The sequence below is a fragment of the Variovorax sucrosi genome (assembly GCF_051216635.1).
GTDB lineage: Bacteria > Pseudomonadota > Gammaproteobacteria > Burkholderiales > Burkholderiaceae_C > Variovorax.
The window spans coordinates 223,253-279,518 of sequence record NZ_JBPJZU010000010.1; the positions used below are offsets into that span (position 1 = coordinate 223,253).

A 56,266-nucleotide genomic window follows, 5' to 3' on the forward strand; every position below is an offset into this window, starting at 1 on the left:
CGGACGCCGGCGGCACCGGTCACCGGCCAGCGTTCGGCCGAGTACATCGTGGCACTCGTGAATTCCGAGCCGATCACCAACACCGAGGTGCTCAAGCGCGCGGCCCGCATCCTTCAGCAGAACCCCGAGGCGCAGCGACTGCCGCGGGTCGAATTGAACCGGCTGGTGCTCGAGCGCATCATCTCCGAGCGCGCGCAGCTGCAGGTGGCCAAGGAAGCCGGCATCAAGATCGACGACCTCGCCATCGACCAGGCCGAGCAATTGGTGGCACGGCAGAACCAGGTGAGCCTCGATGAGCTTTATCGCCGCATCGCCGCCGACGGCGTGAGCAAGCAGGAATTCCGTACCGACCTGCGCGACCAGCTGACGCTGACGCGGGTGCGCGAGCGCGAGGTCAATTCGCGCGTGAAGGTGAGCGATACCGAGGCTGAGCAGTTCCTGCAGGAACAACGCGGCGGCAGCGCGGCGGTCTCGGCCGAAATCAACCTGGCGCATGTGCTGGTGGCCGTGCCCGAGGACGCCAGCGAGGCGCAGGTGAAGGCGCTGCAGCAGAAGGCGCAGGGCGTGGCACAGCGCGCCCTGGCCGGCGAGGACTTCGCCAAGCTGGCCGGCGAGAATTCCGATTCGCCCGACCGGGCCAACGGCGGTGCGCTCGGCTTGCGCTCCGTCGACCGCTACCCGCCGCTGTTCATCGAGGCGACGCAGGCGACGCCGGTCAATGGCGTCGTCGGTCCGGTGCGCTCCGGCGCCGGCTTCCACGTCATCAAGGTGCTGGCCAAGGGCCGGGCCGGTGCCGCCGAAGGCGTGGTCACGCAGACCCAGGTGCGCCATATCCTGCTGCGCACCGACATGCAGCGCAGCACCGCGAAAGCCATCGAACAGCTGGCCGAATTCAAGCGCCGCCTGCAGGCCGGCACGGCCGACTTCGCCGGCCTGGCGCGCGACAACTCGGAAGACGGCAGTGCCAAGGAAGGCGGCGATCTGGGCTGGGGCCGGCCCGGCCAGTTCGTGCCGGAATTCGAGGAGGCGATGGACCGCCTCGCGCCGGGGCAGATCAGCGATCCGGTGGTGTCGCGCTTCGGCGTGCACCTGATCCAGGTGCAGGGCCGCCGCGAAGCCAAGCTGAGCCAGACCGAGCAGCGCGAAGCGGCGCGCGCGGCGCTGCGCGAGAAGAAGATGGACGAGGCCTTCGAGACCTGGGTGCAGGAAACCCGGGCCCGCGCCTACGTCGAGCTGCGCGAGCCGCCCCAGTGATGCCTCGTCCGCAGCAGGCCTGATGGCCCAGCACATCGCGCGCAAGCGCTTCGGCCAGCACTTCCTGTCGGACGGCGGGATCATCGACGAGATCGTGCGCGGCATCGCGCCGCAGCCGGGCGATGCGATGGTCGAAATCGGCCCGGGCCTGGCGGCACTCACGCAGCCACTGGTGGAGCGGCTCGGCCACCTGACGGTGATCGAGCTCGACCGCGATCTGGCCAAGCGGCTGCGGGAGCACGGCCAGCTCGACGTGATCGAATCCGACGTGCTCAAGGTCGACTTCGCGGCGCTGGCCGCACGGCTCGCGGGCGACCCGCCGAAGCCGTTGCGCGTGGTCGGCAACCTGCCCTACAACATCTCCACGCCCATCCTCTTCCACCTGCTGGGCTTCGCGCACCTGATCGCGGACCAGCACTTCATGCTCCAGAAGGAAGTGATCGACCGCATGGTGGCGAGGCCGGCCACCTCCGATTACAGCCGGCTCAGCGTGATGCTCCAGTGGCGCTACGACATGGAGAACATCCTGTTCGTACCACCCGAGAGCTTCGACCCGCCGCCGCGAGTGGACAGCGCCGTGGTACGCATGGTGCCACTGGCGCAGCCGCCGGCCGTCGATGCAGCGCGCCTGGGCGAGATCGTGCAGGTGGCCTTCAGCCAGCGCCGCAAGATCCTGCGGCACACGCTGGGCAAGTGGCTGGACGCGCACGGCTTCGACGGCCCCTTCGATGCGCAGCGCCGCGCCGAGGAGGTGCCAGTGGCCGAATACGTGGCCCTGGCGCAGGCGGTGCCGCCCTCACCCTGAGCGTCGCAACGTCGCAAAGAAAAAGCCCGTCGACGACGGGCTTTTTTTCATCAGGCTGCAGCGAGCCAGTATCCGGCGTTGAAGGGGCTGCTCATGCGCAGCGCCAGCGGTGATACGTCGACCAACTTGTCGGTCGGCATCTTTTCTGCCGTGGGATCAACGGGAGCGATTTCAATGCCGGCGACCGGCACGCTTCCGTCTTGAGCCTCGTTCGCCCGTTCTGCTTGGCTGGTTGATGCAGAACGGGCTACAGAAAAGAATAGAAGCACCTGAACGGGATCTTCCGGTCTCCCCAGTAGTCGGAGGCGTCGCGGAAGATGTCGAGCAGCTGTTCGCGGGCTTCCTTGTCGAACTTGGCGTTCGCCGGGATCTGTTCCAGCACGACCACGAAGCCAGGCTGCGGGCCCGATTTATGCAACGGATCGGTCATGCAGTCGTATAGCGCATCGAAGTTCTTGCCGAAGTGCGCCGGAAAGGTGAACTGCTGGGCAATCAGGTCGAGCACGTCCTGCTTCGACTGGGCGTTGGCCAGGTTCGCATACAGGAAGTGCTGCCCGGACGCGTTCGCGGCATCCTGCAGATCGCTCACGCGGAAGGCGCGAATCGACTGCACGATGTTGGGTCGCACGGCACGAAGGGATAAGGTCATCTCCGCTGGTCTTTCCATGGTTGTCGTCGTCATCATCTCTGTGGGGCGCGTTGGGGCGCCGCTCCAATTCAGTTCATCGGTCATGGCGAGATCCGCCTGAAGCTCGCGTAATGGTCCGCGGTGTACCAGCACGCCTCGGGCGCCGTGGCGCGTTCGCCGCCGCAGACAATGCGCCGCGCACCGCGGTTGCGTGCGCCGGGCGTGTCGACCGTGTATTCGCGGTAGTGCCCGCGACGCGCCGAGGGCAGAAGGCGTTCGCGGTTGCCGAACACCGTGCCGTCCTTTTCATGACGGAAGGGCCCGCCGCCGAGGATCGCCTGGTAGGTCCGTTGACCTTGCGCAGGCAATTCGCTCAGTGGGATCGATTCCTGGGTCGACTGCCGCGCTGCCGTCCGGTCGATGTTCTGGCTTTCCCGGGCACTGGCCCCGGTCGCCAATACCGCCAGGAGCAGGCCGGCGACGGCAAATCGGGACACAGACAACGAGATCGAGGCCATGAATAAACGGTGACCCAAGGGGACACCACAGGAAAAGAGCGAGGGGGGCCGAATCAGGGATCAACCTTGGGGTTAACCCGCGAATTCAAGCCCGCCAGTGTGCACCACGGACGCACAAATAGCAAGCGCCTGCTCAATAATTGAGCAGGCGCTTGCACGGAGAGAAGATTGATGAAGTTAGCGACCGCTATCGCCGATCCGCTCAGCGGTCGGCGTTGGCGTCGGCCACTGTCAGGGCCGTCATGTTCACGATGCGCCGAACGGTGGCGCTGGCCGTGAGGATGTGCACCGGCTTGGCCGCGCCCAGCAGCACCGGGCCGATGGCGATGTTGCCGCCGGCCGCCGTCTTGAGCAGGTTGTAGGAAATGTTGGCCGCGTCCAGGTTCGGGAACACCAGCAGGTTGGCGTCGCCGGCCAGCGCGCTGTGGGGCATGACGGCGGCGCGCTGCTTGCCGTCCAGCGCCACGTCCCCGTGCATTTCGCCGTCGACTTCCAACCAGGGCGCCTGAACGCGCAGCAGGTCGAGCGTACGGCGCATCTTCACCGCGCTCGGCTGGTTGCTGCTGCCGAAGTTCGAGTGCGACAGCAGCGCCGCTTTTGGCTTGAGGCCGAAGCGCATCATTTCCTCGGCTGCCATGGTCGTGATCTCGGCCAGTTCTTCCGGCGTCGGGTCGTAGTTGACGTGCGTGTCGACCAGGAACACCTGGCGGTCGGGCAGCAGCAGGCCGTTCATGCAGGCGTAGATCGGAACGTCCTGGGGCGTGCTGGCGCAGCCGCCGGGGCGCTTGCCGATCACCTGGTCGATGTGGTGCAGGTGGATCGCCGTGGTGCCCCAGGTACCGCAGATGAGGCCGTCGACCTCGCCCTTGTGCAGCAGCATCGAGCCGATGAGCGTCAGGCGGCGGCGCATCTCGATCTTGGCGGTCTGCACGGTGGTGCCCATCCGCTCGGTCATGCGGTGGTAGGTCTGCCAGAAGTCGCGGTAGCGGTGGTCCTGCTCGACGTTGACGATGTCGTAGTCGAGTTCCTCACGCAGGCGCAGGCCGAACTTCTCGATGCGCTGGGCGATGATGGCCGGCCGGCCGATCAGCGTCGGGCGCGCCAGGCCTTCGTCGACCACGATCTGCACGGCACGCAGCACGCGTTCTTCCTCGCCCTCGGCAAACGCCACGCGCTTCTTCGTCGCGCGCTTGGCCGCGTCGAAGATCGGCTTCATCATCGTGCCGGACGCGTAGACGAAGCTCTGCAGCTTGTCGCGGTAGGCGTCGAGGTCGGCGATCGGGCGCGTCGCCACGCCGCTTTCCTGCGCGGCCTTGGCCACGGCCGGCGCGATCTTCATCATCAGGCGCGGGTCGAAGGGCTTCGGGATCAGGTACTCGGGACCGAAGGTGAGCTTCTCGCCCACGTAGGCGGCCGCCACCACCTCACTCTGCTCGGCCTGCGCCAGCTCGGCGATGGCGCGCACTGCGGCAATCTCCATCTCGTCGGTGATCGTCGTCGCGCCCGAGTCGAGCGCGCCGCGGAAGATGTACGGGAAGCACAGGACGTTGTTGACCTGGTTCGGGTAGTCGGTGCGGCCCGTTGCCATGATCACGTCGCCGCGCACCGCATGCGCGTCTTCCGGGCTGATTTCCGGGTTCGGGTTGGCCAGCGCGAAGATCACCGGCCGCGCTGCCATCTTGGCCACCATTGCCGGCTTGAGCACGCCGCCGGCCGACAGGCCGAGGAAGACGTCCGCACCCTCGATCACTTCCGACAGCGTGCGCGCCTGCGTCTTCTGCATGTACTGGCGCTTGTCGTCGTCCATCAGCTCCTCGCGGCCTTCGTAGACCACGCCGGCCAGGTCGGTGACGAAGACGTTCTCGCGCAGCAGGCCGACCTTGAGCAGCAGGTTCAGGCAGGCCAGCGCCGCAGCGCCGGCACCGGAGGTCACGAGCTTGACCTCGGCAATGTTCTTGCCTGCGACCTTCAGGCCATTGAGTAGCGCGGCTGCCACGGTAATCGCGGTGCCGTGCTGGTCGTCGTGGAAGACCGGAATCTTCATGCGCTTGCGCAGCTCGCGCTCGACGTAGAAGCAGTCCGGGGCCTTGATGTCTTCGAGGTTGATGGCGCCGAAGGTCGGCTCCAGCGCGGCGATGACCTCGACCAGCTTGACCGGGTCCTTCTCGTCGATCTCGATGTCGAACACGTCGACGCCGGCGAACTTCTTGAAGAGAACGCCCTTGCCTTCCATCACCGGTTTCGAGGCCAGCGGGCCGATGTCGCCCAGTCCGAGCACGGCGGTGCCGTTGCTGATGACCCCGACCAGGTTGCCGCGCGCGGTGTACTTGTAGGCGTTGGCGGGGTCCTTGACGATTTCTTCGCAGGGCGCGGCCACGCCGGGCGAATAGGCCAGCGCCAGATCGCGCTGGTTGACCATCTGCTTGGTGGCCGCGATGGCGATCTTCCCCGGCACCGGCAGCAGGTGGTACTCCAGTGCGGCGCGGCGCAATTCGGCGCGCTTGTCTTCGGCGCTGGGTGCGGCAGGGACCGCGGGGCTCAGGGGAGACAGATCGGACATTGGCAGCGTTCTCCGGCGGTCGCTGGCGCATGGAATGACGCGTCCGCGACACGGTTGTAGGGGGCGCGATTGTAGACCTCGCCTCCCAGGGGAGCTCCGTTGCCCGTGCCGGCCCGGCGCCTTTCGGAAGCGGCCGTTGCGGGCCGCCTGCGCATATGATCCGGTCGATTCAACTCGACCGACCTGGAGGGACGCCATGGCACTGATGGATTTCATCAAGAAGCAGTTCATCGACATCATCCAGTGGACCGAGTCCGGCGATGGCACGCTGGCCTGGCGCTTCCCGATGGCGGAGATGGAGATCCAGAACGGGGCATCGCTCACCGTTCGCGAGTCGCAGGTGGCCGTCTTCGTCAACGAAGGCAAGGTCGCCGACGTGTTCGGCCCCGGCATGTACAAGCTGACGACGCAGACGCTGCCCGTCCTCACGTACCTGAAGAACTGGGACAAGCTCTTCGAGTCGCCCTTCAAAACCGACGTCTACTTCTTCAGCACCCGCCAGCAGATCGACCAGAAGTGGGGCACGCCCCAGGCGATCACGATCCGCGACAAGGACTTCGGCGCGGTGCGCCTGCGGGCCTTCGGCAACTACAGCTTCCGCATCGGCGACGCCAAGCTCTTCCACACCGAGATCTCCGGCACGCGCGACATCTACACCGTGGCCGACCTCGACGGCCAACTGCGCGGCCTGGTGCTGCAGAACATCAGCAACGCCATCGCTTCGAGCGGCGTGCCCTTCCTCGACCTGGCGGCGAACCAGATCGAGTTCGCCAACGCGCTGTCGACGCAACTGCAGCCCGAGTTCGCCAAGATCGGCGTCCAGCTTGAAGCGATCACGGTGCAGAACGTCTCCCTGCCCGAAGAACTGCAGAAGGTGCTCGACCAGAAGATCGGCATGGGCATGGTCGGCAACGACATGGGCAAGTTCATGCAGTACCAGACGGCGCAGGCCATTCCGAAGTTCGCCGAAGGCTCGGCCAGCGGCGGTGGCGGCATCGCCGGCGACGCGATGGGGCTGGGGGCCGGCGTGGCGCTCGGCCAGGTGTTGGCGCAGAACCTCGCGCAGGGCCTGAACCCGAACGCCGCGGCGACTGCAGCCGTGGCGGCCGCGGCGCCGGTGACCGAGATCAGCGCCAACGACGTGATGGCCACGCTCGAGAAGCTGGGCGAACTCAAGACCAAGGGCATCCTCACGCAGGAAGAGTTCGACGCCAAGAAGGCGGAGCTGCTCAAGAAGCTGGTCTAAGCACCCGCGATGGCTGAGGAACCAGGCGCCCAGCGCGCCTACCGTGCGCCCTGCCCGGGTTGCGGCGCACCGGTCGAATTCAGGTCCGCGCAATCGGCGTTCGCCGTCTGCCCGTACTGCCAGAGCACCGTCGTGCGCCAGGGCGAGACGCTCGCGCGCATCGGCAAGATGGCGGAGCTGTTCGACGACTTCAGCCCGCTGCAGCTCTTCGCCGCGGGCCGGGTCGACGGCCAGCCCTTCACGCTGGTCGGCCGGCTGCAGTACGCCTACCCCGGCGGCCGCTGGACCGAGTGGATCGCCGCGCTCGACGGCGAGCGCACCGGCCTGCTGAGCGAGGACAACGGCGCCTTCGTCTTCTCGTTGCCGCACGTGCTGGAGCGCGCCGCACCGCCGGCCGGCGACCTGCGCGTCGGCGCCACCACCGCCTTCAACGGCCAGAGCTACACGGTCGCGTCGAACGAGCAGGTGACGCTGGTGTCGGCGCAGGGCGAGCTGCCGCGGCTGCCCGATCTCGGCAAACCTTTCGCAGTCGTCGAGTTGCGCAGCGACCAGGGGCAGGTGCTCAGCCTCGACTACGACACGCAGCCGCCGGGCGCCTACCTCGGGCGCGCGGTGCGGCTCGAGGACCTGCAACTCACCGGTCTGCGCGACGAATCGACGAAAGAAGAAAAGGGCCGCAGCTTCGCCTGCCCCAATTGCGGCGCGCCGGTCACGGTCAACCTGGCCGACAGCAAGAGCATCACCTGTGGCAACTGCCACAGCATCATCGACCTGTCGCAAGGCATCGGCGGCGAGCTGAAGCACGCCGAGCAGGACGAGCCGGTGCGTCCGCTGATCGCGTTGGGCAGCGTGGGCACCCTGCAAGGCGCCGCCTGGCAGGTGGTCGGCTTCCAGCACCGCATGGGCAACGAGCCCGGGGACGACGAACACTTTGGCTGGAACGAGTACCTGCTCTACAACCGCCAGCGCGGCTTCAGCTTCCTGGTCGATGCCGAAGACGGCTGGAGCATGGTCGCACCGACCACCGGCGCGCCCAGCATGGCCGAGAGCGGCAAGACCGCGAAGTACCTCGGCAAGGGCTACCAGCAGCAGTACGCGTACAACGCCGAGACCACGTACGTGGCGGGCGAGTTCTACTGGCAGGTCGAGCGCGGGCAGAAGACCTTCAATCGCGACTTCGCCAACGGCAATGCGCTGCTGTCGATGGAGCGCTCCGCCAACGAGCTGACCTGGTCGTCCGGCAGCAAGATGGACAGCGCCACCGTCGCGGCGGCCTTCAAGCTCGACGCGAAGAAGGACATGTTCAAACGCGCCGACGCCGCGCCGCTGAGTGCCGCGTCCGGCATGGGCTGCGGCACCATCATCCTGATCGTCGTGGTGATCCTCATCCTGCTGATCATCCTGAGCACCTGCAGCGGACGTTCGTCGGGCGGCTCGTCGACGCGCAGTTCCGGCGGTTCGTACGGCGGCTACTCCAGCGGCGGCGGTCACAAATGACCGGCGCCCTTTCACACACCCCTTTCTTCAGGAGGTTCTCATGATGGGAATTGAATGGCTGCGGCCCGCCGCGTTTCTGGGCTCGATGCTCTACGCCATCATCGGCGTGCTGATCTTCTGGATCACCTTCCTGATCATCGACAAGCTCACGCCCTATGACCTCTGGCAGGAGATCATCGAGAAGCAGAACCGAGCGCTCGGGATGGTCGTCGCGGCGATGTGTCTGGGCATCTCGATCATCGTCGCCGCCGCCATCCATTGAGCGTGCCGGCCCCCGCGGCGCGCGGTCCGCAGCCCGTCGAGATCGCCCTCCTCGCCAGCGTCTTCGTCGTGGCCGCCTGCGGGCTGGTCTACGAGCTGAGCGCGGCGGCGCTGAGCTCCTACCTGCTCGGCGACTCGGTGCTGCAGTTCAGCACCATCATCGGCACCTACTTGTTCGCCATGGGCGTGGGCTCGTGGCTCTCGCGCTACTTCGAGCGGCAGCTGCCCGCGCACTTCCTGCGCATCGAACTGCTGGTCGCGCTGGTCGGTGGTGCGCTGCCGGCGCTGCTCTTCATCGCCAACGCCTACATCCCCGGCGCCTTCCGCCTGCTGCTCTACGGGCTGGTGGTCGTGGTGGGTACGCTGGTCGGCCTGGAGATTCCACTGGTCATGCGCATCCTCAAGCGCAGTACCGCGCTGAAGGACCTGGTATCGCAGGTGCTGACCTTCGACTACCTTGGCGCGCTGGCGGTGTCGGTCGCCTTCCCGCTGATCTTCGTGCCTCAGCTCGGCATGATCCGCACCGGCCTGCTGTTCGGCTTCATGAACGCGGCGGTCGCGCTGTGGGCGCTGTGGATGTTCCGGCACGAGTTGCGGCAGTTTGGCGCGCACTTCGCGGCGTGCGTGCTCACGCTTGCGGCGCTGGTCGCGGGCTTCGTGTTCGCCGACCACATCACGACGCTGGCCGAAGACAAGTTCTACCAGGACCGTATCGTCTTCAGCGCCACCTCGCCGTATCAGCGCATCGTCGTCACGCGCGGTGGCGCGGGGCATCGGCTGTTCCTCAACGGCAACCTGCAGTTCGCCGAACGCGACGAGTACCGTTACCACGAGGCATTGGTGCACCCGGTGATGGCGGCGCACGGCGCGCCGAAGAAGGTGGCGGTGCTGGGCGGCGGCGACGGCATGGCGGTTCGCGAGATTCTCAAGGTCCCGTCGGTCGAGTCGGTCACGCTGGTCGAGCTCGACCCGAACATGACGCGGCTCTTCGCCGAGCACGAGACGCTGTCGGCGCTGAACGGCGGGTCGCTCAAGTCGCCCAAGCTGAAGATCGTCAACACCGATGCGTTCAAGTGGCTGCAGGAAGGGGATGACACGTTCGATGTGATCGTGGTGGACTTCCCCGACCCGACCAACTTCGCCATCGGCAAGCTTTACACCAACTCCTTCTACGCCCTGCTCGACAAGCGGCTGGCCGCGAGCGGCTATGCCGTGGTGCAGACCACCTCGCCGCTGATCGCTCGCCAGAGCTTCTGGACGGTGGCGACCACCATCGAATCGGTCGGCCTCACCGCCACGCCCTACCACGTGCATGTGCCGAGCTTCGGCGAATGGGGCTTCGTCATTGCGAGCCATCGGCCCTACCGCCGGCCCGAGGCGCTGCCAGCCGGCCTGCGCTATCTGTCGTTGCCCACGCTGCCGTTGATGTTCGACTTCCCGCTCGACATGGCGCGTGTGCCGGCCGAGGTGAACCGGCTGTCGAACCAGACGCTGGTCACCACCTACGAGCGCGAGTGGGGCAAGGTCTCCGGCCACTGACGATGCAGCGCCGGGCCTTTATCGCCAGCGGACTCGGTGCCGGCGCGTTCGCGCTGGCCGGCTGCGAGGCGCCGCACACCATCGAGGGCGGCTTCACCGGCATCGACATGACACGCGGCCATGCGATGCGCGATGGTGCCCTGCCCGCGGCCGCACCCGCGACCGCGCGCCGCACGCGGGTGGTGATCGCCGGCGGCGGCGTCGCCGGCCTTGCCGCGGCGCGGGCCTTGCGCGCACGCGGGATCGACGACTTCGTGCTGCTCGAACTGGAGGACCAGGCCGGCGGCAACAGCCGCGGCGGTGCGGTCCACGGCATTGCCTGCCCGCTCGGCGCGCACTACCTGCCGGTGCCGGGCGACGACGCGCACGAGGTGCAGGATCTGCTGGAAGAACTGGGCCTGCGTCGCCGCGTCGCGGGGCGCTGGGAATACGACGAACGCCACCTCTGCCACAGCCCGCAAGAGCGGCTTTTTTTCCAGGGGGAATGGCAGGACGGCTTGCTGCCGGTGCAGGGTGTGGATGGCGAGACCCTAGCGCAGTACCGGCGCTTTTCGCAGCGCATCGAGGACCTGCGCCAGGGCGCGCGCTTCGCCATTCCCGACCTGCGCGCACCGGCCTCGCCGGAGCGGCTGGTGCTCGACGCCATCACCTTCGCGCGCTGGCTCGACGCCGAAGGCCTGACCGACGCGCACCTGCGTTGGTACCTCGAATACAGTTGCCGTGACGACTATGGCGCCGGCATCGCGCAGGTGTCGGCCTGGGCCGGCATCCACTACTTCGCCAGCCGCCACGGCTTCCACGCGCCGGGCGACGACAACGCAGAGCGCGACGCGGTGCTCACCTGGCCCGAGGGCAACGGCTGGCTCACGCAGCGTCTTGCCGCGCCGCTGGGTGATCGGCTGCGCACCGGCCAGGTGGTCACGCGCATCGCCGACATGCGCAGCGGCGTCGAGGTCGATGCCTTCGATGCCGCGTCGCGGTCGACGGTGCGCTGGCACGCCGAGCACTGCATCGTCGCGCTGCCGGTCTTCGTCGCCGCACGCGTGGTCGAGAACCCGCCGGAAGTCCTGCAGAACGCTGCGGCGCATGTCCGTTACGCGCCCTGGTTGGTGGCCAACGTGCACCTGGGCGCTCCGCTGGCCGACCGGCCCGGCGCCGCGCCGAGCTGGGACAACGTGATCTACGGCGCGCGCGGTCTCGGGTACGTCGATGCGCGCCACCAGACGCTCGATCCCACACCGAGAGGCACCGTGCTGAGCTGGTACCGGCCGCTGGGCCCGAGCGGCTACGACACCGCCGAGGGTCGGCGCCTGCTGCTCGACCGCCCCTGGACCGGCTGGCGCGATGACCTGCTCGCCGAGTTGTCGGTGCCGCACCCCGACCTGCCCTCGCTCGCCACGCGTGTCGAGATCACGCGCTACGGCCACGCCATGTGCATCCCCCGGCCGGGCCTGCTGGCGCAGATCGGCTCGCAACGCACGGCGCCCGACGCGGCGCAGCGCGGCAGCGTTGTGGCGGGCCGCCTGTCGTTCGCGCATGCCGACTGGTCGGGCTATTCGATCTTCGAGGAAGCGTTCACCCGCGGGCACGTGGCGGGCATGGGCGTCGCATGAAGGCTTCGCTTCGACCCTGAGGGTTGCATGTCATGGCTGCGTCACGCGGAATGGGCATGGTCTCGCGTTTCGACTGAGACCCTTCTTCTTGCTCATGACACGCTTCGCCTCCCTCTCCTTCATCGCCCTCGCCGCCGCGTTCGCCTGCGGCAGCGCCTCGGCACAGACCGCCTTCCCCGCCACGCTTGCCGGCCATGCCGTGCTGCCCGCGCAGAGCTTCGTGGCCGTGCCCAAGGATGCGCCGGCCGACCTGCAGGCGAGCGGCAAGTTCACCTCGGGCAAGCGCGTCGAGGCCTTGGGCACGGTCGAAGGCCTGTCGGCCGGACGCGGCACCGGCGTTTCGGTGCCCTTCAAGGGCCAGCCGCTGCAGGGCCATTCGGGCATCAAGAAGATGGACGACGGTTCGTTCTGGATCCTCACCGACAACGGTGCCGGCGCCAAGGCCAATTCGCCCGACTTCATGCTGTACCTGAACCACTACAAGGTGGATTTCAAGAGCGGCAAGTTCAACCGGGTCGACACGATCTTCCTGCACGACCCCGACAAGAAGGTGCCGTTCCGCATCGTCCAGGAAGGCACCAAGCAGCGCTACCTGACGGGCTCCGACTTCGACCCCGAGAGCTTCCAATTCGCCGGCGGCGCGCTGTGGATCGGCGATGAGTTCGGCCCCTTCCTGATCAAGGCCGACCTCAAGGGCAAGGTGCTCGCGGTGTTCGACACGCAGGTCGACGGCAAGGCCGTGCGCTCGCCCGACCACCCCGCAGTCACCACGCCGGGCGCACCGGGCGGCGCGGTCGACTTCCAGATCAAGCGTTCCAAGGGTTTCGAAGGCATGGCCTCGTCGAAGGACGGCAGCAAGCTCTACGCGCTGCTCGAAGGCCCGGTGTGGAATGCCGAAGCCAAGGACTACGAAAAGCTCGACGGCAAGGAAGCGTTGCGCGTTTTGGAGTTCGACGTGGCGTCTGAAAAGTGGACCGGTCGCCACTGGCAGTACCCGCTCGAAGCGAACGGCAACGCCATCGGCGACTTCAACATGATCGACGGCACCACCGGCTTGATCATCGAGCGCGACAACGGCGAAGGCACGAGCGACAAGGCCTGCCCCGAAGGCCAGAAGCGCACCGACTGCTTCCACGACATCGCGAAGTTCAAGCGCGTCTACAAGGTCGAGCTGAACAACGCCAACGTGGGCGGTGCGGTGCGCAAGATCGGCTACATCGACCTGCTGAACATTGCCGACCCGGCCAAGCTTGCGCGCAAGCCGCTGAACGACGGCGTGCTCAAGTTCCCGTTCTTCACCATCGAGAACGTCGATGTGGTCGATGCGACGCACATCGTGGTCGGCAACGACAACAACCTGCCCTTCTCGAGCAGCCGCGAGCCGAACAAGGCGGACGACAACGAGCTGGTGCTGCTGGAAGCGGGTGCGCTGTTGCAGGCGAAATAAGAGACGCTTCGGGCCGCGACGTGGACAGGCCGCACGACGAAAGGCGCTGCGCAGCGCCCGTGCCGCGCCGGCTATCCGCGCATCAGCGCTTCGATCTCTTGCGCCTCCACCGGCACATCGCGCGTGGTGAGCTCGCAACCGGTGGCAGTGACGATCGCGTCGTCCTCGATGCGGATGCCGATGTGGTGGAACTGCTCGGGCACGCCCTCGCCCGGCCGCACGTAAATGCCCGGCTCGATGGTCAGCACCATGCCCGGATGCAGGATGCGGCTCGGCCGGTTCTTGATGGTCTCGCCGCTCAGCGGGTCCTTGCGTTCGCTCACCTCGCCCTGCTGCGTCGGCTCGACGTAGCTGCCGCTGTCGTGCACGTCCATGCCCATCCAGTGGCCGGTGCGGTGCATGTAGAAGGGGAAGTAGGCGCGCTGCTCGATCACGTCCTCGAGGCTGCCGACCTTGTTCGCGTCGAGCAGACCGACATCGAGCATGCCTTGCGCCAGCACCTTCACTGCGGCCTCGTGCGGGTCGTTGAAGCGGTTGCCGGCCTTGGTGGCGGCCACCGCCGCGACCTGGCTGGCCAGCACGATGTCGTAGAGCGTGCGTTGCGGGCCGGTGAACCGGCCGTCGGCCGGGAAGGTGCGGGTGATGTCGCTCGCATAGCCGTCGAGCTCGCAGCCGGCGTCGATCAGCACCAGTTCGCCGGCGCGCACCGGCGCCACGTCTGCGTGGTAGTGCAGCACGCAGGCGTTGGCGCCGGCGGCCACGATCGACGGATACGCCGGGTACTGCGAGCCGCCCATCCGGAATTCGTGCATCAGCTCGGCGTCGAGGTGGTATTCGCGCAGGTCGCGGCCCTCGCGCAGCATGCGGGCGGAGGTCTGCATCGCGCGGACATGGGCGCCGGCGCTGATCTTCCCGGCGCGCCGGATGATGTCGAGCTCCTGCGCGTCCTTCACCAGCCGCATCTCGTCGAGCGGGCCGCACGCGTCGCGCTGCTGATCGGGGCACATCGCGCCGAAGCGCACCCGGGCGCGCACCGCCGACAGCCAGCCGTCGATGCGCGTCTCCAGCCCCTTGTGTGTCGCAAACGGGTACCAGACGGCCGCGTTGTTCTCCAGCAGGCGCGGCAGCTGGGTGTCGAGTTCGGTGACCGGATAGGCCGCGTCCACACCCAAGGCATCCGGTGCCGCGTCGGGCCCGAGCCGGTGGCCATCCCAGATTTCACGCTCCAGGTCCTTGGGCGCGCAGAACAGCGTCGCATGCCCGGTGCCGGTCAGCACGAGCCAGGCGTTGGGTTCGGTGAAGCCGGTCAGGTAATAGAAGTAGCTGTCGTGACGGTAGAGGTAGTCGCTGTCGCGGTTGCGCGGGCGCTCCGGCGCCGTCGGAATGATGGCAATGCCACCGGGCCCGATATTTGCAGCAAACCGATTGCGTCGGGCTATGTAGAAAGAAGTATCCATTGCTGTAACCATAGGGCGGTTGTGTAACGACAGAGTGTGGCATCTCTGCCGACGCGAGCAAGGAATTGCAAGAATGGTTCCCGCTGCCTGACCAAAAATGTACAAACGCCGCACTGTCAATCAGAGGATTCCTACATTGATGAAAGTCTTTGAACACAAATTCGCGATGTCGCTTGTTTTAACGGCGGCATTGGTCGGTTGCGGCGGTGGCGGCGGGGGCGGCGGAACGGGCGCGAGTGCCGCGGGCAGCGGCAGTCTCGTCAGCAGCAGCAGTCTCACCAGCACGACGCAGGCGGACAGCGGAAGCGCGCCTGGCACGACGGCCGGCGCGACCGACGGCGTGACGGGCGGTGCGACCGGCGGTGCGACCGGCGGTGCGACTGGCGGTGCCACTGGCGGCGCGACCGGCGGCGCGACCGGAACGCTCCCGCTGCAGAACGACGTCGTGGACACCACCGTGAACGTGGTGCCCGCTGCCTACCGCGAGACGGCCCTGCAGTTCAGCAAGGCGGCGGGGATCGAATACCGGTACGGGCCGTCCGCAGCCAGCTACGGAGTGTCCAGCACCAGCGGGCCCCAGCTCAGCACGCGCGGCGACCAGTCCTACGACCCGATCTCCATTCGCAATCCGGGCGGTACGCGCGGTTGTGCTCCCTCCAACCAGGGTGGTTTCTGCGGCACCTGGCAGGTCGGCGGCCCCCTGCAGACGGACGCGAGCGACTACTCGTCGTCGATCGTGCATACGGCCTACATTGCCGACAATCCGGCGGCCAACGTGGGCATGTCGAACCTGCAGGCCCTCAACATGGCCCACAACACCTTTGCCCAGAAGCCGGAGCCCAGCTGGACGACCGACTACAGCAACGGTGTCAACGAGATCGCGGCCGTCGAATACCTGAGCAAGGGACTCAACGCGCGCGAACCCGTCGCCGTCGGCCGTTGCTATGGCCGCTCCGGCTGGTGCACCAACAGCCTCATGGTGTTCCAGAACGGGCTGATCGGCACGGCCGGCAGCAACACGGCGTCGAACCGCGCCACGGTCCAGCTGGCGTCAGGCAAGGTGCCCACCGCCATCGCCGTCACCGGCAGCAACGAGTTCGCACTGGTCACCGTCTGGGACACGGTCAACCTGAAGGGCCAGATCGCGGTCATCGCGCTGGCGGGCCTGTGCAACGGCTGCAACCCCGACAACCCGGGCACTTGGTACAACAACTGGGGCGAGTGGAACGGTGTCTATCCGGGCCTGCCCAACCTGGGCAACACGGCATACATGAAGGTGCTCGGGTACGTCGATCTGCCGGACAGCATGCGCGCGCCGACCGAGATCTCGGCGTCGACCGGCATCGCGTTCGAGGAGTACAACCGCACCTTTGCGCCTGGTACCAACAACATGCAGAACTACCATGCGCTGCCGTTGACGGATCAGAACAACCGCACCAGCTTCTACTCCGGCGTCAACAGCGCAGCCTATGCAAAGGCCGGCATGGCGGTGGTCATCTCCAAGTCGGAAAAGCGTGCGGCCTTCATCGACCTGCGTCCGCTGTTCAGCTACTACCGCGAAAAGTACTTCGGCGGTTCCCAGAACGACTTCAACAACCTGATCGCAGGTCGTGGGGCCGGCGCCAGCCAGTGGCCGTACACCTTCGACGCGGTGGCGTCGCAAAAGCCGACGGTCGTCAAGACTGTGGACTTCGAAAACCGTCCGACCGCTGTCAATGTGCGCCCGAACGACGGCCCGCGACGCGCTTTCATCGCCACGCAGGAAGGCCAGCTTCATATCTATGACCTCGGCAACTACCTCAATGCCGGCGGCGGCGGGGCCGCTTCGGAGATCGTGCGCAAGGGCGGGGTGACGGTCGGTCGCAATCCGACGCACATTGCCTACGCCAAGCCGCACGCGACCAACAAGGTCTACACGCAAGGGTCCGACCGCGAGGTCATCGTCACTTCGCGGGGCGATCGCCGGATTCAATGGGTCCAGTTCGCGGCCGACTTCAACAGCGGCGCCGTACGTGGCGACCCGTTGACCCACAGTGGCCTGGTCGACCCCATCGCGGCCGAAGATGCCGAGAACCATGGCACCGAGTCGTATGTGCTGTCGGTCGCCGACTACGGTGGCAAGAAGCTGTCGAACTACCGCTATGGCCCGGTGGTCTTCTGGACCAACCAGGGCGGCGGCAACGCATGCCAGCCACCGGACGGTTGTGCCACCAACGGGACGTATGAGTTCGGTGGCAGCTTCGCCCTGCCGGGAAGCCCGTTCCAGGTCGCAGGGTCGAATATCCCTTAAGGTGCGTGCGGAAGGCCGGTTTCAACGACCGGCGTTCAGCGCAGCCAAGCGTTCGGGTGTGCCCACATCCGTCCAGGAGCCCAGGTAGCGTTCAGCGCTGACCTGGGCTTTTTCAATGGCGAGGCGCAACAGCGGCGCCAGCGCCGCCGGCGTTCCCTGCGGGTTGCCCGGTGCGATGTCGCAGTGCGGCGGACCGAAGAAGGCCGCGCGGTAGAGCGCGATGGTCGAGAAGGTCAGGCGCTCGGGGGCATCGTTCTGCGCCGTGCCGTCGGCCGCCAGGCCGAAGTCGCCCTGCGGGTGGTGCGGTGGGTTCGGCACCAGCCACAGATGGGCCAGCCGCCCGCTGGCGACAAAACGTGTCACGGCCGCCTGCGAGAAGACGAAATCCGGCGCGTACACATCGCCCGCCACCACCCAGAACACCTCGCCGAGCATCGGCAATGCGCGCACGATGCCGCCCGCCGTTTCCAGCGCGCCACCGAAATCCCGGCCCTCGTGCGAATAGGCGATGGACATCGGCGCACTGCCGCCCAGGTCGCTGCCGGTGCCGAAACGGGCTTCGATCTGATTGCCCAGCCAGGCGGTGTTGACGACGACGGACGAGAAGCCGCCGGCGCCCAGCGCCTCGAGCGGCCATTGCATCAGCGGCTTGCCGCGCACCGCCAGCAGCGGCTTGGGCGTGGTGTCGGTCAACGGCCGCATGCGCTCGCCGCGGCCGGCGGCCAGCACCATGGCTTGCGCGCCGGTCATGCCGTGACCACCGAAGCCCCGCCGCGAACGATCTCGTGACGTTCGGCCCGCGCCGGCTCGAACAGCGCGAGCAATGCGTCCATCAGCGCGTGCGCCCGGGCCGAATGGTCGGCCCCGAAGTTGCAAACGTAGACGTCGAGCGTCGCCCCGCGCCATTCGGGCCAGGTGTGGACGCACAGGTGCGATTCGGCCAGCAGCACCGTGGCGGTCACGCCGCCGGGGCCGTCGGGCGTCGACGGGAAGGTGTGGAACAGCTGGCCGACGGCCTGCAGCCCGGCGGCTTCGACCGCGCGGGTGCAGCGCTCGCCCAGCAGTTGCGCGTCGGTGAGCCACGGTGGCGCGCACTGGCAGTCGTGGAGATCGGCGGTGAGGTGCAGCCCTTGCATGGCTCGCGACTCTAGCAGTGCGCCCTCGTCGGGGCGGGACTTGTCGTGGGTCAGGGAGCGCCCCAGACCCGGCCCGTTAAAATCGCAGGCTCTCCCAACACCCCACCCCCGAAAGCCTTCCCCGATGGCCAACCAAGCCTTGATGGCCAACGCGATCCGCGCGCTGGCGATGGATGCCGTTCAACTCGCCAACTCCGGTCACCCGGGCGCCCCCATGGGCATGGCCGACATGGCCGTGGCGCTGTGGGGCGACCATCTGCGCCACAACCCGGTGAATCCGCATTGGGCCGACCGCGACCGCTTCGTGCTGTCCAACGGCCACGCGTCGATGCTGATCTACGCCGTGCTGCACCTGGCCGGCTACGACCTGTCGATCGACGACCTGAAGAAATTCCGCCAGCTGCACAGCAAGACCGCCGGCCACCCCGAAGTGGGCGTGACGCCGGGCATCGAGACCACCACCGGCCCGCTGGGCCAGGGCATCACCAACGCCGTGGGCTTCGCGCTCGCCGAAAAGCTGCTCGCCGCCGAATTCAACCGCCCGGCGCACGCCATCGTCGACCACCACACCTACGCCTTCCTGGGCGACGGTTGCCTGATGGAAGGCATCAGCCATGAAGCGGCCGGGCTGGCCGGCGCCTGGAAGCTGGGCAAGCTGATCGCGCTGTACGACGACAACGGCATCAGCATCGACGGCCCCGTCAAGCCCTGGTTCGTCGACAACACGGCCGAGCGCTTCAAGGCCTACGACTGGAACGTGATCGGCCCGGTCGACGGCCACGACACCAAGGCCGTGTCCAAGGCCATCGCCGACGCGAAGAAGTCCGACGACAAGCCCACGCTCATCATCTGCAAGACGCAGATCGGCAAGGGCAGCCCGAACCGCGCCAACACCGCCAAGGCCCACGGTGAGCCGCTGGGTGCCGACGAGATCGGCCTGACCCGCAGCGCGCTGCAGTGGCCGCATGCCCCCTTCGAGCTGCCCGAAGCGGTCTACACCGAGTGGGACGCCAAGGCCGCCGGCGACAAGACCGAGGCCGCCTGGGACGAGCGCTTCGCTGCCTACGCCAAGGCCTTCCCCGACCTGGCCGCGGAGTTCACCCGCCGCATGAAGGGCGAGCTGCCCAAGAGCTTCCACCAGACCGCGTTCGACGCCGTGGTGGCCGCCCATTCGAAGGGCGAGACGGTCGCCAGCCGCAAGGCCTCGCAGCTCGCGCTCGAAGCCTTCACCGCCGCGCTGCCCGAAATGATCGGCGGCAGCGCCGACCTGACCGGCTCGAACCTCACCAACACCAAGAGCACGCCCAACCTGCGCTTCGACGACAAGGGCGCCGTGGTGCGCAGCGAAGGCAACGAGCAGTTCCCCGACGGCCTGCTGGGCCGTCACATCAACTACGGCGTGCGCGAATTCGGCATGGCGGCCATCATGAACGGCGTGGCGCTGCATGGCGGCTTCATCCCCTACGGCGGCACCTTCCTCACCTTCAGCGACTACAGCCGCAATGCGATCCGCATGGCCGCGCTGATGAAGCAGCGCGTGGTGCATGTCTTCACGCACGACTCCATCGGCCTGGGCGAAGACGGCCCGACGCACCAGTCGATCGAGCACGCCGCGTCGCTGCGCCTCATCCCCAACCTCGACGTCTGGCGCCCGGGCGACACGGCCGAAACCACGGTCGCCTGGGCCGTCGCGCTGCAGAACGCCACGCGCCCGACGGCGCTGCTGCTGTCGCGCCAGAACCTCCCGTATTCGCCCAAGAGCGACCTGAGCGACATCAGCAAGGGTGCCTACGTGCTGGCCGAGCCCGAGCGCGTCGGCCTGAAGAACAAGAAGGTCAAGGCGGTCATCATCGCCACCGGCTCCGAAGTGCAGCTGGCGCTCAAGGCGCAGGAACTGCTCGCCGCCAAGAAGATCGGCGTGCGCGTCGTGTCGATGCCCTCGACCACCACCTTCGACCGCCAGGACGTCGCCTACAAGAAGAGCGTGCTGCCCAAGGGTGTGCCGCGCATCGCCGTCGAGATGGGCGTGACCGACGGCTGGTGGAAGTACGGCGTGTCGGCCGTGATCGGCATCGACACGTACGGCGAATCGGCACCCGCGGGCGTGCTGTTCAAGCATTTCGGCTTCACGCCGGAGAACGTCGCGGCCACGGTCGAGGCGGCGCTGGCGCGCTGAGTTCAGCGCGTTGCATAGCATTATGAATAGCGTCAAGAGGCCTGCTCGGCTTAGGGCCGACGCGGTTAAATATGTTCGCTGCAAGAACCTCGTGGCAGTTCTCGAAGAGCCGTTCGATCTTGTAAATATCGGGACGGTGGTCCGCAATGTCGATGCTTTGGGCGTAAGCAAGACATACATCGTCGATCCAAAGAAGTCTCTGCCTGACGACTGGTTCGAAATGCGCGACAAGCATGCGTTATCCAAAACGTCGGTCGGCGCCATCAAGTGGAGCTTTGTTAAACGCTTTGACAGCACGGAGCACTGCCTCGAACACTTGGAATCAAATCACTTCACGTCGGTGGTCACTTCGCCCCATGTGAAGGGCAAGTCAAATCACGTTCTACATACGGCTGACTACACGACGCCAAAAAAACTTGCAGTATGGTTCGGTAACGAGTCCCGTGGGATCAGCGATCTCGCGGTTGAGCGAAGCGAGTTTTGCATCTCTATTCCGATGGCCGGCATGGTTGAAAGCCTAAATCTTGCCGTGTCGACTGGCATCGTTTTGTACGAAGTCACCAAACAGAGGCGTGCGTATCAGCTTGAGCATTGGCGCGCATTGCAACAAAAACGGTTGAGCCTGAGTGCTGATTCCGATCAGGCATCTTCAGGTTCGCTTTCTTAGTTCATTTATAGGAGCAAGTCACATGGCTATCAAACTCGGTATCAACGGCTTCGGCCGCATCGGTCGCAACGTGCTGCGCGCAGCGGTGCAGAACTTCAGGAACGACATCGAGATCGTCGCCATCAACGACTTGCTCGAGCCCGAGTACCTCGCGTACATGCTGCAGTACGACTCGGTGCACGGCCGCTTCCAGGGTGAAGTCTCGGTCGATGGCAACACGCTGATCGTCAACGGCAAGAAGATCCGCCTCACGCAGGAGCGCGACCCCGCGGCCCTGAAGTGGAACGAAGCGGGCGCCGACATCGTGCTCGAATCCACCGGCCTGTTCCTCACCAAGGAAACCTGCCAGAAGCACATCGACGCGGGCGCCAAGAAGGTCATCATGTCGGCGCCCTGCAAGGACGACACGCCGATGTTCGTCTACGGCGTGAACGACAAGAAGTACGCCGGCGAAGCCATCATCAGCAACGCCAGCTGCACGACCAACGCCCTGGCGCCGCTGGCCAAGGTGCTCAACGACAAGTGGGGCATCAAGCGCGGCCTGATGACCACGGTGCACGCCGCCACCGCGACGCAGAAGACGGTCGACGGCCCGAGCAACAAGGACTGGCGCGGCGGTCGCGGCATCCTGGAAAACATCATCCCGTCGTCGACCGGCGCCGCCAAGGCCGTTGGCGTGGTGATCCCCGAACTCAACAAGAAGCTCACGGGCATGAGCTTCCGCGTGCCGACCTCCGACGTGTCGGTGGTCGACCTGACGGTCGAGCTGGAAAAAGAAGCCAGCTACAAGGAAATCTGCGCCGAGATGAAGGCGCAGAGCGAAGGGGCGCTCAAGGGCGTGCTGGGCTACACCGAAGACAAGGTGGTGGCCACCGATTTCCGCGGCGACCCGCGCACCTCGATCTTCGACGCCGAAGCCGGCATCGCGCTCGACAGCACCTTCGTCAAGCTGGTGAGCTGGTACGACAACGAATGGGGCTACTCGAACAAGTGCCTCGAGATGGTCAAGGTCGTGTCGAAGTAAGCACGGCCCACCGGTCGATCAGGAACGCGCCTTCGGGCGCGTTTTTCATGGGCGAGCGAAGGGTGGCTAGGCCGGCCGACATAGGCGATCTCGGCGATTGCGAGTCCGTGCACCGACCTCTAGCATCGCGCTCTTTTTCGAACGCCATCCCATGACGAAGAGATTGAAGAACGGGCTGCGCCTCGTCGGCCTCGCCCTCGCCGTGCTGGTGCTGCTCGCCGCCTGCGCGGTGTGGGCCGGCCTGCAACTGGCCGATCGCAAGATGCAGCGCAAGATCGATGTCGCCGTGCAACCGGTCGCGCTGCGCCCGCTCACCGACAGCGCCGCCCTCGACCGTGGCCGCTACCTCTACGCGTCGCGCGGCTGCGTCGACTGCCACGGGGCCAACGGAGGTGGCCGCACTTTCATCGATGACCCGAACGGCCTGCGCGTCGCCGGCCCGCACATCAGCCCCGGCCCCGGCAGCGTGACCGCCGCCTACCGGCCGGAGGACTGGGTGCGCGTGATCCGCCATGGCGTGCATCCGCTCGGCCGGCCGCTGATGATCATGCCGAGCGAGGACTACAACCGCTTCACCGACGACGACCTCGCATCGCTCGTCGCCTACATCCGCAGCCTGCCGCCGACGCCCGGCGCCGCCGCGGTGGTCGAGCTGCCACTGCCGGTGCGCGCGCTCTACGGCTTCGGGATGATCCAGGACGCCGCCGCGAAGATCGACCACACGCGCCCGCCGGCCGCACCGGTGCCCGAGGGCGTGAGCGTGCAGCACGGCGCTTACGTGGCCAACATGTGCCTGGGCTGCCATGGCCCGCAGCTGGTGGGCGGCAAGATCCCGGGCGGCCCGCCCGACTGGCCTGCGGCGTCGAGGCTGGCGCCGGGCGAGGGCACGGTGATGACGCGCTATCCGGATGCCGAATCGATGATGCGGCTGTTCAAGACCGGCCAGCGCGCCGACGGCACGCCGGTGCAGGTGATGCCCTTCGAGTCGCTGCGCGAGATCAGCGAGACCGACCTGCGTGCGCTGCACCTCTACCTGCGGCAGTTGCCACCGCCGACGAAAGGCTGAGCGCCGCGGCTCAGACGGCTTCGAGCACGTGGATCGTGCGGCTGGCCGTCCAGTCCTTCACCTTCGCGCCGTAGGCCGCCATGTGGGGCGAAGCGGCGTGCGCCTGCAGCGCGGCCACGCTGGCCCAGCGCTCGATCACCACGAAGGTGTCGTCACCGACGCTGCCGCGCGAAGGCGGCATGCCCGCGGCGTCGATCGTCGCGGCATATTCGATGCAACCGTCTTCGGCGAGCACGGCCGGCACGTTGGCCTGGAAGGCTTCGAGGACCTGGGCGCGCAGGCCCGGCTTGGCGGTGATGAAGGCGAGGACGTGGATCATGGAAAGCGGTCTCCTGATGAGGCGCTGAATCTAACGCGCGATCGTCCGCAGACCTGACGCCTATTTGCCAGTGCCCCCTGCCCCGCCCGCCTCGCCCTTCGCCAGCGCCGCTGCCATGAAGTCGACGAAGGCGCGCACCCGTGTCGACAGCTGGTGGCGCTGCGGGTACACCGCGTGGATGTCGGCCTCGGGCGTGCGGTAGCCGGGCAGCACCTGCACCAGCCGGCCGCTGCGCAGGTAGCGTGCGATGTCCCATTCGGCGCGCATCACGATGCCGTGCCCGTCGAGCGCCCAGCTCACTGCGATCTCGCCGTCGTTGGTGGCGAGCGGGCCCCGCGTCTTGACAGCCTGGGTGCGCTGCGTGGCGCCGCGGCCGCTGGTGAGGCGCCAGGTGCCGTAGGCCTCGTCGCCCTGGCGGATGCCGATGCAGGCGTGGCGCGCGAGGTCGTTCGGCACCTTGGGCGTGCCGGCGCGCGCCAGGTAGGCCGGCGATGCGCACAGCAGCCGCCGGTTCGACGCGATGCGCCGCGCGATCACGCGCGTATCGGGCGGCACGCCGAAGCGGATGCAGACGTCGAAGGCGTCGTCGGTCAGCGGCGGCGGGTTGACCGACAGCTGCAGCTGCACGTCCACCTCCGGGTAGCGGCGGGCGAAGCGCGAGATCACCGGCGCGACATGGCTGCGGCCGAAGCCCAGCGTCGCGTTCACCCGCAGCAGGCCCTGCGGCTCGCCTTTGGCCTGCCCCAGCAGCTGCGCCATGTCCTCGATCTCGCCGAGGATGCGGCGCGCATGCGCGACGTACAGCTCACCCTCGGGCGTGAGGCCCATGCGCCGCGTGGTGCGGTTGACCAGCGTCACGCCCAGGCGCGCCTCCATCAGCGCCAGCCGCTTGCTCACCGCCGGCGTGGTCACGCCCATCTCGCGCGCCGCGGCGCTCAGGCTGCCGGCCGCGGCCAGCGTCGAGAAGAAGCCCAGTTCCGCGGGCTGGATGGAGGCGCTCATGGACTTTTCATTGTTGAATTCAGGTTAACGATGGATTCAATAGCGGCGCGAATGCATCGTGCGAGGCGATCCTACAGTGCGTCATCCAGACCACCGCTGTATTGAAGGACGACACCATGAAGACGTACCGCATCGCCACCATCCCCGGAGACGGCATCGGCAAGGAAGTGATTCCCGCCGGCCGGCAGGTGATGGACGCACTGGCCGCGGCCGACGGCACGCTGCGCTTCGAGTTCGAGGACTTCGGCTGGGGCGGCGACTGGTTCCGCGCGCACGGCGAGATGATGCCGGCCAACGGCCTCGACGCGCTGCGCGACAAGGACGCGATCCTCTTCGGCTCGGCCGGCGACCCGCACATCCCCGACCACATCACGCTCTGGGGCCTGCGCCTGAAGATCTGCCAGGGCTTCGACCAGTACGCCAACGTGCGGCCCACGCGCATCCTGCCTGGCATCGACGGCCCGCTCAAGCGCTGCGGCCCGAAGGACCTCGACTGGGTGATCGTGCGCGAGAACTCCGAGGGCGAATACGCCGGCGTCGGCGGCCGCGTGCACCAGGGCCATCCGATCGAGGCCGCGACCGACGTGAGCATGATGACCCGCGCTGGCGTCGAGCGGATCATGCGCTTCGCCTTCCAGCTGGCCGAGGCACGCCCGCGCAAGCTGCTCACCGTGGTCACCAAGAGCAACGCGCAGCGCCACGCGATGGTGATGTGGGACGAGATCGCGGTGCAGATCAGCAAGGAGTTCCCGGACGTCACCTGGGACAAGGAACTGGTCGACGCCGCCACCGCGCGCATGGTCAACCGGCCAGCCACGCTCGACACCCTCGTCGCCACCAACCTGCACGCCGACATCCTGAGCGATCTGGCTGCCGCGCTGGCGGGCAGCCTGGGCATCGCGCCCACCGGCAACATCGATCCGGAGCGCCGCTACCCGTCGATGTTCGAGCCCATCCACGGCTCGGCCTTCGACATCATGGGCCAGGGGCTGGCGAATCCGGTCGGCACTTTCTGGTCGGTCGTGATGCTGCTCGAGCACCTGGGCGAGCCGGCCGCCGCGGCCCGTGTGATGCAGGCCGTGGAGCACGTCACCGCCAACACCGCGCTGCACACGCGCGACCTCGGCGGCACGGCCACCACCGACGCCGTGACGCGCGCTGTCTGCGAGCACATCGCCGGCGCGCGCAGCGAACGCCGCACCGCGTGAGCGGCCGCGCCGACGCGGCGCCAGCGAAGAGATTCACCACAAAGACGGAGACAACACCATGCGCATTTCCTTTCGGCCGCATCGTCGGCATCTCGTGCACGCCGCCGCGCTCGCGCTCGGCCTCTCGTCCACGCTGGCCATGGCGCAGGCCTGGCCCACGCGCTCGATCAGCCTGATCGTTCCGTTCCCCGCCGGCGGCACCACCGACGTGCTGGCCCGCGCCCTGGCCGACAAGCTCTCGCAGAGCCTCGGCCAGCCGGTGGTGGTCGAGAGCCGGCCCGGGGCGGGCGCGACGCTTGGCGCCGACTACGTCGCCAAGGCCAAGCCCGACGGCTACACGCTGCTGATGGGCGCGGTGCACCACACCATCGCCACCAGCGTCTACAAGAAGCTGCCGTACGACTTCCAGAAGGACCTCGCGCCGGTGGCCACGGTGGCGATGGTGCCCAACGTGCTGGTGGTCAACGCCGCGCTCACGCCGGCGCGCAACGTGACCGAGCTCGTCGCCTTCGCCAAGGCGGCACCGGCGAAGCTGGCGTACGGGTCGAACGGCAACGGCACCGCGCAGCACCTGATCGGCACGCAGTTCCAGGCCAGCACCGGCGTCGAGCTGCTGCACGTGCCCTACAAGGGCAGCGGCCCGCTGACGACCGACCTGCTCGGCGGCCAGGTGGCGATGTCCTTCGACACCATCACGCCGGTGCTGCAGCACATCCAGGCCGGCAAGCTGCGCGCGCTGGCCGTGACGACCGCGAAGCGCTCGTCGGTGCTGCCCGACGTGCCGACCCTGGAAGAGGCCGGGCTCAAGGGTTTCGACATCGGCACCTGGTTCGGCGTGCTCGCCCCGGCGGCGACGCCGAAGGACGTGGTGGCGCGCCTGAACACCGAAATGGTGAAGATCATCCGCTCGCCCGATTTCGCGCAGCGCATGCAGGCCATCGGCGCCGAGCCGCTCGGCGGCACGCCCGATCAGATGGCCAGGCAGATCGCCGACGAGACCACGAGGTTCGCGAAGCTGGTGAAGGACGGCAAGGTCGCGATCGACTGATCGTTGCCGCTGCGGTTCAGCCCGGCACGGCGCCGGGTTCCATGTACATCAGCTCCCACACGTGGCCGTCGAGGTCTTGATAGGCATGCTGGTACATGAAGCCGTGGTCTTTCGCCTCGGTCGGCGTGGTGCCACCTGCGGCCACGGCCTTGGCGACGAGCGCGTCGACCTGCGCGCGGCTCTCGCACGAAAGGCAGAGCAGCACCTCGGTGCTGGTCTTGGCGTCGACGATGGTCTTCGTCGTGAAGGTCTGAAAGAACTTCTCCACCAGCAGCATCACGTAGATGTGGTCCTTGCTCACGATCATGCAGGTTGCGTTCTCGTCGGTGAACTGCGGATTGAAGGTGTAGCCGAGCGCGGTGAAAAACGCGACGGACCGGTTCAGGTCCTTCACGGGCAGGTTGACGAAGATCTGGGTCGCCATTGGTTTTCCTCAAGAAATGGGGTGAAATGGAACGGCTTGTGGACGCCGTCCACAAGACCTTAGCGGAGAGAATGGACGCTGTCCACATGAAATTCCCCGTGCCATGAGTCCCGTCCCCGTTCCGCTGCCGGTGCGCAGCACCTACCGCCACGGCGACCTTCGGCGTGCGTTGCTCGACGCGGGCATCGCACTGGCCCGCGCTGGCGGCCCCGAGGCGGTGGTGCTGCGCGAGGTCACGCGTCAGGCGGGCGTGGTGCCCAACGCGGCGTACCGGCACTTCGGCAGCCGTCATGAGCTGTTGAAGGCGGTGCGTGCGGCGGCGCTGTCGGTTTCGGCCGCGACGATGGAGGCCGAACTGGCGGCCGTCCCGCCCGGCCTGCCGCCGGCGGATGCTGCGCGCGCCGCACTGCGCGCGATCGGTGCTGGCTACCTGCGGTTTGCACAGACCGAGAACGGCCTGTTCCGCACGGCCTATGCGGCGTCCGACGATCTGGCCGGGCCGGGCGACCCGGCACGCGCCGGGCCCAGCGGCAAGAACCCGTTCCAGCTGCTCGGCGAGACGCTCGACCAGATGGTCGCGACCGGTGTGATGCCGCCCGAGCGCCGCCCCGGCGCGGAGTTCCTGGCCTGGTCGGCGGTGCACGGGCTGGCGATGCTGGTGCTCGACGGGCCGCTCGGCCCGGTGGTGGGGCCGCAGATGGCGCAGGTCGGCCAGCGTCTGCTCGACATGGTCGAGCGCGGTCTCTCGGCCTGACTCATCCGGGCGTCGGCCGGTGCGCCGCATTGGCGGGCCTGGGCCTGGGCAGCGTCAGGAAGGCGACGGCACCGGCGACCAGCAACGCGGCGATGGTCAGCAGCACGCTGGCATAGGGGTCGCGCCCCTGCGCCGCCGCCGCGGAGGCCACCGCGCCGGTGAACCACTGCATCACTGCCACGCCGAGGAACATCGCCATGGTGAAGACCGCCATGGCGCGCCCGGTCATGGTGGCCGGATACGCGGCCTTCACGTCGGCGTACTGCAGCACGATGTAGCCCGAGAGCACGCCGACCGCGACCGAGCCCGCCACGTCGACTGCCGCGCCCGGGTCGATCGCCATCAGGCCGAAGATCGAAGCGACCGCCAGCGTGAAGCCGACGATCCAGCGCCGGCGGGTCGACCCCGGGTCGAAGCGCCCGAACAGCACCGGGCCGAACATGCCGACCACCGACACCGCGATCGCCACATTGCCGCTCTGGACCAGTGAAAAGCCGTGCCGTTCGATCAGCAGCGGCCCCAGCCACAGCCCGCGCAGCGAGATGAAGGACGCATAGGTCACGCACGCCAGCGCGACGATGCCCAGCGTGTGCGGCAGGGCGAACAGCGCGCCGTAGCTGCGCAGCGCGCCGAGCACCGACGGCTGCTGTGCTGCGGTCGCCGGTGCCGGCGGCTCGCGCACCAGCCAGAAGATCAGCCACCACGCCAGCACCGAGACGCCGCCCAGCGCCCAGAAGCCGGTGCGCCACGAGGTGGCCTCCACCAGCCACGCGAGCGGCGTGCCGGTCAGCAGCATGCCCAACGAGCCGATGCCCAGCGTCAGGCCCGACACCGCCGCGAAGCGCTCGGCCGGAAACTGCCGCGCGATGAAGACCGTGCACACCAGGAAGGCCGGCGCGCAGCCGATGCCGATCAGCACCTGGCCGGCGACCAGCACCGGGAAGTTCGGCGCCAGCGCCGAGACGGCCGCGCCGACGATCGCCAGCGGGAACGCAGCCAGCACCGTGCGTCGCACGCCCTGCAGGTCGATGCCGATGCCCATCAGCAGCTGCAGCGCGCCGAAGGCGAAATGGAAGGCGCCGGCGAACACGCCCAAGGCCTGCGCCGACAGGCCGAACTCGGCCTGCAGCGGCGTGGCGAGGATCGCGGCGATGGTGCGGAAGGCCTGACTCAGCGCGAAGGCGCCGGTGAGCGCCAACAGCATCGGCCATGGCGCCCGGGCGGGCGCTTGTGGGGGGTGTCTCGGACGGCTCGTTGTCATTCGGGTCGCGCCATCGGTGGGCGCGACCTGGAGCCTAACCCCGGAGGGCCGCGTCCGCTGTCGCCTGTGGCGCTGCCGCCGGCCGCTCCTCGCGCCCGTCCGGATGCCGTGCGAAGCGGGCCGGGTCGGCGCCATGCACCGGCGCCTCGTCCGGCCACGGCCAGCCGCCGAACTGGGTGCGGCGATAGTCGGCCATGGCCTGTTCGATCTCGGCCCGCGTGTTCATCACGAAGGGGCCGTACTGCGCCACCGGTTCCGCGATCGGCCGGCCCTGCAGCACCAGGAACTCGCTCACGGCCGCATCGCCGTTGACCAGCTCGACCGCCTGGTCGGCGCGCAACTCGATGGCGGCGTGGCTCGTTACCGCGCGGCCGCCGACGGTGACCGATGTGCCTTTGAAGAAGTACAGGCTGCGACGCGTGCCCTGCCCCTGGGCGGCGGGCAGCGTCCAGCGCGCGCCGGGCGCCATGCGGATCGTCCAGATGGCGACGTCGGCGTCGTCCTGGGCGGCCCACGAATCCGGCGGCGGCGCGAGCGGGCCGCCGGCCGTGCCGGGCGCGGCGTCGACCGTGCCGATCCGGCCGGCGATGCAAGCCACGTCGGTCGTTCGGCCTGCGTCGTCGGTGGCGGTGAAGCGCGGCACGTCTTCGGCCCAGAACATGGTGAAGTGCGGCGCCACCATCTTGTGGCGCGCCGGCAGGTTGAGCCAGATCTGGAACAGCTCCAGCGGGTTGGGCGCGCTTGCGTCGAGCAGCGGGAACATCTCCGAATGCACGATGCCCGCACCGGCCGTCACCCATTGCACGTCGCCGCCGCCGAAGCGCGCGGCCGCGCCCAGCGAATCGGCATGGTCGATCAGGCCCTTGCGCACGATCGTCACCGTCTCGAAGCCGCGATGCGGATGGCCGGGAAAGCCGGGGATGTCTTCGCCGTGGTACATGCTCCAACCGTCCTTGCGGCTGAAGTCCTGGCCGATGGCGCGGCCGTCGAGCGCCACCGCCGGGCCCATCGCGCCGTTGCCGGCGGGGTAGGCGTCGTCGTGGTACGCGCAGAACAGGAACGGGTCGATGGTCTCCCACGGAAAGCCGAGGGGCTTGATCTGGACGATGGGGTCGGTCATGGCGGTGTCTTTCGAGTGAGCGCTGGCTGCGATGGCGGCGGCGATCCCGAGAATATGGGGCCGGACGGGGCGTCCAAAAGGCCGCTACGGAAGACAGCCTGTTCTGCAGGCGGAACGCTAGGCGATGCCCGCGATGCGCCCGATGTCCTCGGCGCATTTCTGCAGCCGCGGCAGCAGCTCGAACAGGTCGTCGTGCGCGGTGTGCGTGCCGCGCAGCGATGCGATGGTGAGCACGGCGCGGGTGCGCCCGCGCGCATGCCCCACCGGGACGCTCAGGTCGCGCCCGCCGACGAAGCGCGCGTTCTCGGCGTAGCCCCAGCCGTCGGCGCTCATCGTCGCCAGCATCGCCAGGTAGGTGGCGCGCTCGTCGGCGCTCTTGCGCAGGAACTCGGCGCGGCGCGACAGCAGGTCGTCGCGCTCGGCCTCCGGCGAATTGGCGAGCAGCACCTGGCCGGACAGCGTGTCGACTGCCGAGTGCAGCGAGCCGGCCTCCACCGACAGCCGGATGGACGTGGGCGCATCGACCTGGGTCAGCACCAGCAGCTGGTCGCGGTGCAGCACGCTCAGGTGGCAGGACTCGCGGATGTTGTCGACCAGCTCGCGCATCGGCGCGGTCGCCGCGCGCAGCAACTGCTCGTGCGGCGAATGGGTGCGGCTCAGCTCGAAGAGCTTCAGCGTGAGCACGTAGCCCCCGTTGTCTTCGCGCCGCAGGTAGCCGCGCGCTTCCAGCGCGCTCAGCATGCGGAACAACTCGCTCGGCTCGCGGCCCAGCGCGCGCGCCAGTTGCGCCTGCGTCATGGGCACGGCCTGCGCCGACAGCAGCTCCAGCACGTCGAGCGCCTTCTCGACCGCCGGCACCGCGTACTTGGGGCGGCGGTCGGTCTCGGTGTCGTCGGTCTCGGCGGCGGTGGGCTTCATGGGGCGGCCAGTTTAGCCCTGGGTGCCGTGCCGCTCGACGAGGTGCAGGTGGTCGCAGACCAGCACCGTCTCTTGTCGCTGGTTGGTGATGGTCACGGTCTCGACCACGATGCCGTGGCCGGCCCGCTTGGGGTGGTCGCGCTTGTCGGTGATCTCGACCTTCGCGTAGATCGTGTCGCCGATGAACACCGGCTTCACGAAGCGCAGGCGGTCGTAGCCATAGGACATGGCGCGCGGGTTGATCACCGTGGCCGTCAGGCCGATGCCGACGCTGAAGACCAGCGTGCCGTGCGCGATGCGCTGGCCGAAGTCCTGCGTGGCGCACCAGGCGGCGTCCATGTGGTGCGGAAAGAAGTCGCCGGTCTGGCCGGCGTGCAGGACGATGTCGGCCTCGGTGATGGTGCGGCCGGTGGTTGTGCGCGTGGCGCCGGCCACGTAGTCTTCGAAGAATTGCTCGTGGGTCATGGGGCGGTCGGGGAGGAAGGTGTGGCGAGGCCGAGCTCGCGCGCAATGGCGTCGGTGTCGGCGCCCAGGCGCGGCGCGCCCCGGTCGCTGTACAGCCGCTGGCCGTCGATGCGGATCGGGCAGCGCGTCGTCTGCATGGTCGCGCCACTCGCGCTGCGGATGGTCTGGGTCATGCCCAGCGCGGTGAAGGCCGGGTGCGCGGCGAGCTGCGGCCAGCGCAGCACGTCGGCGCACCACACGCCGGCTGGCTCCAGGATGGCGAGCCAGTGCGCGCTGTCGTGCGCCAGCAGGTCTTGCTGCAACTGCTGCTTGAGCGCGTCGCGGTTCCGGAACCAGCCGGTGCGGTCGGCCGCCAGCGCCGCCAGCGCATCGCTGCCGATGTGCTGCGCGAGCGTGTCCATCGGCGTCATCGCCACCGCCATGAAACCGTCGCGCGTGCGGTAGATGCCGTAGGGCGCGGCGCCGTGCACGCTGGCATGGTTCTCGGCGGTCCGCGCGGGCTGCGTGCCGTCGCCGTTGAGGAAGGCGGTGAAGGGCTCGAACTGCAGGTCGAGCGCCGATTCGAGCAGGCTCACGTCGACGCAGCCGCCGCGTCCGGTCACGCCGCGTCGCAGCAGCGCCGCGAGGATGCCCTGCACCAGATGCGCGCCGGTGATCACGTCGATCATCGACACGCCGGCCGGCACCGGCGGGCCGCTGCCGTCGGCGTGCGCGTCGCCGGTGAGCCACGCCAGGCCCGAGAGCGACTGCACCAGCAGGTCCTGCCCCGGCTTGTCGCGCCACGGGCCTTCGTCGCCATAGCCGCTGACCGCGGCATAGACGATGCGCGGGTTCAGTGCCAGCACGCTCGCCGCGTCGAGGCCGATGCGCTCCATCACCCCGGGACGGAAGTTGTGAATCATCACGTCGGCGCGTTCGATCAGCCCCTTCACGCGCGCCAGGTCGGCCGGCGCTTTCAGGTCGGCCGCGAAGCTGCGCTTGCGGCGGTTGATGGTGTGGAAGAGGGCGCTGTCACCCTCGAAGGTCTGGTCGGCCAGCACCAGGCCGCGGCACAGGTCACCGCCATCGGGCCGCTCGACCTTGATGACGTCGGCACCGAGGTCGGCCAGCCGCAGCGCGCAGGAGGGGCCGGCCAGAAACTGGCTGAAGTCGAGCACGCGCAGGTCCGCGAGCGGCAGGGGCACGGTATCGGGAGGCGATGGATCAAGCATCAGTAAACAAGGCGTTCGTATCAGTCGAAATGGGTGCGTGTCGCTGCGGAAAACCCCAATCGACATCGCCTGACGGTGTCGTGATCATTTCATATATGAACTGATGGTTCATATAGGAATAACACCAAGGCGCCCCTGGGCGCTCTGCCGGAGACAAACCATGGCTTCCCGACGCACTGCTGTTTCGACCCTGATCACCCTCGCCGCCGGGGTGGCGCTCGCCCTCGGTGCCGTCGCACCGGCCACCGCCCAGAACTACAACCTGCGCTTTTCGACGTCGCAGGTGAACCCGAACGAACCGGTGGTGAAGGTCATGCATGCCTTCGCCGACCGCGTGAAGGAACGCTCGGGCGGGCGCATCACGCTGAACATCTTCACCGGCGACCAGCTGGGCCCGCAGAAGAAGGTCAACGAGATGATCAAGGGCGGCGCTCGCGTGCTCAGCGTCACCGATTACGGCCAGCTGAGCCAGTTCGTGCCCGACCTCGGCATCCTGGCCGGCCCCTATCTCTACGGCAGCCAGGACGAGGCGAAGAAGCTCTTCGCCTCGGATGTGTTCAAGGAGATGTCGGGCCGCCTCGAGCAGCAGGGCATGAAGCTGATCGTGGCCGACGGCCTGTTCGGCGTGCGCCATCTGCTGGCCAGCAAGCCGGTCCGCACGCCCGCCGACATGGCCGGCATGACGCTGCGCGTGCCGCCGTCGCCCATCATGCTGGAGACCTTCACCGCGCTCGGCGCCCGGCCCACCGCGCTGCCGTGGGGCGAGGTCTACAACGCGCTGCAGACCAACGTGGTGGATGCGGCCGAGGCCAACTACGGATCGCTGGTCGGCTCGAAGCTGTACGAAGTGCGCAAGGTGCTGTCGACCACGGCGCACCAGACCATGTACGTCGCGATGGTCACCAGCACCGATTTCTTCAAGAGCCTGCCGCCCGACCTGCAGACCGTGCTGCTGGAAGAAGGCAAGAAGGCCGGCGCCGAACTGACGCAGCTCACGCTGGCCTCCGACGCGGCCTACGCGGACGAGATGAAGAAGAACGGCGTGCAGTTCGTGACCGACGTGGACAACAAGGCCTTCGCCGAGAAGGCCAAGGTCGCCTACGCCAAGGTGCCCGGCCTCACGCCCGGCATGGTCGACAAGGTCCGCGCCGCGATGACGCGCTGAGGCCATGAGCGAATCGACATCCGGGTCGCCCGGCCCGTTGCTGAGCCTGCGCCGTGCGGACGAGGCGATCGGCGTGGCCTGCGCCATCGCCATCGTGCTGTCCATCACCTGGGGTGTGGTCACGCGCTACCTCTTTCCGCAGCCGGCGTCGTGGACCTTCGAAGTGGCGGTCATCGCCTTCGGCTGGTTGGTGTTCTTCGGCGCGGCCGCCTGCATCCGCTGGCGCATGCACGCCGACGTCGATGCGTTGGTGGCGATGTTCCCGCCGCCGGTGCGCCGCGCGATCTTCATCTTCAACTGGTGGCTGCTGGCCGCGCTCTTCGCCACGTTGACGGCGATGTTCGTCTGGCAGGCCGTCATCGCGCATTCGATCCGCGTGGTCGTCATCGACATCCCGCGCTCGGTGGTCTACGGGCCGATGGCCTTCGCATCGCTGCTCATGCTGGTGCAGCACCTGCTGCTCAAGCCCTGGGCCACCGGCTGGACATGGCAGTCGTCCTCGGAGATGTCCCTGTGAGTTCGTTCCACCTCTGGTTGCCTGCCATCCTGATGCTGGTGCTGCTGGCCCTGCAGACACCCATCACGTGGGCCATGGCCATCGCGGCGCTCGGCTTCTTCGTGCTCAATCTGGGCGAGATGCCGCTGGCCAACTTCGCGCAGCAGATGGCCGAGGGCACCGAGTCGGTGTCGCTGCTGGCGCTGCCGCTGTTCGTGCTGGCCGGCTGCATCATGAACGCGTCGGGCATCACGCGGCGGCTGCTCAATCTGGCGGAGGTGCTGGTCGGCCACATGACCGGCGCGCTGGCGCAGATGTGCACCGTGCTCGCCACGCTGCTGGGCGGCCTCACCGCCTCGGCCAACGCCGACGCCGCGATGCTCGCCAAGACCATCGGCAGCCAGATGGTGGCCCGCGGCTACAGCGCGCCCTTCGCGGCAGTCATCACCTCGTCGGCGGCGATCATCACCGCGCTCATCCCGCCGTCGATCGGGCTGATCATCTACGGCTTCCTGGCCGAGGCATCGATCGGGCGGCTGTTCGCCGCGGGCATCGTGCCGGGGCTGCTGCTGGCCGTGGCGCTGATGTTCACCACGCACGTGCTGGCGATCAAGCGCAAGTACAAGCCGCAGCGCGCCACGCGCGCCAACGCCAAGGAGCTGGGCCACGCGCTCGTCGACGGCCTGTGGGCGCTGTCGATCCCGGTGGTCATCATCCTGGGCACGCGCTACGGCATCTTCACGACCACCGAGTCAGGCGCCATCGTGGTGCTGTACGTGCTGCTGGTGGCGATCTTCGGCTACCGGGAGATGAAGCTGCGGCAACTGCCCGAGGTGCTCGCCGAATCGGTGCGCGACTCGGCCAGCGTGATGATGATGATCTGCGCCGCCTCGGCCTTCGGCTTCTACCTGTCGTGGGAGCAGGTGCCGCAGGCGATGTCGGGCTGGCTCGCCGGCACCACCAAAGACCCGATCCTGCTGCTGCTGCTGATCAACCTGGTGCTGATCGTGCTGGGCACGGCCATCGAAGGGTCGGCGGCCCTCATCATCCTGACGCCGATGCTGCTGCCGCTGATCGACGGCGCGCACATCGACAAGGTGCACTTCGGCATCGTGCTCATCACCAACCTCACCATCGCGGGCATCACGCCGCCGGTGGGCGGGCTCATGTACATCTCGTCGCAGACCCTCAAGGTGAAGATGATGGATTACTCGCGCGAGGTGGTTCCCTACCTCGCCGTGATGATGGTGCTGCTGGTCATCCTCTCGATCTTCCCGCAGCTCTCGCTGTGGCTGCCGAACGTGCTCTATGGCACGGGCCCCGTTCAATAGCCGGACGACCCCCATGGCAAGCATCACCCTCAAGGGCATGACGTGGGACCACCCGCGCGGCTACGAACCCCTGGCCGCCTGCTCGGCCGTGTGGAAGACGCACGCTGGCGTCGAGATCCGCTGGGAACGCCGCTCGCTGCAGGACTTCGAGTCCTTCCCCGTCGACGAACTCGCCCGCCAGTACGACCTGATCGTCATCGACCACCCGCACGTCGGGCAGGTCACGCGCGAAGGCTGCCTGCTGCCTTTCGACGCGTCGCGGCTCGGTGCTATCGCCAAGGGCACGGTCGGCCGCTCGTACCCGAGCTACCACTGGGAGGGCCAGCAGTGGGCGCTGCCCATCGACGCCGCCACGCAGGTGCAGGCCTGGCGGCCCGACCGCCTTGCCGCCGCGCCGGGTGACTGGAAAGAGGTGCGCGAGCTGGCACATGCCGGACGTGTCGCGCTGCCGCTGCGCGCACCGCACTCGCTGATGTGCCTCTACACCCTGTGCGCGCAGAACGGCGCCCCGGGGCGTGTCGACGGGCCGGAGCTGTTCGATCTCGACGTCGGTGCCGAGGCCTGCGAGCAGCTGCGCGCACTCATCAAGCTGATCGACCCGGAGTGCCTGGAGCGCGACCCCATCGCCACGTTCGAGGCGATGGCGCGGCCCGAGTCGCGCATCGACTGCGTGCCGCTGATCTACGGCTACGTCAACTACGCGTGGCCCGGCTTCCGGCCGGTGCGCCTGGGCTTCGCGGACATGCCGCGCCAGGGCAACCACGGCCCGGTGGGTTCGGCGCTGGGCGGCACCGGCATCGCCGTGTCGGCGCGCAGCGCACATGCCCGAGAAGCCTTCGACTTCGCCGTGTGGCTGGCCGATGCGGAGGCGCAGCGCGGCCCCTTCGCGGCGGCCGGCGGCCAGCCTGGCCATGCGGCGGCGTGGGAAGACGGCACCGTCAATGCGGCGGCGTGCGACTTCTACCGCGCGACCCGTGCCACGCTCGAAGGCGCCTGGGTGCGGCCGCGGCACGACGGCTACATGGCCTTCCAGCATGCGGCGTCGCTGCGCCTCAACGCCGGCCTGCAGGTCGGCCAGCGCTCGCGCGAGATCGTGCAGGCGCTGAACCTGCTGTTCAAGGAAAGCCTCGCGGCATGACGGCGCCGCTTGACGGCCTGCTGGTCCTCGACCTCGCGCAGTTCCTGTCCGGCCCGTCGGCGGCGCTGCGGCTCGGCGACCTCGGCGCCCGCGTGATCAAGGTCGAACGCCCCGGCAGCGGCGACATCTGCCGCACGCTGTACCTGACCGACACCGACGTGGGGGGCGACTCCACGCTGTTCCACGCGATCAACCGCAACAAGGAAAGCCTGGCGATCGACCTGAAGAATGCCGAGGACCTGGCGTCGCTCAAGCGGCTCGTCGTGCGTGCCGACGTGCTGATCCAGAACTTCCGCCCCGGCGTGATCGACCGCCTGGGCCTCGGCTACGAGGACGCGAAGGCGATCAACCCGCGCCTGGTCTACGCCGGCATCTCCGGGTACGGCGAGAGCGGCCCGTGGGTCGACATGCCGGGGCAGGACCTGCTCGCGCAGTCGCTCTCGGGCGTGACCTGGCTCAACGGCCACGAGGGTGACGGCCCGGTGCCGCTGGGCCTGTCGATCGCCGACATGCTGGCCGGCCACGCGCTCACCGAAGGCATTCTCGCGGCGCTGGTGCGGCGCGGCATCACCGGCGAAGGCGCGCACGTGCAGACCAGCCTGCTCGAGGCACTGGTCGACCTGCAGTTCGAACTGCTCACCACGCACCTCAACGACGGCAAGCGGCTGCCCACGCGCGCGGGCTTTCGCAATGCCAATGCCTACCTCGCTGCACCCTACGGCATCTACGCCACGGGCGACGGCTACCTGGCGCTCGCGATGATGCCGCTCGCGCAACTGGCGCAGGCGCTGCCGCTGCCCGCACTCGCCGGCTACGACGCGCAGGACGCTTTCACAAAACGCGACGAGATCAAGCGGCTGATCGCGGCCACGCTGTCGCAGCACCCCACCGCGCACTGGCTCGCCCGGTTGCAGCCGGCCGACGTGTGGTGTGCCGAAGTCCTCGACTGGCCGGGCCTGCTGCAGAGCCGGGCCTTTGGCCTGCTCGACATGCTGCAGACCGTGCAGCGCGGCGATGGCACGCCGGTGCACACCACGCGCGGGCCGGTGCGGATCGACGGCGCTCGCGCACGCAGCGTGCGCGGCGCGCCGCGCGTCGGCGAACACAGCGCACCGATCCGCGCCGAGTTCGACCTCTGACGTTCCCGGATCCATCGGGATCGGCCGGCTATGCTGGCAGCGCATGTCCTTCGGTGCTTCTGCTTCTTCTCTCCGCGTACTCGCGGCTGCGCTCGTCCTGACGAGCGGGGTGGCCGCCGCCTCCACCGACACCGCATCGGCCTGCTTGCAGACCGCCACGCGTTCGCCCGCCCCGCTCCGTGCGCTCGCCTTCGCGGCCGCTGCGCTGCAGGAGCACCAGGCCTTCGGTGGCCAGACGATCGATGCCGAAGGTCGGCTGGTCATCGCCGGCAGTTCGGAGGCCGAAGACACGCGCAGCGGCCTCGGTGACCGCCCGCCCTGGCAGCGCGTGCTCGGCTACTGGGAGGCGGTGGACCCGCAGGACGGCCTGCTGCCGTCGCAGGTGCGCTTCGGTGCATCGCGGCCCGCCGACCGGCGCCTGCTGGAGCAGGCCATCGGCCAGGCATCCGCGTCGCGGCTGCAGGGGCTGGGCGTCGGGCCCGATCAGGGGCTGGAGGTGGCGGAGGTGCGTGCGCTGCAGACGGCGGTCAACCGTGTCGCGGTGATCGACACGCCCTGGTCGGCCGCCTTCGTCAGCTGGCTGGCCCGGCAGACCGCGCTGGCCGACGGCGAGTTCGTGTTTTCCGAGGCGCATGCCGACTATGCGGGCGCCGCGTGGCAGGCCGGCGCGGCCGAAGCGCTTGGCCAACCGACGCGCTACTCGATGCGTGCCTGCGACATCACGCAGACGCCGCCACGCCTGGGTGACCTGGTCTGCCAGGCGCGCGGCGCTCGGGCCGGCCTCGACACCTTCGCGCGCATCGGCGACGTGCTCGCCGAGCGGCCCACCGGCGGCGTGGCCTTGCCGATGCATTGCGATGCGGTCGTGGCGGTCGATGCGAGCGGCTTCGACGCCGTGGGCGGCAACGTGCTGCAGTCCGTCACGCGGCGCCGGCTCGACTTCGCGCCGGGCACCTCGGTGCTCGACGCGAGCTACCTGGCCGAAGGCTGCGCCGCGGCCGCGGCCGGCTGCATCGACCGGCACCTGAGCCGGCAGCCCTGGTCGCTGCTGTTGCAGTGGCGGTGACTCCGCCGGGCGTTCTCAGCGGTAGAAGGCCTCGACCTTTCCCTTGAGCTTGAGCATCAGCGGCTTGCCCTTGCGGTCGAGCGTCTTGCCGGCCGGCACCTTGATCCAGCCTTCGCTGACGCAGTATTCCTCGACATCCGCGCGCTCCTTGCCGTTGAAGCGGATGCCGATGTCGTGCTCGAAGACGGCCGCGACATGGTGCGGGCTGCGCGGGTCGATCGAGAGGTGGTCGGGCAGGTCGGGGCGTTGGGTGGTGTCGTTCATGGGGTCTGGAGAGTTCGAGCCCGTTATTTTCTCTGGGAAACTGCGGCTCCCATGCCGCGCGCTTCGCATCGCTCCCTCACCCTCGATTTCGATGCCCCGTCCGAGGTGGTGGCGCGTGCGCTCATCGGCGTGACGCTGCTGGTCGATGGCGTCGGCGGCCGCATCGTCGAAACCGAGGCCTACGACCGCGACGACCCGGCCTCGCACACCTTTGGCGGGCCCACGCTGCGCAACGCGGCAATGTTCGGGCCGTCGGGCCGCGCCTACGTCTACCGCTCCTACGGCCTCCACTGGTGCCTGAACTTCGTGTGCCGCGAAGCGGGCCACGGCGCCGGCGTGCTCATCCGCGCGATCGAACCCACGCTGGGCATCGCGCGCATGCAGGCACGGCGCGGGCTCGACGACCTGCGTCTGCTGTGCGCCGGTCCGGGTCGGGTGGCGCAGGCGCTGGGCATCGACGCCGGCTTCAACGGCAAGGCGCTCGACGCGCCGCCCTTCGTGCTGCTCCCGCCGTCCGGCGACCAGCCCGCGGTGCAGGTCGAGGTCGGCCCGCGCATCGGGATCACGAAGGCCGCCGACGTGCCGTGGCGCTTCGGGCAGAAGGGCTCGCGCTTCCTGAGCAAGCCGTTCAAGACGGCTTCGCGCGCGAGCTAGCCGCCCGCGGCCTTCGGCGCGCTGCCGTCGGTCGCCTGGTCCGTTGTCTCGCGCCAGCCGCCGCCCAGCACCTTGTAGAGCGTGAGGCGGTTGGTCTGCTCGATGAGCTGCAGGCTGATGAGCGACTGCTGCGCCGTGTAGAGCGCGCGCTGCGCGTCGAGCACGTCGAGGTAGGCTGCGCCGCCGCTGCGGAACAGCGCGTTCGACAGCTCGAAGGCGCGGGTGGTGGCGGCCACGAGCGATTGCTGCGCAGCCAGCCGCTCGTCCAGCGTACGCCGTGCGGCCAGGGCATCCGCCACCTCGCGGAAGGCGGTCTGCAGCGTCTTCTCGTACGTCGACAGCTGGATCTGCTGCTGCGTCTCGGCCACGCCCAGGTTGGCGCGGTTGATGCCGCCGTCGAAGATCGGCAGGCTGATCGACGGCGCGAAATTCCAGGCCGCGCTGCCGTCGGCGAACAGCCCCGACAGGCTGCTGCTCGCGGTGCCGGCCGAGCCGGTGAGCGTGATGCGCGGGTAGAAGGCCGCGCGCGCCGCGCCGATGTTCGCGTTGCTGGCGCGCAGCGCGTGCTCGGCGGCCAGCACGTCGGGCCGCTGCTGCAGCACCGACGAGGGCAGTTCGGCGGGCGGTGCGAGCAACCGGGCGGTGGGCGTGGTCGCCAACTCGCCCATCGGCGGCGGCAGCAGCGCAGCGGGTACCGCGGTGCCCGCCAGCAAGTGGAGCGCGTTGCGGCTCTGTTCCGCCTGGCTGTCGAAAGCGGCGGCGTCGGCACGCGCCGTGTCGACGGTGGTCTGCGCCTGCGCCAGCGCCAGGCCCGACTGCGCGCCCAGGTCGTAGCTGCGCTTGATCAGGTCGTACGACTTCTGCCGCGTCGCGAGGGTGTCGCGCGCCAGCAGCAGGCGCTGCTGGTCGGTGGCCAGCACCAGCCAGGCGGTGGCGACCTCGGCCACCAGGCTCAGCTGGGTGCCGCGGCGTGCGTCCTCGGTGGCGAAGAAGCTTTCGAGGGCGGCGTCCCCCAGGTTGCTCACACGGCCGAACAGGTCGAGCTCGTAGCTCGTCAGGCCGAGGTTCACGTTGTACTGCGTCGCGATGCGGGCCTGCCCGCTGGCCGACACGCTGCCCGGCGTGCGCGCGCGGCTGCCGCCGGCGCCCAGGCCGACCGACGGAAAGGCCGCGGCGCGCACCACGCCGTACTGCGCCCGCGCCCGCTCGATGTTCAGCGCGGCCACGCGCAAGTCGCGGTTGTTGGCGAGCGCCAGCTCGACCACGCCGCGCAGCCGGTGGTCGACGAAGAATTCGCGCCAGCCCAGGTCGCGCGCCGGCGGCAGCGCCGTGGCGGCGGCGGGCGGTGCCGAGGCCCATGACGACGGCACCGGCGCGCTCGGCTGGGTATAACTGGGCGCCAGGTTGATGCAGCCCGACAGCAAGGCGGCCGCTGCGGCCATGCACAGCAGCGAAGGGCGGAGCCGGAAGTGCGTGTGCATCAGTGGCTCCCTTGCTCGATGGCACGCGTGGGCGTGGCCGGTGGTGCCCGCTTGCTGCGGCGACGTTCCATGAAGCCTCGGATCAAAACAAAGAACAGCGGGACGAAGAAGATGCCCAGCGCCGTGCCCACCACCATGCCGCCCAGCACCGCGGTGCCGATCGACTGGCGGCCGCCGGCGCCGGCGCCGGTGCCGATGGCCAGTGGCAGCACGCCGAAGCCGAAGGCCAGCGAGGTCATCAGGATGGGCCGCAGCCGCAGGCGCACCGCTTCCAGCGTCGCCTCGATCACGCTCTTGCCCTGCTCCTGCAGTTGCTTGGCGAACTCGACGATCAGGATCGCGTTCTTCGACGACAACCCCACGGTGGTCAGCAGCCCGACCTGGAAGTAGACGTCGTTGCTCAGGCCGCGCGTCGAGGTGAAGAGCAGCGCCCCCACCACGCCCAGCGGCACCACCAGGATGACGGAGAAAGGCACCGACCAGCTCTCGTACAGCGCCGCCAGGCACAGGAACACGAAGAGGATCGAGATCGCGTAGAGCATCGGCGCCTGCGCGCCCGACAGGCGCTCCTGGTACGACGCGCCCGAGAACTCGTAGCCGATGCCCGCGGGCATCTGCTTCATCACCTCCTCGACCGCCAGCATCGCCGCGCCGGAGCTCACGCCCGGTGCCGCGTCGCCGACGAATTCATAGGCCGGCGCGCCGTTGTAGCGGATGAGCTGCGGCGAGCCGTAGGTCCAGCGCGTGCTCGAGAAGGCGGTGAAGGGCACCATCTGGCCGAGCGTGTTGCGCACGCTCCAGCGGCCGATGTCGGCGGGCAACATGCGGAATGCGGTGTCGCCCTGCATGTAGACGCGCTTCACGCGGCCGTTGTTCAGGAAGTCGTTCACATAGGTGCCGCCCATCGCGGTCGACAGCGTGCTGTCGATGGCGCTGGTCGTGAGGCTCAGCGCGCCGGCCTTGGCGTCGTCGATGTCGACGGCGAACTCCGGCGTGTCTTCCAGGTTGTTGCTGCGCACGTTCGCGAGTTCGGGCCGCTGGCCCATCAGCTGCAGCGCCTGGTCGCGCGCCTTCAGCAGCGCGTCATGGCCGAGCGCGTTCTGGTCCTTGAGGAAGAAGTTGAAGCCGGCATTGGCGCCCAGGCCGCGCACCGCCGGGGGCAGCACGACGAAGATGCGCGCGTCGCGCACGGCGGCGAGGTCCTTGCCGCCACGCCGCGCCACGGCCGCCGCGGAATGCTCCTTGCCCGGACGGTCGGCCCAGTCCTTCAGCTTGACGAAGGCACGCGCCGAACTCTGGTCGCCGTTCTGGCCGGTGATCACATTGATCGTCACGACCTCGGGCTGCTTGAGGAAGTAGTCCTGCACCTGTTGGAGCACCGGCTGCAGCCGCGCGTTCGACGAACCCGGCGGCAGCGTGACCTGCACCTGCACGAAGCCCTGGTCCTCGTCGGGCAGGAAGGAGGTGGGCAGGCGCATGAACATGACGGCCATCACGGCGCAGATGGCGAGGTAGACCAGCAGGCTGCGCTTGCCGCGCCGCACGATGCCGCCGACGATGCCCGTGTAGCGGTCGGCACTGCGATCGAAGCGTTTGTTGAAGCCGACGAAGAAGCGGTCGACGTAGCCGAACAGGCCCTTGCGCGGCGCGCCGTGCGGCGAATGCGCGCCCTTGGCCACCGGCTTGAGCAGCGTGGCGCAGAGGGCCGGCGTGAGCGTCAACGCCACCAGCACCGACAGCACCATGGCCGAGACGATGGTGATGGAGAACTGGCGGTAGATCACGCCGGTCGAGCCGCCGAAGAAGGCCATCGGGATGAACACCGCCGACAGCACCAGCGCGATGCCGACCAGTGCCGGCGTGATCTCGGCCATCGACTTCTTGGTGGCCTCCTTGGGCGACAGGCCTTCCTCGCTCATCACCCGCTCGACGTTCTCGACCACCACGATGGCGTCGTCCACCAGCAGGCCGATGGCCAGCACCATGCCGAACATGGTGAGCGTGTTGATCGAGTAGCCGAAGGCCGACAGCACGCCGAAGGTGCCCAGCAGCACCACCGGCACCGCCACCGCGGGAATCAGCGTGGCGCGGAAGTTCTGCAGGAAGACATACATCACCAGCACGACCAGCAGCATCGCCTCGGCCAGCGCCTTGACCACCTCGTCGATCGACGCGCTGACGAAGGGCGTGGTGTCGAAGCTGACGAAAGTCTCGAGCCGGTTGGGGAAGAAGGGCTGCAGCTCGGCGATCTTCGCGTTCACGTTCTCGGCCACCTGCACCGCGTTGGCACCGTCGGCCAGCACGATGCCCAGGCCGGCGCCGGGCTTGCCGCCGAGCACCGAGCGCACCGTCAGGTTCTCGGCGCCGAGTTCGATGCGGGAGACATCACGCAGCCGCACCACCGCGCCGTCGGCGGTCGCGCGCAGCACCACGTTGCCGAACTGCTCGACGGTGCGCAGCTTGCTGCGCGCGGTGATGGTGGCGTTGAGCTGCTGCTGCGACGCGGCGGGCAGCGCGCCCAGCTGGCCGGCCGACACCTGGGCGTTCTGCGCCTGCAGCGCGCTGTTCACGTCCGACGGCATCAGCGAATACTTGCGCAGCTTGTCGGGGTCGAGCCAGATGCGCATCGCGTAGCCGGTGCCCAGCGTCTGCACCTCGCCCACGCCGTCGATGCGACTGACCACGTCGACCAGGTTGCTGGTGATGTAGTCGCCCACGTCCACCGCGCTGGCGCTGCCGTCGCCCGAGAACATCGAGACGATCATCAGGAAGTCGTTGCCGCCCTTGATGACGAACACGCCGCGGGTCTGCACCTGCTGCGGCAGCCGGGCCATGGCGGGCTGCAGCTTGTTCTGCACCTGCATCTGCGCCACGTCGACGTTGGTGCCGGGCGCGAAGGTCAGCTGGATGCGCGAGACGCCGGACGAGTTGCTGGTGCCCTGCATGTAGAGCAGGTTGTCGATGCCGGTGAGCTGCTGCTCGATCACCTGCGTGACCGAGTCTTCCACCGTCTTGGCCGAGGCGCCGGTGTAGGTCGAGACGATGGACACGCGCGGCGGCGCGATGTCCGGGTACTGCTCCAGCGGCAGCGTGCGGATCGCCATCAGGCCCGCGAGCATGACGATGATGGACAGCACCCACGCGAAGATGGGGCGGTCGATGAAGAACTGGGCCATGACGGCTCCTTCAGCGCACGGCCGTTGTCGGCGGCAGGGGCGCCGCGGGCGTCGCGCTCGCGACCGGCCCGGTGGCCACCGAAGCGCCGCTGCCGGGGGGCGTCTTCGGCGCACCGCCATCCGGTGCGGCCGGCGGCGTGACCTCCGAGGCGCGCACGGTGTCGCCCACGCGCGCGCGCTGCGAGCCTTCGACCAGGACGCGATCGCCCGCGGCCAGTCCGCTCAACAGCTGCCAGCGGTTGCCGACGGCGCGGCCCACGACGATCGGGCGCCGCACCAGCTTGTTGTCGGCGCCGACCACCAGCGCCGATGCCGCGCCGTCGGGCGTGCGCGTCACGGCCTGCTGGGGGACGAGCAGGGCGGCCTCGTTCACGCCTTCCTGCAGCACCGCGCGCACGTACATGCCGGGCATCAGCATGCGCTCGGGGTTGGGCACCACCGCGCGCAGCGTCACGCTGCCGGTACCGGCGTCGACGGTCACGCCGGCGAAGGTCAGCTTGCCGGGATGCGGGTAGGCCGTGCCGTCTTCGAGTAACAGCTTGATCGGCGCTTCGTCGGCGTTGCCGCGCTTGAGCCGGCCCTCGGCCAGGTCGCGCTTCAGGCGCAGCAGCTCGGCGCTGGACTGCGTGACATGCACGTACACCGGGTCGAGTTGCTGCACCGTGGTGAGCGCGGTGGCCTGGTTGGCCGTGACCAGCGCACCCGCCGTCACGCTCGAGAGCTCGACCCAGCCGGTGATCGGCGAATTGATGCGGGTGTAGCCCAGGTTGATGCGGGCCGTCTGCTCGGCGGCGCGGGCCACCGCCACATCGGCTTCGGCCTGCAGCGATGCGGCCTGCGTCTGTTCGTTCACCTGCTGGCTGATGGCGTCGATCTTCACCAGCTCGGCGTTGCGCCGGGCCACGGTGCGCGCGTTCGCGAGGGTCGATTCAGCCTTGCGCACGTTGGCCTGGGCACTGGCATAGACCGCCTGGAACGGGGCCGGATCGAGCTGGTAGAGCGCCTGGCCTTCCTTGACCTGCGAGCCTTCGTTGAAGAGCCGCTTCTGGATGATGCCGCCCACCTGCGGCCGGATTTCGGCGATCACCGGCGCCACCGTCCGGCCCGACAGCTCGGTGCTGAAGGCCAGACGCTCGGGTTTGAGCGTGACGACGCCGATGTCCTTCGCGGGTGCCTGGGCCGGCGCCTTGGCGGCCGGCTCGCTGCGGGAACAACCGGCCGCCGCCAAGGCCGCCACCAAGCCCAGCGTGAGTCCGAAACGAAGCCCGCGGAAGGGAGAAGAGGGCGGAACGGGCGGGGCAGGGTGCGACATGAAAACCGGTGGTTGTGGGGTCAGGGCGGGAGTGTGAAACGAGCAGGCCTCGCTGGTTCACGGCGAGCGCCCGCTGGAGGTCAGCTTTACAGAACTTCACATTTTTCCCGAGTTTGTGCGTCCCTATGCAAGCGCGATGCCCGCGTGCGCCGACGGCCGCCCGCCGCCCGTGCAACACCGCACCGTTTGCGGGCGGGTAAGCCCTCTCACGGTTGGCCCGCAATTTGCATGACAACTGTCAAACGTTGACTGTCGACAGGTTACAAATTGGTGCCCGAGCCGTTCTCGGGCCGGGCGCTGGCGAAGACAACGACGAAAGGACCGATATGCACTTGCAATTTGTGAGCCCCCGAAAGACCGAAATCTCCGCCGCCGAGCGCCAAGTCCGCGAGGACCTCGCCGCCGCCTACCGCCTGGTCGCGTACTACGGCATGGACGACAGCATCTACACGCACATCTCCGCGCGCGTGCCGGGCACCGAGGGCCAGTTCCTCATCAACCCCTTCGGCATGCTGTTCCGCGACATCACGGCCTCGTCGCTGGTGAAGATCGACCTCGAAGGCCGGATCCTCGACGACTCGCCCTGCGACGTGAACCCGGCCGGCTTCACCATCCACAGTGCGGTGCATTCGGCCCGGCACGACGCCGCCTGCGTGCTGCACACCCACACGATCGCCGGCGTTGCCGTGTCCTCGCTGGCGGGTGGCCTGCAGCCGTGCAACCAGTGGGCGCTGCAGTTCTACGACCGCGTCGTCTATCACGACTTCGAAGGCATCGCGCTCGACCACGAGGAGCGCGAGCGCCTCATCGCCGACCTCGGCCCCACGTCGCGCGCCATGATCCTGCGCAACCACGGCCTGATGACGCTGGGGCGCACCGTTTCCGAGGCCTTCATCCTGATGCTGAACCTCGAACGCGCCTGCCGCGTGCAGGTGGCCATCGCGTCCACCGGCGCGCCGATCCACCCGGTGCCGCCCGAAGTCTGCGAGCGCACCGCGTTGCAGTACGAGAGCGGCGACAGCACGCGCGAAGCCGGCGACCCCGACCCGAACGCCCGCGAATGGCGCGCAATGCTCGAACGCATCGCGCCGTCGCCAGCCACGTCCTTCCGCGACTGAGCCTCTCGTTTTTCTTCCGTCGATCTTTCCTCAACCCTTCTCGAGCCTCCAGGAGTCCTTCCCCATGAAAAGACGCAACCTCATTCAGGCGGGTGTCGCTGCCGCTGCCGGTTTCTCGATCGCCGGCGTGCCGCTGCACGTGCTGGCGGCCGGAAAGAAGGGCGGCGTGATCAACGCCGTCGTGCAGCCCGAGCCGCCGGGCCTGATGCTGGGCATCACGCAGAACGGCCCGACGCAGATGATCGCCGGCAACATCTACGAAGGCCTGCTGCGCTACGACGAGAAGATCACCCCGTTGCCGGGCCTGGCGACCTCATGGACGCAGAACAAGGAAGGCACGGTCTTCACCTTCAAGCTCAAGCAGGGCGTGCTGTGGCACGACGGCAAGCCCTTCACCGCCGACGACGTGGTGTTCTCGGCCGACGTGTTCCTGCGCAAGACCCATGCGCGCCTGCGGGCCAACCTGGCGTCGGTCGAGAGCATCAAGGCGCTCGATTCGCACACCGTCGAGTTCAAGCTCAAGTACCCCTTCGGCCCGTTCCTGGGCATCTTCGAGGTCGGCAGCATGCCGATGGTGCCCAAGCACATCTACGAAGGCACCGACTTCCTCACGAACCCGGCCAACGCCACGCCCATCGGCACCGGCCCGTTCAAGTTGAAGGAATGGGTCAAGGGCAGCTACATCCAGCTGGTGGCCAACGACAAGTACCACGTCAAGGACATGCCGCTGGTCGACAGCGTCTACTTCCACATCATTCCCGATGCGGCCTCGCGTGCGGCGGCCTTCGAATCGGGCAAGGTCGACCTGGTGCCCGGCGGTGCGGTCGAATACTTCGACGTGCAACGCCTGGCCAAGCTGCCCGGCGCGGCTGTCACCACCAAGGGCTGGGAGTTCTTCGCCCCGCAATCGTGGCTGTGGATCAACAACCGCAAGGCGCCGATGGACAACATCAAGTTCCGCCAGGCGCTGATGTTCGCGATCGACCGCGAGGCCATCTGCAAGGTGGCGTGGCAGGGCTTCGCCAAGCCGGCGACCGGCCCCTTCAACAGCAACATCAAGTTCTACAGCACCGACGTCGCCAAGTACCCGCGCAACGTCGAGACCGCCAAGAAGCTGCTGGCCGAAGCCGGCTACAAGGGCGAGACGCTGCGCATGCTGCCGCTGCCCTACGGCGAGACCTGGGCCCGCACGGCCGAGATCGTGCGCCAGAACCTGCTGCAGGCCGGCGTGAAGATCGAGATGACCGCCACCGACGTCGCAGGCTGGAACCAGAAGCTCAACGAGTGGGACTACGACCTCGCCTTCACCTTCGTGTACCAGTACGGGGACCCGGCGCTGGGCGTGGCACGCAACTACACCACCGCCAACATCGCCAAGGGCTCGCCCTTCAACAACGTCGAGGGCTATTCCAACGCGAAGATCGACGAACTGTTCGACGCCGGCGCCAAGGAAGCCGATCCGGAGAAGCGCAAGGCCATCTACCTGCAGGCCCAGAAGATCTTGCTGGACGAAGTGCCGGTCGCGTGGCTCTACGAGATCAACTTCCCGACGCTGTACCGCACCAAACTCACGAACATCGTGACCTCGGGCATCGGTTTGAACGACAGCCTCGGCGGCGCATCGATCGCCTGACATGAAGCGCACGCAGTTCATGCTGGCCCGCGTGCTGCAGGGCCTGGTGGCGATCCTGCTGATCGCGACCGTCAACTTCATGCTGGTCCGTGCCGCGCCGGGCGATCCGGTGTCGGTGATGGCCGGGGAGTCGGGCGCGTCGGACCCGCAGTACGTCGCGCAGCTGCGTGCGCAATTCGGGCTCGACAAGCCGATCACCACGCAGCTGGCCACCTACCTCGGCAAGGTGGTGCAGCTCGACCTGGGCTTCTCGCACCGGCAGCAGCAGCCGGTGCTCAAGCTCATCCTGGACCGCCTGCCCGCCACGCTGTTGCTCACCGGCAGCGCGTTCGTGCTGTCGCTGCTCTTCGGGGTCACGCTCGGTGCGCTCTCGGCGCGGCGGGCGGGCACCTGGGTCGACAGCTCGATCACCGTGGTGGCGCTCATCTTCTATGCCACGCCACTCTACTGGCTCGCGCTGATGGCGGTGCTGGTGTTCACCGTGCAGCTCGAATGGCTGCCGGGCTTCGGCTTCAGCACCGTCGGCTCGGGCTTCACCGGCCTGGCGCTGGCGTGGGACGTGGCCAAGCACCTCTTCCTGCCCGCGCTCACGCTGGCGCTCTTCTACATGGCGGTGTATGCGCGCATGACGCGCGCCGCCATGCTCGAAGTGGCGCAGATGGACTTCGTCAAGACGGCGCGCGCCAAGGGCGTGAAGCCTGGCCGCATCCTGCGCGCGCACGTGCTGCGCAATGCGTTGCTGCCGGTCGTCACGCTCGCCGGCATCCAGGCCGGCGGGATGATCGGCGGCGCCGTGCTCACCGAGACCGTGTTCGCCTGGCCCGGCATCGGCCGGCTCATGTTCGACGCCCTGCTGCAGCGCGACTACAGCCTGCTGCTCGGCTCCTTCCTGGTGACGGCTGCCATGGCGGTGCTGTTCAACCTGATCACCGACCTGATCTACACGCTGGTCGACCCCCGGATCGAGCTATGACATTCAACAACCCGTTCTGGCGGCGCTTTCGCCGCAACAAGGGCGCCGTGGCCGGCATGGTGGTGCTGCTGCTGGTCGGCTTCATCGCAGTGTTCGGCCCGTGGATCGCCACCAACGACCCCTGGGGCATGGTGCAGCAACCCTTCCTGCGGCCCTGGACCGAGCCCGGCTTCGCCATGGGCACCGACACGCTCGGGCGCGACATCCTGTCGGGCGTGATCTATGGTGCGCGCATCTCGCTCTTGATCGGGCTGGTGTCGACGGTCGTCGCACTGCTCATCGGCGTCACGCTCGGTGCCATCGCCGGCTACTTCGGCGGCTGGATCGACGCCGGTCTGATGCGCTTCACCGAAATCTTCCAGGCGGTGCCGAGCTTCGCGCTGGCCATCGTGCTGGTCGCGATCTTCCAACCCTCGGTGGGTTCCATCGTCGCGGCCATCGCGATCGTCTCGTGGCCGCCGGTGGCGCGCCTGGTGCGCAGCGAATTCCTCACGCTGCGCCAGCGCGACTTCGTGCAGGCCGCGCTGCTGGCGGGCCAGTCGACGCCGCGCATCATCCTCACGCAGATCCTGCCCAACGCCATGTCGCCCATCATCGTGATGGCCTCGCTGATGATCGCCACCGCGATCCTGCTGGAGTCGAGCCTGAGCTTCCTCGGCCTGGGCGACCCGAACCAGATGAGCTGGGGCTACATGGTCGGCTCGGCGCGCACCGTGCTGCGCCAGGCCTGGTGGATGGCGCTGTTCCCGGGCCTGGCTATCGTGCTGACGGTGCTGGCACTCAACCTCGTGGGCGAAGGCCTCAACGACGGGCTCAACCAGCGGCTCGACGGGAGGACCAAATGAGCGTCACCGCCATCAAGCCGGTGCAGCCGGTGCTCGACATCGTCGAGCTCAGCATCTGCCTGCCGACCGGCGCCGATCGCGCGCTGGCCGTCGAAGGCGCGTCGCTCTCGGTGCTGCCGGGGCAGACGCTGTGCGTCGTCGGCGAGTCCGGTTCGGGCAAGTCGATGATCGCCAATTCGGTGATGGGCCTGCTGCCGCAACCGCACGTGCGGCCGGTCGGCGGCAAGATCCTCTTCGAAGGCATCGACCTGCTCACGCTCACCGAGCCGCAGATGCGCGAGCTGCGCGGCCGCCGCATCGGCATGGTGTTTCAGGAGCCGATGACGGCGCTGAACCCGGTGATGCGCATCGGCGAGCAGATCGGCGAGGTGTTCGACGCGCACGTCAGCGTGTCGGCCGCCGAGAAGCGCCAGCGCATCCTCGCCGCGCTGGCCGACGTCGGCTTGCCCGACCCCGAGCTGCTGATCGACGCCTACCCCTTCCGCCTGTCGGGCGGCCAACGCCAGCGCGTGATGATCGCCTGCGCGCTCATCCTCGAGCCGGTGCTGCTGATCTGCGACGAACCCACCACCGCGCTCGACGTGACCACGCAGGCGCAGATCCTCAAGCTGGTGCGCGAACTGCAGCAGCGCCGCGGCACCGCGGTGCTCTTCATCACGCACGACTTCGGCGTGGTCTCCGAGATCGCCGACCACGTCGTTGTGATGCAGACCGGCAAGGTGGTCGAGGCCGGCCCGGCGCGCGACGTGCTGCAGGCGCCGCAACACCCCTACACGCGCAAGCTGATCGATGCCATTCCCACCGGCACCGCCACGCGCGGCCCGTCGACCAGCGACGCGCCTTTTGTGCTGCAGGTGCAGGAACTGTGCAAGACCTACCGCTCCGGCAACGGCCTCTTCAAGCGCGGCCGCGCGGTGCAGGCGGCGAAGGACATCAGCTTCGACCTGCGCCGCGGCGAGACGCTGGGCGTGGTGGGCGAATCGGGCTCGGGCAAGTCGAGCGTGGGCCGCTGCCTGGTCGGTCTCGCGCCCTTTGACAGCGGGCGCATCCTGTTCAACGGACGCAATCTCGCGCCGGGCGGCAACTTCCGCGCCGCGGCCGAAGGCAAGATCCAGATGGTCTTCCAGGACCCGTACGCATCGCTCAACCCGCGCCACCGCGTGGGCGCGGCCATCGCGGGCGGCCCGATCGCACAGGGCGTGAGCAAGTCCGAGGCGATGGCGCGCACCATGGCATTGCTGAAGCTGGTCGGCCTGGGCGCCGACGCGGCCGACCGCTACCCGCACGAGTTCTCAGGCGGGCAGCGCCAGCGCATCGGCATTGCCCGCGCGCTGGCGATGCAGCCGTCGCTGCTGGTGGCCGACGAGCCGGTGTCTGCGCTCGACGTGTCGGTGCAGGCGCAGGTGCTCGAACTCTTCGCGCAGGTGCGCGAGGAGTTCCAGCTGGCCATGGTCTTCATCACGCACGACCTGCGCGTGGCCGGGCAGATGTGCGACCACATCGCCGTCATGCAGCGCGGCGTGGTGGTCGAATACGGCGAGACGGCCAAGGTGCTGGGCGACCCGCAGCACGAGTACACCCGCAAGCTGATCGAGGCCGTGCCGCGGCTCGCATCGCCGGCCGAACCTGCCGCCCTGGTGGCTTGACCCCGAGAACTCCAAGACCGCGAAGAACCCGAAGATGAAGAAGCCTCCCGTCGTCGCGCTGCTGAGTTCGGCGATCCCCATGCAGTACCTGGCCGACGCCTTCGAAGAGGCCCAGCCGGGCATCGAGGTGCGCATGGGTGCCGACCTCGGCCCGCTCGAAGACATCGACGTCGCCGTCTGCTGGTTCCCGCCGCACGGCCGGCTCGCGCAGCTGCCGAACATGCAATTGGTGCAGTCGCTGGCCGCCGGCGTTGACCACATCCTGGCCGACCCCGACCTGCCGCGGCACCTGCCGCTGTGCCGCATCGTCGACGACACGATGGCCGCCGGCATGAAGGCGTACGTGAGCTGGGCCGTGGTGCAGCACCACCGAGGCATGAAGGCGTATGTCGCCAGCGCCGATGCCGCGCAGTGGGAAGAGCAACCCGTGGTCTCGCCGCGCCGCCACCGCGTGGGCATCGCGGGCCTCGGCACGCTGGGCCTGGCCTGCGCCGACGCGCTTGCGACCATCGGCTACCCCGTGCGCGGCTGGAGCCGCAGCGCCAAGGACGATCTGCCCGAAGGCGTGACCGGCTTCCACGGCGCCGACCAGCTCGACGATTTCCTGTCGGGCTGCGACACGCTGGTGTGCCTGCTGCCGCTGACGCCGCAGACGCAGGGCTTTCTCGATGCCGCGTTGTTCGCCAAGCTGCCGCGCGGTGCGCACCTCATCAATGTCGGCCGTGGCGACCATCTGGTCGAGGCCGACCTGCTGCCGGCGCTCGCATCGGGCCAGCTGTCGGCTGCCACGCTCGACGCCTTTTCGGTGGAGCCCTTGCCCCCGAGCCACCCCTTCTGGGGTCACCCGCGTATCCTGGTCACGCCGCACATCGCGACGCGCACCGACCGCCTCGTCATCGCCCAGCAGACGCTCGCCAACCTGGCCGCCATTCGCCAGGGCGAACGCCCGCTCAACCAGATCGACCTCGAACGCGGCTACTGAGCCCGCTACCTGGCCGATCGCATCCGGAGACTCCCATGAACGCAGCCACCCACGCAGCCACCCACGCCGAGAACGCCGCGCAAGACGTCGCCGCCCATCTCCACCCCTTCACCAATCTCGCGACGCACCCGCAGGTCGGCCCGCTGGTCATCACGCGCGGCGACGGCATCTTCGTGGAAGACGATCAGGGTCGCCGCTACCTCGAGGCGATGTCGGGCCTGTGGTGCGCGTCGCTGGGCTTCAGCAATGCACGCCTGGCCAAGGCCGGCAGCGACGCGCTGCACGGCCTGCCGTACTACCACACCTTCAACGGCCGCTCGAACCCGGCCGCCATCGCGCTGGCCGAGAAACTGATCGCGCTGGCCCCGGTGCCGATGTCGAAGGTGTTCTTCGCCAACAGCGGCTCGGAGGCCAACGACTCGGCCGTGAAGCTGGTCTGGTACTACCACAACGCCATCGGCAAGCCGGCCAAGAAGAAGATCATCGCGCGCAAGAACGCGTACCACGGCGTCACGGTCGTGGCTGCCAGCCTCAGCGGGCTGATCAACAACCACCGCGACTTCGACCTGCCGATCGACCGCATCCTGCATGTCGACTGCCCGCACCACTTCCGCTTCGCCGAACCCGGCGAAACCGAGGAGGCCTTCGCGACGCGCCTGGCCGCCAACCTCGAGAAGCGCATCCTGGATGAAGGCCCCGACACCGTCGGCGCCTTCATCGCCGAGCCGGTGATGGGCGCAGGCGGCGTGCTGGTGCCGCCGGCCACCTACTTCGAGAAGGTGCAGGCGGTGCTCGCCAAGTACGACGTGCTGCTGATCGCCGACGAGGTGATCTGCGGCTACGGCCGCACCGGCGAGATGTTCGGCTCGACCACCTTCGGCCTCAAGCCCGACATCCTCACGAGCGCCAAGGCGCTGTCGTCGGGCTACGTGCCGATCTCGGCGGTGATGGTCAACGAAAAGGTGCATTCCGCCGTCGCCGCCAACAGCGGGAAGATCGGTACCTTCGGCCACGGCTTCACCTACTCGGGCCACCCGGTCGCCTGCGCCATCGCGCTGGAGACGCTGAAGGTCTACGAGGACGAGAACATCCTTGCGCACGTGAAGTCGCTGGTGCCGCAGTTCCAGAAGGCGCTGCACGGCTACGAAGGCCGCCAGTACGTCGGCGAGGTGCGCGGTGTGGGCCTGATCGGCGCCATCGAGCTGTACGCCGACCCGGCCCAACGCGTGGCCTTCGACCCCGCGAAGAAGGCCGGCGCCCGGCTCGCCGAACTGGCGCTGGCGCAGGGCCTGATCGTGCGCGCCATGGGCGATTCGGTCGCCTTCTGCCCGGCGCTCATCACCACCGCCGCCGAGATGGACGAACTGTTCGCACGCTTCGACCGCGCGATGGTGCTCTTCGAAGAAACCTTCGCATGAAGGCCTTCTTCACCGACGACCAACTGCTGCACGACCCGCAGCAGTACATGCGCGTCGGTCGCATCTGCAAGCCCACCGACCTGCCCAGCCGTGCGCATGCGCTGCGCGACGCGCTGGCCGGCCGCGGCATCGCGCTGGCATCGCCGCCGGACGTCGGCCGCGCGCCGCTCGAGGCGGTGCACAGCACCGACTACCTGGACTACCTCGAGACCGCCTATGCGCAGTGGCGCGAGCTGAAGGTCTTCGGCCTGGAGCCGGGCATCGAGGTGCTGCCCAACCTTTCGCCGTACTACAACGGCGTGCCGGGCGTGGACCGCGCGCCGTGCCCGTCGCCCTCGCTCATTGCGCGCACCGGCTACTACATCAGCGACCTGTCATGCCCCGTCGGGCCGAACACCTGGCGCTCGGTCCTGCGCTCGGCGCACACGGCAGTGGCCGCGGCCGATGCCGTGCTGGCCGGCGACGACGTGGCCTACGCGCTGTGCCGGCCCTCGGGCCACCATGCGCACCGCGACCGCGCGGGCGGCTTCTGCTACATCAACAACAGCGCCATCGCGGCGCAGCGGCTGCGCCAGCAGCATGGCCGCGTGGCGGTGCTCGATGTCGACGCCCACCATGGCGACGGCACGCAGAACATCTTCTATGCACGCGGCGACGTGCTCACCGTGTCGACGCACGCCGACCCGAGCGGCTACTACCCGTTCTACACCGGCTACGCGCACGAGCGCGGCGTCGGCGAGGGTGAAGGCTTCAACCTCAACCTGCCGCTGGCGCACGGCACCGGCAACGACGTGTTTCTTGACGCGGTCGACCGCGGCGTGGCGGCGGTGCGCGGCTTCGCGCCGGGCGCGTTGGTGCTGCCGCTGGGCTTCGATACCTACAAGGACGACCCCATCAGCGTGCTGAAGCTCGACCTCGACGCCTACCGCGCGCTCGGCGAGCGCATCGGCGCGCTGCAGCTGCCGACCGTGGTGGTGCAGGAAGGCGGCTACATGGTCGACGCCATCGGCCCGGCGCTCGACCAGTTCGTGCGGGGCTTCCTGTCCACCCGATGAACGCCTCGAAATGAGCGCTGCCGTCGCCTCGCTGCGCCCACCGGGCTCCCGAAGCGCCGGCGTCGCGATCTTCTTCTGCGCGCTGGTGGCCTTCGCGTCCTACGACGCCTTCTGCAAGTACATGCTGCAGTTCTACTCGGCGCCCTTCGTCAACGTGATGCGCTACTTCGCCGTCATCGGCATCGCCTTCGCGATGCTGCTGCACCACGGCGACCTGCGCATCTGGCGCGCGCCGCAGAAGCCGCTGCTGCTGCTGCGCGGCGTGATGCTCGCGACAGTGGCCACCTGCTTCATGACGGCGCTGCTGTGGATGCCGCTGGCCGAAGCCACCGCGATCTACTTCACCGCCCCGCTGCTGATGGTGGCGCTGTCGCCCTGGCTGCTCGGCGAGACGGTGCGGCGCAGCCGCTGGATCGCGGTGCTCGTCGGCTTCGGCGGCATGCTGCTCATCGTGCGGCCG

Annotated in this window: 51 protein-coding genes (2 of these 51 cut by a window edge); 32 read left to right on the forward strand and 19 right to left on the reverse strand. The window is 68.4% G+C overall.

The window, feature by feature from the left end; translation table 11 throughout:
• Together ACSFBE_RS20215 and rsmA are read left to right on the forward strand one after the other, a co-directional pair.
• Positions 1-1,254 carry the 3' portion of a peptidylprolyl isomerase gene (locus tag ACSFBE_RS20215; protein ID WP_435492209.1) on the forward strand. Its footprint begins 171 nt before the window's first position, so 1,254 of the gene's 1,425 nt are visible here — the last part of the coding sequence; the start codon falls outside the window, past its left edge; its stop codon occupies positions 1,252-1,254.
• Positions 1,255-1,276: 22 nt separating this feature from the next.
• Positions 1,277-2,059, forward strand: coding sequence for a 16S rRNA (adenine(1518)-N(6)/adenine(1519)-N(6))-dimethyltransferase RsmA (gene rsmA / locus ACSFBE_RS20220; protein WP_435492210.1), 783 nt, complete (start codon positions 1,277-1,279; stop codon positions 2,057-2,059).
• A gap of 50 nt (positions 2,060-2,109) precedes the next feature.
• Here the strand turns inward: rsmA and ACSFBE_RS20225 are convergent, their stop codons facing one another.
• The 4 genes from ACSFBE_RS20225 to ACSFBE_RS20240 form a co-directional block, all read right to left on the reverse strand.
• Positions 2,110-2,250 carry a hypothetical protein gene (locus ACSFBE_RS20225; RefSeq protein WP_435492211.1) on the reverse strand — a complete coding sequence of 47 codons (141 nt, stop codon included), beginning with the start codon at positions 2,248-2,250 and terminating at the stop codon, positions 2,110-2,112.
• Between the two features lie 56 nt (positions 2,251-2,306).
• Positions 2,307-2,741 carry a barstar family protein gene (locus ACSFBE_RS20230; protein ID WP_435492274.1) on the reverse strand — a complete coding sequence of 145 codons (435 nt, stop codon included), beginning with the start codon at positions 2,739-2,741 and terminating at the stop codon, positions 2,307-2,309.
• Positions 2,742-2,788: 47 nt separating this feature from the next.
• The gene (locus ACSFBE_RS20235; RefSeq protein WP_435492212.1) at positions 2,789-3,205 is read right to left on the reverse strand and encodes a guanyl-specific ribonuclease; all 417 of its coding nucleotides are present in this window, start codon (positions 3,203-3,205) and stop codon (positions 2,789-2,791) included.
• A gap of 202 nt (positions 3,206-3,407) precedes the next feature.
• A complete protein-coding gene (locus tag ACSFBE_RS20240; protein ID WP_435492213.1) occupies positions 3,408-5,765 on the reverse strand; it encodes an NADP-dependent malic enzyme in 2,358 nt (785 codons plus the stop codon).
• Between the two features lie 196 nt (positions 5,766-5,961).
• Here ACSFBE_RS20240 and ACSFBE_RS20245 point away from each other — a divergent pair, with 196 nt between their 5' ends.
• The 6 genes from ACSFBE_RS20245 to ACSFBE_RS20270 all read left to right on the forward strand — a co-directional run bounded on the left by ACSFBE_RS20245 (position 5,962) and on the right by ACSFBE_RS20270 (position 13,368).
• Positions 5,962-7,011, forward strand: coding sequence for an SPFH domain-containing protein (locus ACSFBE_RS20245; RefSeq protein WP_435492214.1), 1,050 nt, complete (start codon positions 5,962-5,964; stop codon positions 7,009-7,011).
• A gap of 9 nt (positions 7,012-7,020) precedes the next feature.
• Positions 7,021-8,508, forward strand: coding sequence for a DUF4178 domain-containing protein (locus tag ACSFBE_RS20250; RefSeq protein WP_435492215.1), 1,488 nt, complete (start codon positions 7,021-7,023; stop codon positions 8,506-8,508).
• Between the two features lie 40 nt (positions 8,509-8,548).
• Positions 8,549-8,770 (forward strand): DUF350 domain-containing protein, encoded by a 222-nt coding sequence (locus ACSFBE_RS20255; RefSeq protein WP_435492216.1) that lies wholly within the window; start codon positions 8,549-8,551, stop codon positions 8,768-8,770.
• Between the two features lie 2 nt (positions 8,771-8,772).
• A complete protein-coding gene (locus tag ACSFBE_RS20260; RefSeq protein WP_435492275.1) occupies positions 8,773-10,308 on the forward strand; it encodes a polyamine aminopropyltransferase in 1,536 nt (511 codons plus the stop codon).
• Between the two features lie 2 nt (positions 10,309-10,310).
• Complete coding sequence (locus ACSFBE_RS20265; RefSeq protein ID WP_435492217.1) at positions 10,311-11,921, forward strand: FAD-dependent oxidoreductase; 1,611 nt, start codon at positions 10,311-10,313, stop codon at positions 11,919-11,921.
• A 94-nt stretch (positions 11,922-12,015) separates the two neighbouring features.
• Entirely contained in the window at positions 12,016-13,368 is a 1,353-nt protein-coding gene (locus ACSFBE_RS20270; protein ID WP_435492218.1) for an esterase-like activity of phytase family protein, read from the forward strand.
• 71 nt (positions 13,369-13,439) lie between these two features.
• Here ACSFBE_RS20270 and ACSFBE_RS20275 read toward each other — a convergent pair whose 3' ends face one another.
• The gene (locus ACSFBE_RS20275; protein WP_435492219.1) at positions 13,440-14,837 is read right to left on the reverse strand and encodes an aminopeptidase P N-terminal domain-containing protein; all 1,398 of its coding nucleotides are present in this window, start codon (positions 14,835-14,837) and stop codon (positions 13,440-13,442) included.
• 154 nt (positions 14,838-14,991) lie between these two features.
• Here ACSFBE_RS20275 and ACSFBE_RS20280 point away from each other — a divergent pair, with 154 nt between their 5' ends.
• Positions 14,992-17,115, forward strand: a complete 2,124-nt coding sequence (locus ACSFBE_RS20280; RefSeq protein ID WP_435492220.1) for a hypothetical protein — start codon at positions 14,992-14,994, stop codon at positions 17,113-17,115.
• Positions 17,116-17,136: 21 nt separating this feature from the next.
• On the opposite strand, the gene ACSFBE_RS20285 is transcribed toward ACSFBE_RS20280, so the two are convergent.
• The gene (locus tag ACSFBE_RS20285) at positions 17,137-17,847 is read right to left on the reverse strand and encodes a nucleotidyltransferase family protein (protein ID WP_435492276.1); all 711 of its coding nucleotides are present in this window, start codon (positions 17,845-17,847) and stop codon (positions 17,137-17,139) included.
• Between the two features lie 14 nt (positions 17,848-17,861).
• Complete coding sequence (gene speD, locus ACSFBE_RS20290; RefSeq protein ID WP_435492221.1) at positions 17,862-18,251, reverse strand: adenosylmethionine decarboxylase; 390 nt, start codon at positions 18,249-18,251, stop codon at positions 17,862-17,864.
• Positions 18,252-18,375: 124 nt separating this feature from the next.
• On the opposite strand from speD, the gene tkt reads away from it, so the two are divergent.
• From tkt to ACSFBE_RS20310, 4 genes are all read left to right on the forward strand, one after another.
• Positions 18,376-20,427, forward strand: a complete 2,052-nt coding sequence (gene tkt / locus ACSFBE_RS20295) for a transketolase (protein ID WP_435492222.1) — start codon at positions 18,376-18,378, stop codon at positions 20,425-20,427.
• A gap of 91 nt (positions 20,428-20,518) precedes the next feature.
• Entirely contained in the window at positions 20,519-21,094 is a 576-nt protein-coding gene (locus ACSFBE_RS20300) for a TrmH family RNA methyltransferase (RefSeq protein ID WP_435492223.1), read from the forward strand.
• 22 nt (positions 21,095-21,116) lie between these two features.
• Positions 21,117-22,118, forward strand: coding sequence for a type I glyceraldehyde-3-phosphate dehydrogenase (gap, locus tag ACSFBE_RS20305; protein WP_435492224.1), 1,002 nt, complete (start codon positions 21,117-21,119; stop codon positions 22,116-22,118).
• Positions 22,119-22,269: 151 nt separating this feature from the next.
• The gene (locus ACSFBE_RS20310; protein WP_435492225.1) at positions 22,270-23,184 is read left to right on the forward strand and encodes a c-type cytochrome; all 915 of its coding nucleotides are present in this window, start codon (positions 22,270-22,272) and stop codon (positions 23,182-23,184) included.
• A 10-nt stretch (positions 23,185-23,194) separates the two neighbouring features.
• On the opposite strand, the gene ACSFBE_RS20315 is transcribed toward ACSFBE_RS20310, so the two are convergent.
• Both ACSFBE_RS20315 and ACSFBE_RS20320 read right to left on the reverse strand, forming a co-directional pair.
• Positions 23,195-23,503, reverse strand: coding sequence for a putative quinol monooxygenase (locus ACSFBE_RS20315; RefSeq protein WP_435492226.1), 309 nt, complete (start codon positions 23,501-23,503; stop codon positions 23,195-23,197).
• Between the two features lie 60 nt (positions 23,504-23,563).
• Positions 23,564-24,505: a LysR substrate-binding domain-containing protein gene (locus ACSFBE_RS20320; protein ID WP_435492227.1), complete on the reverse strand. Its 942-nt coding sequence runs from the start codon at positions 24,503-24,505 to the stop codon at positions 23,564-23,566.
• 116 nt (positions 24,506-24,621) lie between these two features.
• Here ACSFBE_RS20320 and ACSFBE_RS20325 point away from each other — a divergent pair, with 116 nt between their 5' ends.
• The gene (locus tag ACSFBE_RS20325; RefSeq protein WP_435492228.1) at positions 24,622-25,713 is read left to right on the forward strand and encodes a tartrate dehydrogenase; all 1,092 of its coding nucleotides are present in this window, start codon (positions 24,622-24,624) and stop codon (positions 25,711-25,713) included.
• A 58-nt stretch (positions 25,714-25,771) separates the two neighbouring features.
• Entirely contained in the window at positions 25,772-26,761 is a 990-nt protein-coding gene (locus ACSFBE_RS20330) for a Bug family tripartite tricarboxylate transporter substrate binding protein (protein ID WP_435492229.1), read from the forward strand.
• A gap of 16 nt (positions 26,762-26,777) precedes the next feature.
• Here the strand turns inward: ACSFBE_RS20330 and ACSFBE_RS20335 are convergent, their stop codons facing one another.
• Entirely contained in the window at positions 26,778-27,185 is a 408-nt protein-coding gene (locus ACSFBE_RS20335; protein ID WP_435492230.1) for a VOC family protein, read from the reverse strand.
• Positions 27,186-27,288: 103 nt separating this feature from the next.
• Here ACSFBE_RS20335 and ACSFBE_RS20340 point away from each other — a divergent pair, with 103 nt between their 5' ends.
• The gene (locus ACSFBE_RS20340; RefSeq protein ID WP_435492231.1) at positions 27,289-27,939 is read left to right on the forward strand and encodes a TetR/AcrR family transcriptional regulator; all 651 of its coding nucleotides are present in this window, start codon (positions 27,289-27,291) and stop codon (positions 27,937-27,939) included.
• A gap of 1 nt (position 27,940) precedes the next feature.
• Here ACSFBE_RS20340 and ACSFBE_RS20345 read toward each other — a convergent pair whose 3' ends face one another.
• The 5 genes from ACSFBE_RS20345 to ACSFBE_RS20365 form a co-directional block, all read right to left on the reverse strand.
• Positions 27,941-29,143, reverse strand: coding sequence for an MFS transporter (locus ACSFBE_RS20345; RefSeq protein WP_435492232.1), 1,203 nt, complete (start codon positions 29,141-29,143; stop codon positions 27,941-27,943).
• 91 nt (positions 29,144-29,234) lie between these two features.
• The gene (locus tag ACSFBE_RS20350) at positions 29,235-30,320 is read right to left on the reverse strand and encodes a pirin family protein (protein ID WP_435492233.1); all 1,086 of its coding nucleotides are present in this window, start codon (positions 30,318-30,320) and stop codon (positions 29,235-29,237) included.
• A 117-nt stretch (positions 30,321-30,437) separates the two neighbouring features.
• Positions 30,438-31,238, reverse strand: coding sequence for an IclR family transcriptional regulator (locus ACSFBE_RS20355; protein WP_435492234.1), 801 nt, complete (start codon positions 31,236-31,238; stop codon positions 30,438-30,440).
• 12 nt (positions 31,239-31,250) lie between these two features.
• Entirely contained in the window at positions 31,251-31,703 is a 453-nt protein-coding gene (locus ACSFBE_RS20360) for a MaoC family dehydratase (RefSeq protein WP_435492235.1), read from the reverse strand.
• Complete coding sequence (locus ACSFBE_RS20365) at positions 31,700-32,887, reverse strand: CaiB/BaiF CoA transferase family protein (protein WP_435492236.1); 1,188 nt, start codon at positions 32,885-32,887, stop codon at positions 31,700-31,702. The genes ACSFBE_RS20360 and ACSFBE_RS20365 overlap by 4 nt, the downstream gene beginning before the upstream one ends.
• Before the next feature lie 187 nt (positions 32,888-33,074).
• Between ACSFBE_RS20365 and ACSFBE_RS20370 the strand changes: the two genes are divergently transcribed.
• The 6 genes from ACSFBE_RS20370 (at position 33,075) to ACSFBE_RS20395 (ending at position 39,249) form a co-directional block, all read left to right on the forward strand.
• Positions 33,075-34,079 (forward strand): C4-dicarboxylate TRAP transporter substrate-binding protein, encoded by a 1,005-nt coding sequence (locus tag ACSFBE_RS20370; protein WP_435492237.1) that lies wholly within the window; start codon positions 33,075-33,077, stop codon positions 34,077-34,079.
• 4 nt (positions 34,080-34,083) lie between these two features.
• Positions 34,084-34,596, forward strand: coding sequence for a TRAP transporter small permease (locus tag ACSFBE_RS20375; protein ID WP_435456579.1), 513 nt, complete (start codon positions 34,084-34,086; stop codon positions 34,594-34,596).
• Positions 34,593-35,906, forward strand: a complete 1,314-nt coding sequence (locus ACSFBE_RS20380) for a TRAP transporter large permease (RefSeq protein ID WP_435492238.1) — start codon at positions 34,593-34,595, stop codon at positions 35,904-35,906. The genes ACSFBE_RS20375 and ACSFBE_RS20380 overlap by 4 nt, the downstream gene beginning before the upstream one ends.
• Positions 35,907-35,919: 13 nt before the next feature.
• Positions 35,920-37,044, forward strand: a complete 1,125-nt coding sequence (locus ACSFBE_RS20385) for an extracellular solute-binding protein (protein ID WP_435492239.1) — start codon at positions 35,920-35,922, stop codon at positions 37,042-37,044.
• Positions 37,041-38,183 carry a CaiB/BaiF CoA transferase family protein gene (locus ACSFBE_RS20390; protein ID WP_435492240.1) on the forward strand — a complete coding sequence of 381 codons (1,143 nt, stop codon included), beginning with the start codon at positions 37,041-37,043 and terminating at the stop codon, positions 38,181-38,183. The genes ACSFBE_RS20385 and ACSFBE_RS20390 overlap by 4 nt, the downstream gene beginning before the upstream one ends.
• A gap of 109 nt (positions 38,184-38,292) precedes the next feature.
• Complete coding sequence (locus tag ACSFBE_RS20395) at positions 38,293-39,249, forward strand: DUF2272 domain-containing protein (RefSeq protein ID WP_435492241.1); 957 nt, start codon at positions 38,293-38,295, stop codon at positions 39,247-39,249.
• Positions 39,250-39,264: 15 nt separating this feature from the next.
• Here the strand turns inward: ACSFBE_RS20395 and ACSFBE_RS20400 are convergent, their stop codons facing one another.
• A complete protein-coding gene (locus ACSFBE_RS20400; protein WP_435492242.1) occupies positions 39,265-39,513 on the reverse strand; it encodes a DUF3297 family protein in 249 nt (82 codons plus the stop codon).
• A 51-nt stretch (positions 39,514-39,564) separates the two neighbouring features.
• On the opposite strand from ACSFBE_RS20400, the gene ACSFBE_RS20405 reads away from it, so the two are divergent.
• The gene (locus tag ACSFBE_RS20405) at positions 39,565-40,167 is read left to right on the forward strand and encodes a DNA-3-methyladenine glycosylase (protein WP_435492243.1); all 603 of its coding nucleotides are present in this window, start codon (positions 39,565-39,567) and stop codon (positions 40,165-40,167) included.
• Here the strand turns inward: ACSFBE_RS20405 and ACSFBE_RS20410 are convergent.
• Genes ACSFBE_RS20410 through ACSFBE_RS20420 form a run of 3 tightly spaced genes read right to left on the reverse strand, consistent with a single transcriptional unit; the run spans position 40,164 to position 46,136 of the window.
• Positions 40,164-41,648, reverse strand: a complete 1,485-nt coding sequence (locus ACSFBE_RS20410; protein WP_435492244.1) for an efflux transporter outer membrane subunit — start codon at positions 41,646-41,648, stop codon at positions 40,164-40,166. The genes ACSFBE_RS20405 and ACSFBE_RS20410 overlap by 4 nt on opposite strands.
• Positions 41,648-44,824, reverse strand: coding sequence for an efflux RND transporter permease subunit (locus ACSFBE_RS20415; protein WP_435492245.1), 3,177 nt, complete (start codon positions 44,822-44,824; stop codon positions 41,648-41,650). Before ACSFBE_RS20415 ends, ACSFBE_RS20410 begins: the two co-directional genes overlap by 1 nt.
• Positions 44,825-44,834: 10 nt before the next feature.
• Entirely contained in the window at positions 44,835-46,136 is a 1,302-nt protein-coding gene (locus ACSFBE_RS20420; RefSeq protein ID WP_435492246.1) for an efflux RND transporter periplasmic adaptor subunit, read from the reverse strand.
• A 326-nt stretch (positions 46,137-46,462) separates the two neighbouring features.
• Between ACSFBE_RS20420 and ACSFBE_RS20425 the strand changes: the two genes are divergently transcribed.
• The 9 genes from ACSFBE_RS20425 to ACSFBE_RS20465 all read left to right on the forward strand — a co-directional run.
• Complete coding sequence (locus ACSFBE_RS20425; protein WP_435492247.1) at positions 46,463-47,254, forward strand: class II aldolase/adducin family protein; 792 nt, start codon at positions 46,463-46,465, stop codon at positions 47,252-47,254.
• 64 nt (positions 47,255-47,318) lie between these two features.
• Entirely contained in the window at positions 47,319-48,887 is a 1,569-nt protein-coding gene (locus ACSFBE_RS20430) for an ABC transporter substrate-binding protein (RefSeq protein ID WP_435492248.1), read from the forward strand.
• Position 48,888: 1 nt separating this feature from the next.
• Entirely contained in the window at positions 48,889-49,860 is a 972-nt protein-coding gene (locus tag ACSFBE_RS20435) for an ABC transporter permease (protein ID WP_435492249.1), read from the forward strand.
• Entirely contained in the window at positions 49,857-50,705 is an 849-nt protein-coding gene (locus ACSFBE_RS20440; RefSeq protein WP_435492250.1) for an ABC transporter permease, read from the forward strand. Before ACSFBE_RS20435 ends, ACSFBE_RS20440 begins: the two co-directional genes overlap by 4 nt.
• The gene (locus ACSFBE_RS20445; RefSeq protein WP_435492251.1) at positions 50,702-52,351 is read left to right on the forward strand and encodes an ABC transporter ATP-binding protein; all 1,650 of its coding nucleotides are present in this window, start codon (positions 50,702-50,704) and stop codon (positions 52,349-52,351) included. The genes ACSFBE_RS20440 and ACSFBE_RS20445 overlap by 4 nt, the downstream gene beginning before the upstream one ends.
• A gap of 34 nt (positions 52,352-52,385) precedes the next feature.
• Positions 52,386-53,333 (forward strand): 2-hydroxyacid dehydrogenase, encoded by a 948-nt coding sequence (locus tag ACSFBE_RS20450; RefSeq protein ID WP_435492252.1) that lies wholly within the window; start codon positions 52,386-52,388, stop codon positions 53,331-53,333.
• A gap of 35 nt (positions 53,334-53,368) precedes the next feature.
• Positions 53,369-54,751, forward strand: a complete 1,383-nt coding sequence (locus ACSFBE_RS20455; RefSeq protein WP_435492253.1) for an aminotransferase — start codon at positions 53,369-53,371, stop codon at positions 54,749-54,751.
• Entirely contained in the window at positions 54,748-55,806 is a 1,059-nt protein-coding gene (locus ACSFBE_RS20460; RefSeq protein ID WP_435492254.1) for a histone deacetylase family protein, read from the forward strand. The genes ACSFBE_RS20455 and ACSFBE_RS20460 overlap by 4 nt, the downstream gene beginning before the upstream one ends.
• Before the next feature lie 10 nt (positions 55,807-55,816).
• Positions 55,817-56,266, forward strand: the start of a protein-coding gene (locus ACSFBE_RS20465; RefSeq protein WP_435492255.1) for a DMT family transporter. 453 nt of this gene lie beyond the right edge of the window; the window shows 450 of its 903 coding nt (coding positions 1-450); the start codon lies at positions 55,817-55,819; its stop codon lies beyond the right edge, outside the window.

What these genes read in the sequence shown, in the direction of transcription:
- rsmA (WP_435492210.1), top strand. Translation starts at nt 1,277, where the DNA reads ATGGCCCAGCACATCGCGCGCAAGCGCTTCGGCCAGCACTTCCTGTCG.
- ACSFBE_RS20230 (WP_435492274.1), bottom strand. Translation starts at nt 2,741, where the DNA reads ATGACGACGACAACCATGGAAAGACCAGCGGAGATGACCTTATCCCTT.
- ACSFBE_RS20235 (WP_435492212.1), bottom strand. Translation starts at nt 3,205, where the DNA reads ATGGCCTCGATCTCGTTGTCTGTGTCCCGATTTGCCGTCGCCGGCCTG.
- ACSFBE_RS20240 (WP_435492213.1), bottom strand. Translation starts at nt 5,765, where the DNA reads ATGTCCGATCTGTCTCCCCTGAGCCCCGCGGTCCCTGCCGCACCCAGC.
- ACSFBE_RS20245 (WP_435492214.1), top strand. Translation starts at nt 5,962, where the DNA reads ATGGCACTGATGGATTTCATCAAGAAGCAGTTCATCGACATCATCCAG.
- ACSFBE_RS20250 (WP_435492215.1), top strand. Translation starts at nt 7,021, where the DNA reads ATGGCTGAGGAACCAGGCGCCCAGCGCGCCTACCGTGCGCCCTGCCCG.
- ACSFBE_RS20255 (WP_435492216.1), top strand. Translation starts at nt 8,549, where the DNA reads ATGATGGGAATTGAATGGCTGCGGCCCGCCGCGTTTCTGGGCTCGATG.
- ACSFBE_RS20265 (WP_435492217.1), top strand. Translation starts at nt 10,311, where the DNA reads ATGCAGCGCCGGGCCTTTATCGCCAGCGGACTCGGTGCCGGCGCGTTC.
- ACSFBE_RS20270 (WP_435492218.1), top strand. Translation starts at nt 12,016, where the DNA reads ATGACACGCTTCGCCTCCCTCTCCTTCATCGCCCTCGCCGCCGCGTTC.
- ACSFBE_RS20275 (WP_435492219.1), bottom strand. Translation starts at nt 14,837, where the DNA reads ATGGTTACAGCAATGGATACTTCTTTCTACATAGCCCGACGCAATCGG.
- ACSFBE_RS20280 (WP_435492220.1), top strand. Translation starts at nt 14,992, where the DNA reads ATGTCGCTTGTTTTAACGGCGGCATTGGTCGGTTGCGGCGGTGGCGGC.
- ACSFBE_RS20285 (WP_435492276.1), bottom strand. Translation starts at nt 17,847, where the DNA reads ATGGTGCTGGCCGCCGGCCGCGGCGAGCGCATGCGGCCGTTGACCGAC.
- speD (WP_435492221.1), bottom strand. Translation starts at nt 18,251, where the DNA reads ATGCAAGGGCTGCACCTCACCGCCGATCTCCACGACTGCCAGTGCGCG.
- tkt (WP_435492222.1), top strand. Translation starts at nt 18,376, where the DNA reads ATGGCCAACCAAGCCTTGATGGCCAACGCGATCCGCGCGCTGGCGATG.
- gap (WP_435492224.1), top strand. Translation starts at nt 21,117, where the DNA reads ATGGCTATCAAACTCGGTATCAACGGCTTCGGCCGCATCGGTCGCAAC.
- ACSFBE_RS20310 (WP_435492225.1), top strand. Translation starts at nt 22,270, where the DNA reads ATGACGAAGAGATTGAAGAACGGGCTGCGCCTCGTCGGCCTCGCCCTC.
- ACSFBE_RS20315 (WP_435492226.1), bottom strand. Translation starts at nt 23,503, where the DNA reads ATGATCCACGTCCTCGCCTTCATCACCGCCAAGCCGGGCCTGCGCGCC.
- ACSFBE_RS20320 (WP_435492227.1), bottom strand. Translation starts at nt 24,505, where the DNA reads ATGAGCGCCTCCATCCAGCCCGCGGAACTGGGCTTCTTCTCGACGCTG.
- ACSFBE_RS20325 (WP_435492228.1), top strand. Translation starts at nt 24,622, where the DNA reads ATGAAGACGTACCGCATCGCCACCATCCCCGGAGACGGCATCGGCAAG.
- ACSFBE_RS20330 (WP_435492229.1), top strand. Translation starts at nt 25,772, where the DNA reads ATGCGCATTTCCTTTCGGCCGCATCGTCGGCATCTCGTGCACGCCGCC.
- ACSFBE_RS20335 (WP_435492230.1), bottom strand. Translation starts at nt 27,185, where the DNA reads ATGGCGACCCAGATCTTCGTCAACCTGCCCGTGAAGGACCTGAACCGG.
- ACSFBE_RS20340 (WP_435492231.1), top strand. Translation starts at nt 27,289, where the DNA reads ATGAGTCCCGTCCCCGTTCCGCTGCCGGTGCGCAGCACCTACCGCCAC.
- ACSFBE_RS20345 (WP_435492232.1), bottom strand. Translation starts at nt 29,143, where the DNA reads ATGCTGTTGGCGCTCACCGGCGCCTTCGCGCTGAGTCAGGCCTTCCGC.
- ACSFBE_RS20350 (WP_435492233.1), bottom strand. Translation starts at nt 30,320, where the DNA reads ATGACCGACCCCATCGTCCAGATCAAGCCCCTCGGCTTTCCGTGGGAG.
- ACSFBE_RS20355 (WP_435492234.1), bottom strand. Translation starts at nt 31,238, where the DNA reads ATGAAGCCCACCGCCGCCGAGACCGACGACACCGAGACCGACCGCCGC.
- ACSFBE_RS20360 (WP_435492235.1), bottom strand. Translation starts at nt 31,703, where the DNA reads ATGACCCACGAGCAATTCTTCGAAGACTACGTGGCCGGCGCCACGCGC.
- ACSFBE_RS20370 (WP_435492237.1), top strand. Translation starts at nt 33,075, where the DNA reads ATGGCTTCCCGACGCACTGCTGTTTCGACCCTGATCACCCTCGCCGCC.
- ACSFBE_RS20375 (WP_435456579.1), top strand. Translation starts at nt 34,084, where the DNA reads ATGAGCGAATCGACATCCGGGTCGCCCGGCCCGTTGCTGAGCCTGCGC.
- ACSFBE_RS20385 (WP_435492239.1), top strand. Translation starts at nt 35,920, where the DNA reads ATGGCAAGCATCACCCTCAAGGGCATGACGTGGGACCACCCGCGCGGC.
- ACSFBE_RS20390 (WP_435492240.1), top strand. Translation starts at nt 37,041, where the DNA reads ATGACGGCGCCGCTTGACGGCCTGCTGGTCCTCGACCTCGCGCAGTTC.
- ACSFBE_RS20400 (WP_435492242.1), bottom strand. Translation starts at nt 39,513, where the DNA reads ATGAACGACACCACCCAACGCCCCGACCTGCCCGACCACCTCTCGATC.
- ACSFBE_RS20405 (WP_435492243.1), top strand. Translation starts at nt 39,565, where the DNA reads ATGCCGCGCGCTTCGCATCGCTCCCTCACCCTCGATTTCGATGCCCCG.
- ACSFBE_RS20410 (WP_435492244.1), bottom strand. Translation starts at nt 41,648, where the DNA reads ATGCACACGCACTTCCGGCTCCGCCCTTCGCTGCTGTGCATGGCCGCA.
- ACSFBE_RS20415 (WP_435492245.1), bottom strand. Translation starts at nt 44,824, where the DNA reads ATGGCCCAGTTCTTCATCGACCGCCCCATCTTCGCGTGGGTGCTGTCC.
- ACSFBE_RS20420 (WP_435492246.1), bottom strand. Translation starts at nt 46,136, where the DNA reads ATGTCGCACCCTGCCCCGCCCGTTCCGCCCTCTTCTCCCTTCCGCGGG.
- ACSFBE_RS20425 (WP_435492247.1), top strand. Translation starts at nt 46,463, where the DNA reads ATGCACTTGCAATTTGTGAGCCCCCGAAAGACCGAAATCTCCGCCGCC.
- ACSFBE_RS20430 (WP_435492248.1), top strand. Translation starts at nt 47,319, where the DNA reads ATGAAAAGACGCAACCTCATTCAGGCGGGTGTCGCTGCCGCTGCCGGT.
- ACSFBE_RS20435 (WP_435492249.1), top strand. Translation starts at nt 48,889, where the DNA reads ATGAAGCGCACGCAGTTCATGCTGGCCCGCGTGCTGCAGGGCCTGGTG.
- ACSFBE_RS20440 (WP_435492250.1), top strand. Translation starts at nt 49,857, where the DNA reads ATGACATTCAACAACCCGTTCTGGCGGCGCTTTCGCCGCAACAAGGGC.
- ACSFBE_RS20445 (WP_435492251.1), top strand. Translation starts at nt 50,702, where the DNA reads ATGAGCGTCACCGCCATCAAGCCGGTGCAGCCGGTGCTCGACATCGTC.
- ACSFBE_RS20450 (WP_435492252.1), top strand. Translation starts at nt 52,386, where the DNA reads ATGAAGAAGCCTCCCGTCGTCGCGCTGCTGAGTTCGGCGATCCCCATG.
- ACSFBE_RS20455 (WP_435492253.1), top strand. Translation starts at nt 53,369, where the DNA reads ATGAACGCAGCCACCCACGCAGCCACCCACGCCGAGAACGCCGCGCAA.
- ACSFBE_RS20460 (WP_435492254.1), top strand. Translation starts at nt 54,748, where the DNA reads ATGAAGGCCTTCTTCACCGACGACCAACTGCTGCACGACCCGCAGCAG.